The organism is Butyricicoccus intestinisimiae (genome assembly GCF_018918345.1).
GTDB classification, from domain to species: Bacteria; Bacillota; Clostridia; order Oscillospirales; family Butyricicoccaceae; genus Butyricicoccus_A; species Butyricicoccus_A intestinisimiae.
In genome coordinates this window covers 56,811-114,481 of the sequence record NZ_JAHLQI010000005.1, presented here as the reverse complement: position 1 = coordinate 114,481, position 57,671 = coordinate 56,811, and the positions used below count along the sequence as shown (strand labels likewise).

The window sequence follows — 57,671 nt, the reverse complement described above, 5'->3', positions numbered from 1 at the left end:
CATGTGAAAAGTCCTCCCTTAAATTTCTTCAATCACACAGATGCCATCTAATCCCGCCAGATTGGACAGCAGCTGACTGTGCGTCTGCTTTTGATTCATACGAACGGAAAAAAATGCGCTGGGATTGCGTGATTGCTTTTCTCTGCCGCGCTCAATATCCACTTCATAAATCTGCACATCCTGTGCTTTCAAATGATTGATAATCTCGCCCACCTGATTGATGGATGAAAATTCAATATACAAATTGATATCGCGGGAAAATTCCTGAATCATCACATCGACAATCGGGAACACGCGAATGCTCAGAAAAATCAGTGGGAACGCAACCAGCACTCCTTCATAAAAGCCTGCGCCAACTGCCAGACCCGTGCAGGCGGACGCCCACAATCCGGCTGCCGTCGTCAAACCCGTCACCTGCTGATGTCCGGTGACCAAAATCGTACCGGCACCGAGAAAGCCGATGCCGTTGATGACCTGTGCGCCAAATCGCGATACATCGGTTTTGATGCCGATTTGCTGCGCCAGCTCCCGCCAAGGGCCTTGCACCATGGTAAACTCATACTGGCTGAGCAGCACGGTCAGTGCGGCACCGAGACAAACCAGCATATATGTGCGGAATCCGGCGGGACGCCGTTTTCGTCCGCGCTCCAATCCGATGCAGCCGCCAATAATCATTGCCAGCAGCAGACGCAGCATAACAGACGCAAAATGAAATTCCCGCAAATACTCAAGTATTCCACCCATTCCTGATTTGTCTCCTTTCGCTTAAAATGTATGTGCAAATTTATTGAAATTTGCAGATCGCCCAGCAGGCGTTGTGATCGGACAGTTCTTTTCCTGTGAACTTCGCCAGCGCACTGTCCGGCTGTGCCCATGTACAATCCTTGGTCTCTGTAGAGATGGTGCCGCGCTCTTGGCAGGTCATGCCGCGCGCCATCAGCCAATCCAGCTTGAGCAGCATGCACGCACCGTTCGGCATCGGCTTGCGTCGTGTGCCCTCCGTGCTGCTGAATTCGTGATAGGAAAATCCGTGCTCTTCTGCCTGCGGCAGTGCGCGTTCATAGTTTTCTACCTTTGCCATGTGCTCAGCCAGCCGCTTCGGATCGTTGAACAGCTTGGTAAAGCCCGGAATATCATTACCATCAAATGTATTGGTATTCAAATCGCCGCCAATCATAATCGGCACATCCGGCGCAAACGAACGCTGGATTTCCTGATAAATCGCATCCATTTGTGCAGCTCTGCCCGCACTGTCCGTGCGGTTTTCCAGATGGACAACCACAGCGCCGACTTCACGGCCGCCGACATCCAGCGAACAAACAATGCCGACGCGGGCGCCAATGCGCTTCTGTCTATCAAAATACCAATTGTACTGTTCCGGCAGATGCACGGCCTTTGCCCAGCGAATCGGCCAGCGGGAAAACAGTGCATTGCCATGAAATCCCTTTTCGTCATTCGGATTGACCAGCTCGATGAACTCCAAACCGTATGCGTAGTTCATACCGATTGCCTTTGCGATTTCCATGGCAACATTCTGGTTCCCCGAACGCTCTGCGCCGTCATCCAGCTCATTGGCGTAAATAATATCAATATCTTTGAGATCCGGACACATTTTTAGAAAATCAATGGTCTCATGCAGCGTCACGCCGCGTTCAATATTAAATACCACGTGCTTGAGCGTTTCCGGTACGTTTTTCGGAGCCGGAACCAAGTTGTGTACCTCACAGGTCTGATACTGCGGAATCTGTTTAATTACTTGAAATTGTCCCAAGGTCGGAACCTGATTACCCAGTGCAATGCGCTTTTCATAGGACATGCCTTGCATAGTCAACACACCTTTCTGCTGTTACAATTTAAAATATTCTCTATGGAGAGAGTCAGCCGGCAGAATGTTTGCGCATTCCACCGGCTGAGAAAAAGAAGGAAATTTCTGATACTAGTTATGCTTCCGAGCCTGCTGCTTCGCGCTGCTTCATCTCTGTAATGATGCGCGGATAAATCTTATCCAGCTTGTAGAAGATGAGCAGAATGCCAATGCCGCCCCAAGCAATGATGTTGCCGATGATATAAATACCAATCAGCATCTGCGACTGTGCTGCATTGATGGTCGCAGTGCCTGCAAAGCCTACCAGAGACATCAAAGCACCGAAAATTGCACTGGTCATGCCAGAGCCAAACTTCTGACCGGCGGTGGTTGCGGATACCATCAGACCCTGTACACGGATGCCGCACTTCCAAGCGCCATACTCGATAACGTCAGCCAGCATGGAATATTTTACGCCGCGGAAGCAGCCCTTGCCGATGCCGCGCATGACGCAGGCAAACAATGCCAGATTCAAAGCACTCGGATTCAAGAACAGCGATACGGTGCCGATCACAGCGACAACCGCGCCAATCAGCGCAACATTGCGCTTGCCAAACTTGGCGATAAACGGGGAAAGAACCAATACGGTGATAACCTGCGGGATGGATTCAAACGAAGCGAGAGCGCCGAGCAAGTCACGGTTGCCCAGAATATACTGTGCATAGTATGCGTTGCACGTGCCTGTGACAGCTTCATAGAAGGAGAGGAATACTGCCAGCAGGAAGAACATAATAAAGTACTTATTGGTCAGGCAAAGCTTGATGCCCATAAGCAGCGGCACGTTCTTGCCGTCCTTGGTCTTGGTCTCTTCTACGACACGCTCATGGCAGTTCTTGAAGCAAATGATCAGCATGACAATCGAAACGATGGCATAGATAATGGAGAGTTCAATCCAAGCCTGCTGCGTATCGCCCAGCATGGTAACCAGCGGGAAGGTAATGGCCGTGATAATCATATTGCCGACGGCGGACATGCCGGTACGGAACAGATTGACAACGGCACGCTGATCGGTATCACGCGTCATCAGCGTTGCCAGTGTTGCATACGGCAGATTCAATGCGGTGTATACAACGGTTGTGCAGAAGTTATAGGTAATGAATACATAGATGCCCTTGACGATCGGCGTAGCCGGCGGAACCGTAAACAGCAAAATCGCCGCGATGCCGTATGGAATCATCATCCATAAAATCCAAGCTCTGGATTTACCGTGTTTGGAGTGGGTGCGGTCTACCAGATGTCCAATCAGAACGTCGGAAAAACCGTCAAAAAATCGGGATACCAACATGATGGTACCAATCATAGCTGCTGAAATACCGACTACATTAGTATAGAAGTAAATCAGCAAAGATGTTGTCAGTGCATAAACAACGTTACACGCGACATCGCCGAGGCCATAAGAAAATTTTTCTTTCAGATGAATTTTTTCAAATTCCTTATCGCCGGCAAACGTCGGATTTTTCGAGTTGCCCATTTTTTCTCAATCCTTTCTGTGAGATTGCCGTCCGGACAATTACAGGTTCTCTGTAATGGCTTCTCTCTTTGACTGCATTTAGTATAGCACCTTATCGAATAAAATTCAATAATTCAAGTTGCAAAAAGAATATTGTTCATTTTTGTGCATTCTACACAAATCACAAAACATGTGGTATAATATCCCTATCAACGATGAAAAAATAAGGAGGTTTCTCATGAAAAAGAACCCTTATGCAGCAATAAAATCACAATATTCATCCTTTTCTAAGGTCAGCAAGAAAATTGCAGACTTTATTCTGGACGATCCGACACACGTTACAGAAATCAGCGTCCAGCAGGCGGCACGGGAATTAGACATCGCGGAATCGAGTATTGTTCGATTTTCCAAGCTGGTTGGATGCTCCGGCTTTACAGAGATGAAGCTGCTGCTTGCCAAGTATGCATCCAAAGCTGTTCACACGATTTTCGAAGATCTCTCGGAAAACGACACGGTGGAATCCATCACAAAAAATGTCTTTTCGCGCAACATTGACACGCTGGAGCGCGCGCTGAGTCTGCTCGACTTTGATAAAATTGACCGCGCCGCATCGATTCTCAGTCAGGCTTCCTGCATTCTCATTGCCGGCGTCGGCGCGTCCGGCACCATTGCCGAGGATTTTTACATCCGGCTCATGCGCATCGGCATGCGCGCAGAATCGCTGACCGATTCCCATTTGATGCAGATCCGCGCGGGGCAATGCGATGCGTCCACGGTCATGATTGGTATTTCGCACACCGGCAAGACCCATGAGATTGTCTCCGCCCTCGCCACTGCCAGAGAATACGGCGCCAAAACCATCGGCATCACAGGATATCCCCATACACCGCTCAAGAGGTCTTCGGATATTTGTCTGGAGCTGTACTCGCCGGAACAGCTGTTTGTCTCTCCGCGCGTGGCACAGTTCTCCCTCATCGACAGTTTATATGTCAGCATCGCCATTCGGCAGAAAGACCGTGTCGTACAGAACATTCATCGCATGAACGAAGTATTAGAACCGTTTCGAATGGATTGAGCGCAAAAAAAGTTCCCTCAAGGGGAACTTTTTTTGCTTTCTCTGCTGCGCACGCTGTTTCGGAGCAGGGTGTACAAAACGGTTGTAATGGGCACACCGAGCAACATGCCGACCACACCGCCGATTTGTCCGCCGACGGTAATCGCCAGCAACACCCAAATGCCCGGCAGTCCCAATCTTCCGCCGACCACGCGCGGATAAATAACATTGTTTTCCACCTGCTGCAAGATTACAAAGAAGATCAGAAAAACAAGCGCCTTCCACGGTGCAATCATAAACAGCAAAATCACGGCAACCACGCCGCCGATATACGCGCCCAAAATAGGAATCATCGCCGTGACGCCGACCGTAACACTGACAGCGCCGGCGTATTCCAATCCGAGTATCAGCATGCCGACAAAACACAAGCTGCCCAAAATAATCGCTTCGGTTGTCTGCCCAATCAGATAATTGCGGAAGCAGTCCACAATGACACGCACAACGCTGTGCGTCTGTTCGTAGGTCTGTTTCGGCAGATATGCGCGCAGCACGCGGTTTCCCTGTGATAAAATCCGTTCTTTGCCCGCCAGCAAATAGACAGAAAAAGCGATGCTGATGGCGAGTGTTCCCAACGCCTGCAGCATGGTTCCTGTGACGGATAAAATATGCGGAACCACCGCCGCATCCATTTTTCCAAGTCCTGCATGTGCCAAGTCAATCAAATTGCTCAAGTCAATGCGCTGCACGCCGAGCGGTATGGTGATGCGGTCCAGTTCCTGCTGCAAATTGTTCAAATACGCATCCATATTCAAGGCAAAGGTGCGCACACTGTCAATCATCTGCGGAATGACAATGCCGACCACCGCCGCAAGCAGCGCAAAAATAAACAGATAAGCACCCAGAATGCCGACCGCTTTGGCGGACTTCTCGCGCCAGTTTGCCTTTTTTGTCAAGGCATTTTGTATCAGTTTGCTCGGCTGATTGAGCACGAACGCAATCATGATACCCAGTAAAAAGGTGCGGAACAGCTGTGCAATACTGGAAATACCCCGCAGAATCATTCCGCTGCATAAGAGCAGCAACAGCCCCGCAATAAGTATTGTTATCCACCAAATAGATCCCCGATGTTTTTTGTCCAACGGATTCACCGTCCTTTCTGTATATAGTATACCCGTGAAAAAAACAAAAGTCCCGCAATGGGGACTTTGTTTACAATTCTATGAAAAATTTTAACACATATCTAGCAAATTCAGCCTGCTTTTGCACGCAGACGGTCATTTTCCGCCTGCTGTTCTGCCAGATCATCCATCAGCTTCATAATGCGCTGCTTATAGTAATCGGATACTTTTTCAATCATCTCGCAGGTCTGTGCTCTGTCATAGCCGCCAAACAACGTTGTCGGAATGGACAGTTTCATGCTTCCGTCCTCGTCGTACGAAACATAGGTTTCTATCGGGTTGCGCATGCTCGGTTCCTCCTTTGTGCTCTCTTTTTCTCTGTCTGTATCATACCAAGCCTGCGTAAATTTTTCTCCCCATACAATGTAAAGTTTTTGACATGTCCGGTAAAGTTCCCATCAGTTTGCCTGAGGATATAAGAGCGGTCTTGCGATGCGCGCCATAATCGCATGACCGCGTTCGTTGGGATGAATGCCGTCGGAGAAATAACGCTGGTATCCATCCGCTGTATATTTTGGAAATTCACGGGCAAAATCTAAGCACAGCCATCCATTTTCCTTCGCATAACCGCGAATCCAATCCGCCAGCTGCTCCAAATTCTGCGGCAGCGTCCGGATGCCCGGATAGTACGGCGCCCAATCGTTTTCCAGCAGCATATCATAGTCCGGCATCACACAGATTGCCGGAACCACGGCAATGCCGCGCATCGCCGCGCGGTCATACATGGTCTGCAAACGGTCTATGACCGCGCCCAGCCGCTCACCCTCGCTCAGATCATTGACACCGCCCATGATGACCACACGCTCCGGCTGCTCCCGCACGACATGGGCGGAAAACCGGCGCAGCATGCCCGCCGTCGTGTCGCCGTCAATGCCGTGATTGATATTCTTTCCGCGGTGCAGCAGTTCCACCCAGCCTTCTCCGCTGGAAACGCCGTATCCCCGCGTGATGCTGTCTCCGAGAAAAACGGTCTTTTTTTCCTTCATATCCATCCTCTTTTCTTCATCCACTCGAATTTTCGATGTCTTTTCTTGTCACTATGCACAAATGTGCAAAATAAACTTTGTACTTTTGTTCAAATGTTACATTGTTGAATTTGCGCTAAGATTGTGCTATACTAAATGTAACAAAAGAAATCTTTGAAATCTTATACATCTGTCCTTTCACTACGCATACGATTCCATTTATTCTGTGCGTCTTTTGACGAGCAGATTTATAAGATTTTTATGTTTCCGCATGTACTGTTTATTCGGTCTGAAATGAGGTGCTTTCCATGTTACAGCTTAAGACTCCCCTTTCTCCGGCTGAATCTGATCTGCTCCTCAAATGCCTTTCTGATATGGAAAATGATTTGAGAGATCGCCGGACTTGTTCCAAGCAAGATCTTGCCAAACAAACGACCATTGCTTCTGCGAAGCAAAAAGTCGCATCTCACATCTATGACAGCTTTTATCGAGATGAAATCACGCACATGGTCTTTGCTCTGGACTCTCTCACGAGAAAATACCGTGAACAGCTGACGGAAAACATTCCGCCGGCACAGGCAGAAACCGTCGGAGCAGAACTCCGCACGGCTGCCATCGTTCTCTCTAAGCTCAAGCGTGCAAATCCACAGAAATAAGCCTGTTTCAGAACATTTTTTGTTCTATGCCCTCCTTTCTTGCGCAGGTTTTCCCCCCTCCTGCGCAAAGGCGCATCTGTCTTTCCCCTGACAGATGCGCCTTCTTTTTTATATACTCTTGGCAATTGCCACAATCGACTGATAGACCAGCTTTTCAAACCGCGGCGCCACGAGATCTGCATTCTGCTGCACTTCTTCATGCAGCAGCGGCCCGCCGGTCATACCCGCTGCCATATTGGACACGCAGGAAATGCCGCACACGCGCATACCCATATGCCGCGCCGCAATGACTTCACAAGCGGTACTCATGCCGACGGCATCGCCGCCCAGCGTGCGAACCATGCGAATTTCCGCAGGAGATTCAAACTGCGGCCCCGGCAGCTGAACATACACGCCCTCTTGCAGTGGAATATCCTCTTTTCTGGCTGTATTGCGAATGATGCCGCATAGCGTCTTGTCATACGCTTCGGTCATGTCCGGAAAACGAACGCCCAGCTCGTCCATATTCGCGCCGCGCAGCGGAGATGGAATAAACGACGAGATTTGGTCACGAATCAGCATAAAATCGCCCGCATGGAACGACGCATTGACGCCGCCGGAAGCGTTGGTAACCATGAGAATTTCTGCGCCCATCAGCTTCATCAGGCGAATCGGCAGCACAACGTCTGCGATTTCATAGCCCTCATAATAGTGCACACGTCCCTGCATAATGACCACCGGAACGGCACCGACATAGCCAAAGACGTACTGTCCCTTGTGTCCCTCCACCGTCGAGGTCGGGAAGCCTTCGATGGCGTGATAGCTCACAGTCTGCACGATGCGAATGCGGTCAGCGAACGCGCCCAGACCCGTGCCCAGCACCAACGCAAATTTCGGCTGAAAATCCGTCAGCGCCCGCAGGCTTTTATAACATGTTGTCAGTTTCTGATAAACAGGATTCATGTGCTCACATCCTTCTGTGTTGATATATATTTAGTATAGCACATTTTATGGATAAGAGAAAGAACATTCATTCCCCATATTTTTCCCTTCACCGTTCTCGGATAAAGCCGAATGATTTGCCCTTGCCAAGAGGAAAAATAGTCGGTACAATATATGTATCTTTATAGAAGGGATGATGACATGACAGCGCAGGAACAGCGTGCCGCCGCACGCAAATTTGCTGAGGACTGGAATGGACGCGGTGACGAAAAGCAGGATACACAGGTATTCTGGATTGCGTTATTGCAGCACGTATTCGGTGTGGAACGTCCAACTGAGTTCATTCAATTTGAGAAAACCGTGCAATTGAGCCACAAAAGTTTTATTGACGGATATATTCCACAGACAAAAGTTTTAATTGAGCAAAAAGGCAAGGACATCAAGCTAAAGCATGCCTATCGGCAGTCGGATGGTTCTTCCCTCACACCATACCAGCAGGCGCAGAGATATGCAGGCTATTTGCCATATGAAGAACGTCCACGCTGGATTATTGTCTGTAATTTTCAGGAATTTAATTTATACGACACCAATTATCCAAACGGAGAGCCGGAAGTTATTCGTTTGTCCGACCTAGAAAAAGAATATCATCGGCTGGCATGCATTGTGAACGAAAACAGTAAGGCGGTCAAAAAGGAAATGGAAGTCTCCATCGCCGCCGGTGAAATTGTCGGCAAGCTGTACAATGCCTTGCTCCGTCAGTACAACAATCCGGAGGATGAGGAAAGTCTAAAAAGTCTGAACGTGCTGTGTGTTCGTCTGGTATTCTGCTTATATGCGGAAGATGCAGAAATATTTGGTTCCCGCAACATGTTTCTGAATTACCTACAAGAATTTGACACGCGGCACATGCGGAAGGCACTGATTGAATTATTTCAAGTGCTGGACACCAAACCAGAGGAACGCGACCCATATTTAGAGCCGGAGCTTGCCGCTTTCCCCTATGTCAACGGCGGATTATTCGCCAAAGAGGACATTGAAATTCCGCAGTTTACAGAGGAAATTTGCGAATTACTGCTCGAAAAAGCCAGTGCGGATTTTGATTGGTCTGACATTAGCCCGACCATTTTCGGTGCGGTATTTGAAAGCACACTGAATCCGGAGACCCGCCGAAAGGGCGGTATGCATTATACCTCAATTGAGAACATTCACAAGGTCATTGACCCGCTGTTTCTCGATGATTTACGCGCAGAGCTGAACGAAATTCAGCAAATCCAAGTAGATAAAACGCGAAAACAAAAACTGGAAGCGTATCGGGACAAGCTGTCTCAGCTGACATTTCTCGATCCCGCCGCGGGAAGCGGAAATTTTTTGACGGAAACCTATCTGTGCCTGCGCCGTTTGGAAAATCAGGCATTGCGTCTCCTGTCCGACCAGTTGGTCATGGGCGATACCATCAACAATCCGATTAAAGTCTCGATTCAGCAATTTTACGGCATTGAAATCAATGACTTTGCTGTGACAGTCGCTAAAACGGCTCTCTGGATTGCGGAAAGTCAGATGCTCAAGGAAACTGAGGATATTATCAGCCACACCATTGATTTCCTTCCGCTCAAGTCCTATGTCAATATTGTGGAAGCAAACGCCCTCCGCATGGATTGGGAAACCGTTGTCCCGAAAAATCGCCTGAATTATATCATGGGCAACCCACCGTTTGTGGGCTACTCTTTACAGAGTAAAGAACAAAAGTCTGATATTCTTTCTATTTATATTGACGAAAAGGGCAAGACATATAAAACTGCCGGAAAAATTGATTATGTCTCTGGCTGGTACTGGAAAGCTGCTCAGCTCATGCAAAATACAACCATTCGCACCGCATTTGTATCTACCAACTCAATTACCCAAGGAGAACAGGTTGCAGGTGTTTGGAAACCGCTATACGACCGTTTTGGTATCCATATTGATTTTGCGCATCGAACATTTATCTGGGATAGCGAAGCGAATATGAAAGCCCATGTGCATTGCGTCATTGTCGGCTTTAGCTGTGCTGTCAACGAAAAACCTCGTATGCTGTTTACCGGAAACCGAATGCAAATCGTAAATAATATCAATGCTTATTTAATTGATGCTCCGGATATATTCATCACTAATCTTAACAAACCACTTTCAGTTATCCCCGAAATGACTACGGGAAATCGTCCTGCTGATGGTGGGCATCTTATCATCGAAGATAATGAATACGAAGAATTTATTTCTTCTGAACCAAATGCCAAAAAATATATTAAGCGTTTAGTTGGATCTACCGAATTTATTAACAATAAAAAGCGTTGGTGTTTATGGCTGGTTGGCGTTTCCCCCATTGAGTTGCGAAAAATGCCAAAAGTTATGGAACGCATTGAATTGTGCAGACAAGACAGACTATCTGGTGCAGCAGATAGGCAAAAATTAGCATCAACTCCTTCGTTGTTTAGAGAAACTAAAAATCCTCAAAGCTTTATTTTAATGCCTAAAGTAAGTTCTGAAAAAAGAAAGTATATTCCAGCCGGATTTCTTGACGAGAATACAATATCTACAGACTTGAATTTTATTATTCCAGAAGCTACTCTATATCATTTTGGTGTTCTTGAGTCCAACATTCATATGGCGTGGATGCGCTCCGTATGCGGAAGATTAAAAAGCGACTACCGCTATTCTGCCAATATTGTCTACAACAACTTCCCTTGGCCGGATGCAACGGATGCGCAGAAGGCAAAGATTGAACAGACGGCGCAGGGCATTTTAGACGCGAGAGCCTTATATCCCGACAGCAGTTTAGCGGACTTATATGACGAACTGACCATGCCGCCGGAGCTTCGCAAGGCACACCAGAAAAATGACCAAGCAGTTTTAGCGGCTTACGGCATCAAGAAAGGTGATGCCGCTTATTCCAGCGAAAGCGCTTGTGTCGCGGAGCTGATGCGCCGGTATCAAGCCTTGACGGAGACGTAATTTTGACTTACTGAATGGTTTCCCTCTCAGGCACGTCTGCACGATTTGCCCTTGCCAAGAGGAAAAATAGTCGGTACAATATACGGAGTATTCTAACATTGGAAAGGACTCCTATGAACATTACTGAAACGCTCGCGCAGGAGCTGAACCTGCGCCCAGAATATGTGGAAAACGTCATTTCCCTGCTCGACGAGGGCAATACCATCCCATTCATCGCGCGATACCGCAAGGAAATGCACGGCTCGATGGACGATCAGGTCATTCGTCAGCTGTCCGACCGCGCGACCTATCTGCGCGGCTTGGAAAAGCGCAAAGAGGACGTCATGCACGCCATTTCGGAGCAGGGCAAGCTGACCGATGCGCTGAAAAAATCCATTGAAAGCGCCGATACACTGACGGCTGTTGAGGATTTGTACCTGCCATTCCGCCCGAAGCGCAAGACGCGCGCGTCTGCCGCCCGTGCCAAAGGCTTGGAGCCGCTGGCAACCCGCCTGATTGTTGGCACCAAGCAGTCGGTCGAAGAACTGGCACAGGAATTCGTGTCCACAGAGCAAGAGGTAAACACGTGGCAGGATGCTTTATCCGGCGCCATGGATATTCTCGCTGAAGACTGCTCGGTCAACGCGGCGCTGCGCGGCCATCTGCGCGCACTGATTCGCAACACCGGTGAGCTGGTTTCCTCCGGCAAGGAAGTAGAAAAGACCGTCTATGAAAAATACGGCGCATTTTCCAGCCCGATTCGCCGCATCCAGAGCCATCAGGTGCTTGCGCTCAACCGCGGCGAACGCGAAAAGCTGCTCAAAGTGGAGCTCGTCTGTGACGACGAATCAGCATTGCAGCTGATTTGCCGCTCCGTATTCCGCAAGCCGCATCCATATGAAAAGCAGCTGACCGAAATGGCACAGGATGCTTGGAAGCGTCTGTTATTCCCGTCTCTCAGCCGCGAAATCCGCAAGGAACTGACCGACACGGCAAACGAACAGTCTATTGCAACCTTTGCACTTAATCTGCGTCCGCTGCTCATGCAGCCGCCAATTAAAAACCATGTCGTACTCGGCTTTGACCCCGGCTACCGCATGGGCTGCAAGCTAGCCGTTGTCGATGCGACCGGCGCGGTTTTGGACACCGCTGTCATTTATCCGACCATGTCCAAAAAGTCGATTCCGGAAGCCAAGCAAACCATGCAGCGCTTGTGTGAGAAAAACAATGTCACCTGCATTGCGCTCGGCAACGGCACGGCGAGCCGCGAATCCGAACAATTCTTGACAGAATTCATCCGTGAAAGTGGCCTGCCAATTCAGTACATGGTTGTCAGTGAGGCGGGCGCTTCGGTTTACTCCGCATCCAAGCTCGCCGCGCAGGAATTTCCGGATTTTGATGTCAATCTGCGCTCTGCGGTATCTATCGCCCGCCGGTTGGAGGACCCGCTCGCAGAGCTGGTCAAAATTGACCCGAAGGCCATCGGCATCGGACAGTATCAGCATGACATGCCGCAGGCACGCCTGTCGCAGGCGCTGGACGGCGTTGTCGAGGACTGTGTAAATGCCGTCGGCGTCGATTTGAACACTGCCTCTCCGTCTCTGCTCGAACACATCGCGGGCATTTCTCCGGCAATTGCCAAGAATATTGAGGCATATCGTCAGGAAAACGGCGCGTTTACCTCGCGCAAGCAGCTGCTCAAGGTTGCCAAACTCGGCCCCAAGGCATTTGAACAGTGTGCAGGCTTCCTGCGCGTCGCAGAGAGCAAGGAAGTCCTCGACCGCACCGCGGTACATCCGGAATCGTATCCGGCAGCAAAGACGCTGCTGTCTCTGTGCGGCTACACGGAGCAGGATGTTGCCGAACGCCGGTTGTCTGATTTGAACGACCGCATCAAAAAAGAGGGCAAATCCCAGCTGGCACAGCGCTGCGGTATCGGCGTGCCGACCTTGAACGACATTGCAGCAGAGCTGCAAAAGCCGGGCCGCGACCCGCGCGACGAGCTGCCTGCTCCGCTGCTGCGTTCTGCAGACGTCATGACGCTGGGTCAGCTCAAGCCGGGCATGGAGATCGTCGGAACCGTCCGCAATGTGTGTGATTTCGGTGCTTTTGTCGATATTGGCGTGCACGAGGACGGTCTGGTTCACATTTCCCAGCTGTCCGACAAGTTTGTCAAGCATCCGTCCGACATTGTCAGCGTTGGAGACGTCGTGAAAACTGTGGTGCTGTCTGTGGATACAGACAGAAAGCGCATCAGTCTTTCCATGCGCGGCATCAAGCAGCATTAAATTTTCATAAAAAATGAGGGAGAGCCGCTTTGGCTCTCCCTTTTGCTTTGCTTTTTTACTTGCACGCCTTGAGGACGCCAAGAATAAAGTTCCACGTGCGCTGTACCGACGGAATGGACAAGCGCTCGCGTGTCGTGTGAATTTCTTCAATGTCCGGTCCAAACGAGATGGCATCCAAGTCCGGCAGCTTGCCGGCAAGCAGACCGCACTCCAGACCCGCGTGAATGGCTTGAATTTTTGGCGCTTCGCCGTATTGCTCGGTGTATACCTGCGTCATAATGCGGCGCAGCTTAGATTCCTTGCGGTATTCCCAAGCCGGATACTCGCCGTTAATTTCTGCGCCGCCGCCATAGCGCGCCATCAGGTCAGCCAGCTGTTCCATCAGTGCGTCCTTTTCCGCATTGATGGAGCTGCGCACAGAGAACGTCATATGCACGCCGCGGAAGTCGGTCTTTAAGATACCCAAATTCAACGATGTCTGCACCAGACCTTCGATTTCCTGACTCATCGCCTGTACGCCGTTGGGCAGCTGACTCATGACAGCCAGTGTATTTCTGCGGCAGTCTCCGAACATGACCTCATGGCTATCTATGCCGATTTCCTGCACGGAAACGGCAATTTCCGGATCGTTTTCGCCGAACTCTTCTCTCCATGCGTTCTGGGTCTTTGCGGCATACGCACACAGCTCCTCCAAATAATCCGGAGAGATAATCATATCCGCTGTGCTTTCGCGCGGAATTGCGTTGTCCTTGAGGCCTCCATCCACGGTACACAGCGCATACGGATATTCCTTGTCCAGCTCGTTCAGGAATCGTCCGAGCAGGACATTGGCGTTCGCTCTGCCCTTGTCAATTTCCGTGCCCGAATGACCGCCGCGCAGGCCGTGAATCTTGACCGTGACGCGCAGACCTTTTTTGACACTCCACATCATCGGAATCGAGCAAGATACCGTTGCGCCGCCCGCGCAGCTCGTGAGCAGAACGCCTTCTTCTTCCGAATCAATATTGAGCAGACGGCGGCCGCCAATCTGTCCCAAATCAATGGATGCCGCGCCGAGCATGCCAATTTCTTCATCAACCGTCAGAATAACTTCGAGCGGCGGATGCTGGATGCTGGCATCATCGAGAATCGCCAGCGCATACGCGACAGCGATGCCGTCATCGCCGCCCAGTGTCGTCTGATCTGCCCAAACCCATTCGCCATCGGTTTGAAGGCGCAGACCTTGTTTTTCCATATCCAAATCGCAGTCCGGTGTTTTCTCGCACACCATATCCAGATGTCCCTGCAAAATGACAGGCTGGGCGTGTTCCATGCCCGCAGACGCCGGTGCAAATATAATGACGTTGTTGTTTTCGTCCTGTATATAGCGCAGACCGCGCTGTTCTGCGAATTTCACACAGAAATCGCTAATCGCCTTTGTGTTGCGCGAGCCGTGCGGAATTGCACACAGCTGCTCAAAAATTGCAAACACACCTTCCGGTTGCAGCTTATTCAAAACAGACATTTTGATTCAACTCCTTTTGTTGTATGCTCTATCATACCACGTTATGAGAAAAAGGGAAAGTATCTTGTATGTTCTATCCGCAGCAGGCGTACAGCCGCTTGCAGATTTCCTCTGCACGGCTGACTTCCAGCGAAGAAAAGTTCATGACATAGATATTTTGCACGTGTTCCGGTGCATCTCCATAATAATATGCAGACAGCGGCACAAGCTTGATGCTCTTGGAACGCGCCCGCGCAATGACGGTTTCCTGCGGGACATCCGTGCGCAGCGTCAGCAAAAAGTGAAAGCCTGCTTCCGAGCCGGAAATCTCCGCCATGTCCTGCAGTCTGCTGCTGTGCAGTGCTTCGAGAAACATATCCCGTTTTTTCCGGTAATGGCTGCGCAGACGATTGACATGCGATTCAAATTTTCCTTCTTCAATAAAGCGCGCCAGCGTGTATTGCTCAAAATTTGAGACTGTGCACGAATAAAAAGACAGATTCTCATAGAACGGTTTCAACAGCGGCTGCGGCAAAATCATATAGCTGATGCGCACGGTTGAGCACAGCGTTTTCGTAAATGTATTCATATAAATGACTTTGCCGGACATGTCAATGCTGTGCAGCGTTGGAATCGGCTGACCACTCAGGCGCAGTTCGCTGTCGTAATCGTCCTCGATGATATACCGTCCGTCTTTGCGCGATGCCCACGCGAGCAGCTCATACCGCCTGCTGATTGGCATGACAATGCCGGTCGGGTACTGGTGTGACGGCGTGATATGCACAATATCCGCTCCGGCGCGTTCCAGCTCCGGCACCTGTACTCCCGCCTCGTCCATGGAAATGCGCGCACACGGTACATGATAGCTGTTATAAATGCGTTCCGGCTTGCGGTAGCCGGGATTTTCCACGGCATACATGCGGTCGCTGCCGAGCAATTGAATGAGCAGCCCATATAAATACTCGGTTCCCGCGCCAATGATAATCTGCTCCGGCCGCACAGACATGCCGCGGAAGTCCTTGAGATACTGCGCAATGCTTTCGCGCAGCGCAAAAATGCCGCCGCACGGCGAATTTGTCATGAGCTGTACGCGGCTGTCGTTGAGAATTTCCCGAATCACCTTTGACCAGATTGTAAACGGAAACAGGTCAGAAGACGTTTGGTTGCTGGAAAAGTCGGCGAAATACGAGCTGTCTCCGCCGGTGAGCGGGATTTTCTCCTCGGAAAATGCCGGTATCTCTTTTTGCGGCTGTGCAGTCAAATTGCTGAAATCTGCGACATAAAACCCGCGTTTTGGGATGGAATAGATGTATCCCTCTGCAATCAATTGTGCATATGCGTTTTCTACGGTAACGACACTGACGCCGAGGTTGGACGCAAACGTGCGCTTGGACGGCAATCTCTCTCCCGGCTTGAGCGTGCCGTGCAAAATATCTCGTTTGATGCTTTTGCACAGGTAAGCATACAGCGAATCTGACCCGCTGTTCATGAGATTATAGGTAATCACAGCTGCTCCTTTCTGCAAACTGACCTGACTGAATATCTTCAAATTGAGCATTTTCTTCATGCCACAACAGCATTATACTGGGTGACATCCAAAAAGTAAAGACCTTGAGGAGGTTCATCATCATGGAAAACAGATACCAGTTAAATAAAGAGTTGGCACAGATGCTCAAGGGCGGCGTTATTATGGACGTCACCACACCGGAGCAGGCAAGAATTGCCGAGCAGGCAGGCGCGTGCGCAGTCATGGCACTGGAGCGCATTCCGGCGGACATCCGCGCAGCGGGCGGCGTGTCGCGCATGAGTGACCCGAAGATGATTCGCGGCATTCAGGAGGCTGTTTCCATTCCGGTCATGGCAAAGTGCCGCATCGGTCACTTTGTCGAGGCGCAGGTGCTCGAAGCGATTGAAATCGACTACATTGACGAGAGCGAAGTGCTTTCTCCGGCAGATGATGTATATCACATTGACAAGACCCAGTTCAAGGTACCGTTTGTATGCGGTGCACGCGATTTGGGCGAGGCGCTGCGCCGCATTGAGGAGGGCGCATCCATGATCCGCACCAAGGGCGAGCCGGGCACCGGCGACGTCGTACAGGCGGTTCGTCACATGCGCGCCATGAATGCAGAAATCCGCCGCGTGCAGAATCTGCGCGCAGATGAGCTGTTCGAGGCAGCCAAGCAGCTGCAGGTACCGGTAGAGCTGCTGCGTTATGTGCATGAAAACGGCAGACTGCCGGTTGTCAACTTCGCAGCAGGCGGCGTGGCAACACCGGCGGATGCTGCGCTGATGATGCAGCTGGGCGCAGAAGGCGTGTTCGTCGGTTCCGGTATCTTTAAGTCCGGCAATCCGGAAAAGCGCGCCGCAGCCATCGTGCAGGCTGTCACCAACTACACCGATGCCAAGCTGATTGCCAAGCTGTCTGAAGATCTGGGAGAAGCTATGGTCGGCATCAACGAAAGCGAAATTGCCCTGCTGATGGCGGAAAGAGGCAAGTAATATGGCAGTAGGCATTCTGGCATTACAGGGCGCATTTGCCGAACATGCCGCCGTGCTGGACAGACTCGGTGTGCCGCATTTTGAAATTCGGCAGAAGCGGGACTTGGAACAGCCGATGGACCGGCTGATTCTGCCGGGCGGCGAGAGTACCGTCATGCGCAAGCTGCTCGGCGAACTGGATTTGTTCGAACCGCTCAGACAGCGCATTGCGGACGGCATGCCGGTATTTGGCACGTGTGCAGGGCTGATTTTGCTCGCCAAGCAGGTGGACGGCGGCACGCCGTGCTTTGCAACCATGGATATTTCCGTCAAGCGCAATGCCTATGGCAGACAGCTCGGCAGCTTTCGCACCGCGCAAACCTTTGGCAAGCTGGGCACGCTTCCCATGACGTTTATCCGCGCGCCGTATATCGCGGCTGTGCACGGCGATGCGCAAATTTTGGCATCGGCAGACGGCAACATTGTCGCCGCGCAGCAAGACAAACAGCTCGTCACGGCATTTCATCCGGAATTGGATGAAAGCACGGCGATTCATGAATATTTTCTGCAAATACAGTAATGCAGACACAAAAAAATGCTTCTCTATGCGCTAGAGAAGCATTTTTAATTTCCGTTTTTACAGCGTGCCCTTGGTGGACAGCACATCCGTAATGCGTTCGTCATACATGGTTGCAGCGTCCAGCGCTTTGGCAAACGCCTTGAACATCGCTTCCATGATATGATGATTGTTGGAGCCGTACAGCACCTTGATATGCAGGTTCATCGCAGCGCCATACGATACGGCATAGAAAAACTCTCGTGCCATTTCGGTATCCATATCGCCGCAGCGATCCGCCGTAAACTCGCCGTCAAACACCAGATACGGACGGCCGGACAAATCTACCGCGCACAGCACCAGTGCTTCATCCATTGGCAGAATGCAGGAGCCATAGCGCTTGATTCCCTTTTTATCGCCAACCGCCTCGCGGATGGCGTTACCGAGGACAATGCCGGTATCTTCGATGGTATGATGACAATCCACCTCTAAATCCCCTTTTACCTTGAGGTCAACGTCAAACAACCCATGGCGGGTAAAGCCATTCATCATATGATCGAAGAACCCAACGCCGCTGTCAATATCGGCCTTGCCAGTTCCGTCCAAATTCAGCGCCAGCTTGATTTTGGTTTCGTTTGTATTGCGTTCTATTGTGCTCGTGCGTGCCATACAGGAAGCCTCCTTGAGATAAAACTGGTTTTATTATACCAGCCCTTTCGGCATCGCGCAACAGCTTGTCATTCCGAGATGGGGAAGCCGGTCAGAGGAAACAGCTGGGCGCCAATGTTCATATCCAGCTCCAGCATGCCATCCTCCAGCACGCCCTGCGCGTGAAACGGAACCTCCTCTTCTCTGAGCCAAACGGTTCCGTAAAAATCTCTTTTGTCATCCATGATATATCCATCTGTGATGTTGGTTCCCCGCCCCATCATCGTGATATGTCCCGTCAATCCGCATTCGGTCTGACATAAATCCAAGGTTCCGGACAGCAAACCAACCGGACTGTCAAAGAAAATATTGTATTTTTCCATCGTCATTTACGCCATCTCCTCTCTCCTTATGTAATATATATATTTATATTACTTGTTTTTTTGAGTAACTGCAAGAAACTTTTTGTAAACAACTCACCTGTATTTGTAAACTTTCCTCTTGTCTAACCGGATTTTCGTGCCGTATAATAGAAACAAAAAAGAAACAGGAGGTCTGCTGCATGGCAAAAAAGGATGCCCGCAACACCAAAGGGCGCATCGTCGATGCCGCATGGTCGCTATTTTACGAAAAAGGATATGAGGGGACAACAATCGAGGAAATCGTCGAGCGTTCCGAAACATCCAAAGGCTCTTTCTACCACTATTTCGACAGCAAGGACGCCTTGCTCTCCTCCCTCTCCTACTTGTTTGACGCCAAGTACGAACAGCTCATGCAAGACATGGATCCGGAGATGAACAGCTTTGACAAGCTCATGTATCTCAATCACGAGCTGTTTCTCATGATTGAAAACAGCGTGCCGATGGATCTGCTCGCGCAGATGTATTCCTCTCAGCTCATCACCTACGGAGACCGCCATCTGCTCAATCAGAGCCGCACCTACTACCGCGTGCTTCGCCGCATCGTCATCGAGGGACAAAACCGCAGGCAGCTGCGCACGGACGTTTCCGTCAATGAAATCATCAAGGCTTATGCGATGCTCGAGCGGGCGATGATATATGACTGGTGTATCTGCAACGGAGATTACTCTTTGTATCAGTATTCCGGTACAGAACTCCCGTTGTTTTTACGTGCGTATAAAGCCCAATAATTCGATTGTTTCTCACGCATTCTGCAAACAGTGCGTTTTCTTTTGTGCGTGTAGTACAAACTTTATTCTAGTATTCGTTCTATATTTCCGTTTGGTCTTTTCTATGCTAGAATAAAAAGGTATGATACTTTCACAAAAGGAGTACGAAACATGTCTAACGTTATCATTGTCCTTGCGATCGTTGTTTACCTCGCAATGATGCTGTACATCGGTTTCATTATGTCCAACAAGAATAAGAACACCGATGACTTTTACTTAGGCGGCCGAAAGCTCGGACCGCTGGTTACCGCCATGAGCGCGGAAGCCTCTGATATGAGCAGCTGGCTGCTCATGGGTCTGCCGGGCGTTGCCTACTTAACCGGCATCGCAGATGCCACTTGGACGGCAATCGGCCTTGCCATCGGCACCTATCTCAACTGGCTGCTCGTGGCACGCCGTATTCGTGTGTACACCCACACCACCAATTCCATCACGATTCCGGACTTCTTCGCGGATCGCTACGGTGACAAAAAGCACATTCTTTCTTCCGTTGCCGCTGTCATCATCATCATTTTCTTCATTCCGTACACTGCTTCCGGCTTTGCTGCCTGCGGCAAGCTGTTTAATCAGCTGTTCGGTGTGAACTACATGCTCGCCATGATTGTCAGCGCGGCAATCATTGTCGGTTACTGTGCACTGGGCGGCTTTTTGGCGGCCAGCACCACGGATTTGATTCAGTCCATTGTTATGACGATTGCCATTGTAGTCGTTGTTATCTACGCAACACATATGGCTGGCGGCATAGACGCCGTGCTCACCAACGCGCGTGCGCTGCCTGGCTATCTGAGCCTGACCAGTGTATATGATCCGGAGTCCGGTTCGGCTTCCGCTTACGGCGCACTGACTTCGTTCTCCATGCTGGCATGGGGTCTCGGCTACTTTGGCATGCCGCACGTTCTGCTGCGCTTCATGGCAACCGAGGACGACAAGAAAATCAAGACATCCCGCCGTATTGCAACCGTATGGGTTGTGATTTCCATGGCTGTTGCCGTATTTATCGGTATTGCCGGTCTGGGCATGACCAAGGCTGGCGCACTGCCGGTACTGGCTGATCCGGAGCGCATCATCATTACTGTTGCACAGCTCATCAGCAGCCACGGTGTTCTCGCCGCTGTCATCGCCGGCGTGATTATGGCAGGCATTCTGGCAGCTACCATGTCCACAGCGGACTCTCAGCTGCTCGCCGCCTCCTCCAGCTTCTCGCAGAATCTGCTGCAGGATCTGTTCGGCATCAAACTGACCCAGAAGCAGAGCATTCTGGCAGCTCGTCTGACCGTTGTTGTCATCGCGATTATCGCGGTATTCCTGGCACGCAATCCGGACAGCTCGGTATTTAAGATTGTATCGTTTGCTTGGGCAGGCTTCGGCGCAACCTTCGGCCCGATTGTTCTGCTGGCACTATTCTGGAAGCGTTCCACCCTGCAGGGTGCGCTGTCCGGTATGGTTGTCGGAGGCATCATGGTATTTGTCTGGAAGTTCCTGATTGCACCGATTGGCGGCGTCTTTGGCATTTATGAGCTGCTGCCGGCCTTTGTTCTGGCGCTTCTGGTTAATGTCATCGTCAGCCTCGCTACACCGGCTCCGGACGCAGATGTTCTTGCGACCTTTGACGAAGTAAACGCACGTCTGGCAGGCAAAAAATAACTTCACATTGTACAAATCTCCTGATTTTTCAGGGGATTTGTTATTTTTTCTCATCTTTGTCGAATTGGCTCGATAATCTGAGTCTGTTGATTCTCGTCATTTTTAATGCAAAGAAACAGTGCTTAAATGCAAGCAATTCGCCAATTTTTTACGGAAATGTACAACAAATTACAAAGAATTTGACGCAAGTATTTTTTGTCGATGCGGCATTTTCCGTGATTTTTTTGTACAACTCCGTTCTTGTTCCATTTTTTAAATTCTATTATAGTATACGTAACGAACAATAAACATTTAAAAAAGGGGATTTATTTATGTTATCGCTCACTCGTATCCTGATTGCATCCGATGATTCTGTGTTCACCCGTGCACTCTCATCCGCAATCGAGTCCTCAGCACAACTGTCAATCACCGGTATCTATTCTTCCGGCGATGGATTAACCGATACGATTCTACACGAACAGCCGGACGCCTTGCTGATTGATCTGATGATTCCCGGCATCAACGCCTTCTCGCTGCTCAAGGAGCTGCACGATTTGCCGGCGGAACAATGTCCCGCCATCTTCGTTCTCTCCTCCTTCGCCTCGCCGCATACGGTAGCGGAATGTGACCGGCTGGGTGTCAGCTTCTTTCTTCGCAAGCCCGTCGACCTGCAGGCTCTTGTAGAACTGATTACGCGATACGGCTGCGTTCCGCGGCGGTTTTCGTCGGACAGCCAGCAGCCCTCCGCGCACGATATCTCGCGCCGCGTCACCCAGATTATCAGCAGTCTGCAATTGCCAGCTCATGTCGCCGGTTACCGCTATGCCCGAGAGTGCATTCTTATGACGCTGGAAGATCCTTCTGTAGCGGATTCCGTCACCAAGATTTTGTATCCGGCTGTCGCACGGAAATATCACACGACATGGACCAGCGTAGAACGAGACATCCGAAACGCTGTGGAAATTGCTTGGAAGCGCTCCGGCGGGCGCATGGCCGGCTTCAGCTCGATGCGCCGCCCGCCAAATCGCGAGCTGATTCTAACCATTGCAGACCGCGTGCGCTATGAGCTGCATCTGGACAATCATCGGGAACTCGCGGACGAGGCATAACTCCAACATTTTCTCATGTACTTTTTCGGCAATCTATGGTATAGTTATGGTATCATTGGTGCGCAGACGGAAGCCCGCTTCCCACTGCAAACCGCTGCTGCCTGCACATGGACTGCCCCGCAAGATGGATTCTCACGGGAAAGACGGATGTGAACAACAAGCTCGTTGCATCCCTGCGCAGACGCGCAGGGATGTTTTTTTTGATCAGGAGGAATGTATCATGGAAGAAACCCGCGTTGCGATTCTCGCCATCGTTGTAGAAAGTCCGGAACACATCGATCAGCTCAACGAGATTCTGCACGAGTATCGAGACTACATCATCGGCAGAATGGGTCTGCCGTATGAAAAGCGCCACATCTCGCTTATCAGCGTTGCTGTGGATGCACCGGCTTCTATTGTCAGTGCAATGTCCGGAAAAATCGGTATGCTGGACGGTGTGACGGCAAAATCCGTTTATTCCAAGCTGTAAGAGAGGGAAATTACTATGTATAATGTCATGTCGCCAAAGGCTGAGGAATTCATCAGCGATGAGGAAATCCGTGCCTGTCTCGCCTACGCAGAAAAGAACAAAAACAACCGCGCGGTCATCGAACAGATTCTCGAAAAGGCCGCCAAAATGAAGGGCATCTCGCACAAAGAAGCGCTCGTCCTGCTCGACTGTGAGTTGGACGATGAAAATGAGAAAATTTATACGCTTGCCCGCAAAATCAAAGAGGAATTTTACGGAAATCGCATCGTCATGTTCGCGCCGCTGTATCTGTCCAACTACTGCATCAACGGCTGTGAATACTGTCCTTATCACGCCAAAAACCACCATATTCCGCGCAAAAAGCTGACACAGGATGAAATTCGCCAAGAGGTTATCGCGCTGCAGGACATGGGACACAAGCGTTTGGCGCTGGAAGCCGGCGAAGATCCGATTCACAACCCGCTGGAGTATATTTTGGAGTCGATTCAGACCATTTACAGCATCAAGCACAAAAACGGCGCGATTCGCCGCGTCAACGTCAACATCGCCGCAACAACCGTTGAAAACTATCGAAAGCTCAAAGAGGCAGGCATCGGCACCTATATTCTGTTTCAGGAGACGTATAACAAAAAGTCCTATGAACAGCTGCATCCGTCCGGTCCGAAATCGGATTATGCCTATCACACCGAGGCCATGGATCGCGCCATGGACGGCGGCATTGACGATGTCGGCTTGGGCGTGCTGTTCGGTCTCAACAACTACCGCTATGATTTCACCGGCATCATCATGCACGCAGAGCATCTCGAAGCCTACAAGGGCGTCGGCCCGCACACCATCAGCGTTCCGCGCGTGCGCCGCGCCGATGACATTGATCCAGATGTCTTTGACAACGGCATTTCCGACGACACCTTTGCAAAAATCGTCGCCTGTATCCGCATCGCTGTTCCGTACACCGGCATGATTGTCTCCACCCGCGAGAGTCAGGCAAGCCGCGAACGCGTGCTGCATTTAGGCATCTCACAGATCAGCGGCGGTTCCCGCACAAGCGTCGGCGGCTACACCGAGCAGGAGCGTCCGGAAGATACCACCCAGTTTGAGGTCGATGACCGCCGCACACTGGATGAAGTCGTGCACTGGCTGATGGATCTCGGCTATGTACCGAGCTTCTGCACGGCATGCTACCGCGCCGGAAGAACCGGTGACCGCTTCATGTCTCTGCTCAAGAGCAAGCAGATTGTGAACTGCTGTCATCCGAACGCTCTGATGACGCTCAAGGAATATCTGGAGGATTACGCGTCTCCGGATACCCGCGCCGTCGGCGAAGCGCTCATCCAAAAGGAGCTGCGCACAATCCCGAATGAAACCGTACGGGAAAAAGCAACAGCATACATCGAAAACATCCACGAAGGTCAGCGCGATTTCCGCTTCTGATTTTCAAGCATATTCCAGTCCCGCAGGCGCGCCGTCATGTGTCTGCGGGATTTTTTTACTTTTGCATGATTGCCGTCACGCCGTGCAGAAACGCGTTGCACCATCCGGCACGTTTTTATGCAAAATGCCCGATTTATTTTGTAACTTCTCATTTTCTGGGCTTTTTCTGGTTGATTTTATTGCAAATTCTTATATCATGCGGTAAAATAGAACCAACACGATCTATGTTGTTTTCGTACATTTTTGTATCTCATGAATGAGGAGTGAGTCGATTTGAGCAGATTAAGTCTTGACACCCCAAATCAGGCGCAGACTGTCGTAGAAAGTCTGTACAAGGATTTGGAACGCCGCATTGCGGCCAGCCCTCCGGGACTATGTCCGGTGGATATTTCTCTCGGTTTCCTAAAGCTGTGCCACGCACAGACCTGCGGCAAATGCGCCCCGTGCCGCATCGGACTCGGCCAGCTTGCCAACCTGATGGATGACGTACTGAGCGAGCGCGCAACACTGGAAACCATTGACCGCATCGAGCGCACAGCCCGCACCATTTTGGAAACCGCAGACTGCGCCATTGGCTATGAAGCTGCCGGCATGGTGCTGCGCGGCGTGCAGGGCTTCCGCGACGATTACGAGGAGCACGTACGCAACAACCGCTGTACCAGCGGTTTGACGCAGCCGGTTCCATGCGTTGCCCTGTGTCCGGCTCACGTGGATATTCCGGGCTACATCGCACTGGTGCGCGCCGGTCGCTGCGAGGACGCCGTTAAACTCATCCGCAAGGACAATCCGTTCCCGACCGCCTGCGCATTTATCTGTGAGCACCCGTGTGAGGCGCGCTGCCGCAGAAACATGGTGGATGACGCCGTCAACATCTGCGGCATCAAGCATTACGCGGTCACCCACGCGCTGCACGTCGCACCGGTTGCCAATCAGCCGTCTACAGGCAAGCGCGTTGCCATCATCGGCGGCGGTCCGTGCGGCTTGAGCTGTGCATTCTATCTGCAGCTGATGGGTCACCAGACGGTTGTTTACGAACAGCGTCCGAAGCTGGGCGGCATGCTGCGTTACGGCATTCCGCGCTATCGTCTGCCGGAAGATATGCTGCAAAACGATATTGATGTCATTCTCAGCACCGGTGTTGAGGTACATACCGATATTTCCGTCGGCAAGGACATTCAGGTTGCCGACATTGAGCGCGAATACGATGCGGTTCTGCTGTGCATCGGCGCCCATGTAGATCGCAAGGTCGGCATTCCGGGCGAGGACAGCAACGGCGTTGTTTCTGCTGTTGCCATGCTGCGCGCCATCGGTGAAGGCAATCCGCCGGATCTGACCGGCAAGCGCGTCTGCGTCATCGGCGGCGGCAATGTTTCCATGGATGCCAGCCGCACCGCCATTCGTCTGGGTGCGTCCAACGTCACAACGGTTTACCGCCGTCGTGTAGACGATATGACTGCTCTGTCCGATGAAATCGCGGAAGCCGCAGCAGAAGGCGTTACCATTTTGCCGCTGCAGGCACCGCTGCGCATCGAGCACGATGACGAGGGCAATGTCACGGCTCTCATCACGCAGCCGCAGCACATTGGTCCGGTCGGCAAGGACGGCAGACCGCGCCCGATCAAGGCCACCAAGGAAGAAAATGTCATCCCGTGCGACATTGTCATCGTCGCCATTGGTCAGGGCATCGACTCCAGAGCATTTGCTGCCGCCGGCATCGCGGTCAACCGTGAGCGCTTCTCTGCCCTGCCGGACAGCATCGTAGAAGGCAGCACCAAGACGTTTGCAGGCGGCGACGCCGTAACCGGCCCATCTACCGTTATCCGCGCCATTGCCGCCGGTAAAGTTGCCGCTGCAAATATTGACAACTTCCTCGGCTACAATCATGTCATTCACGCCGCTGTCGAGGATATTCCGGAGGCACCGCTGTCTCCGACAACCGCCTGCGGCCGCGTCAACATCCGTACTCGTCCGGCATGTGAATGCGTTGATAACTTTGACGACATCAAGGAAGGCATGACCGAAGAGGAGGTCCTGCAGGAATCTTCCCGCTGCCTGCGCTGCGACCATTACGGCTACGGCAACTTCAGAGGAGGTCGAATGAGACAATGGTAAATGTAATCATCAACGGCATTGCCGTCCGCGTACCGGAAGGCACAACGATCATGGAAGCCGCTGCCAAAGCCGGCGTCACCATCCCTTCCCTGTGCTATCTCAAGGAAATTAACGAAATCGGCGCATGCCGCATCTGCTGTGTAGAGGTCGAGGGCGAAAGCCGTCTGGTCTCCTCCTGCAACAACTTGGTATACGAAGGCATGGTCGTGCACACCAACTCCCACCGCGCACTGGAAGCGCGCCGCATCAATGTCGAGCTGCTGCTGTCTCAGCACGACGGTGAGTGTTCGATTTGTGTCCGCGCCGGAAACTGTAAATTGCAGCAGGTAGCCAACAACTTTGGTCTGCTCAAGAATCCATATAAAAAAGACCTGCCCAACCGCATTTGGACGGAGACGTTCCCGCTGTATCGCAACGTACAAAAGTGCATCAAGTGTATGCGCTGCGTACAGTACTGTGAAAAAATCCAGACACTGGGTGTCTGGGGCATGAGCGGTTCCGGTTCCCGCACCACCGTCGATGTCACATACAACCGCCGCATCAAGGACTCTGACTGTTCGCTGTGCGGCCAGTGCATCACTCACTGTCCGGTCGGCGCGCTGCGTGAGCGCGATGACACCCGCGAAGTGCTGGATGCGCTGCGCGATCCGGACAAAATCACCGTAGTACAGATTGCACCAGCTGTCCGCGCCGCTTGGGGCGAAACACACGGTCTGCCGCGTGAGATGGCAACGGTTCGCCGTCTGACCGCCATTTTGCGCTCGATGGGCTTTGACTATGTATTTGACACCGCATTTTCTGCGGACTTGACCATCATGGAAGAATCCACGGAATTTCTCAAGCGCCTGAAAAACGGCGAGCTCAAGGATCTGCCAATGTTTACCTCGTGCTGTCCGGGCTGGATGCGTTTTGTCAAGTCGCAGTATCCGCAGCTCGTGCCGCAAATCTCCACGGCGAAGAGCCCGATGCAGATGTTCGGCGCGATTACCAAGACCTATTTTGCAGAAAAGATGGGCATAGATCCGGAAAAGATTTGCAGCGTTGCCATCATGCCGTGTATTGCCAAAAAGGCGGAAAAGGACGGACATGTCTTTGACCGCAACAGAAAGCACGGCATGCAGGATGTGGACATTGTGCTCACAACCCGCGAAATGGATCGCCTGATGCGCATGCAGAACATCAACGTGTTCAGCCTGCCGGAAGCAGAATTTGACTCTCCGCTCGGTATCGGCTCCGGTGCCGGCGTCATCTTCGGTGCAACCGGCGGCGTGATGGAAGCCGCACTGCGCACGGCATACCACACGGTTGTCGGCGAAAACGCACCGGCTGACGCATTCCGCTCCATTCGCGGTCAGGAAGGCTGGCGCGAGGCAGAATTCGACCTCAACGGCACGACCATCCGTTGTGCGGTTGCCAGCGGATTGGGCAATGCCCGCAAGCTGATTCAGGCAGTTTTAACCCACAAGGTACACTATGACTTTGTTGAAATCATGGCATGTCCGGGCGGCTGTGTCGGCGGCGGCGGTCAGCCGATTCCGTTTGAACAAAACGAGCTTGCTGACGCGCGCGGCAACATGCTGTACAGCCTTGATCGCCTCAGCCCGCTGCGCTATCCGCACGAAAACAAGGAAATCAACGTGCTATATGACACCTATCTCGGCGAGCCGATGTCCGAGCTTGCAGAAGAACTGCTGCACACCGACCACAACAGCTGGAACATGCCGCTGAGCATGCGTTTGCAGCAAACAGATGACGAGGATACAACGATTCATTTCGGCGTAAACAAGTAAACGTTTTATTCCATGCAAAAATCCCGCGGAGAAATCCGCGGGATTTTGTTATACAGCTATATGTTTATGCGTGCTGTTTGTGTGCTTTTTTCGCTCTCCGGCGACGCAGGTAGCCCATACGCACATTGCCGAGTGCCATCAGAACCAATGCAGCGGCGGCAAACAACAGGCAGGAAATACCCATGCGCATGCCGGATGCATTCGCCACAGCGCCGACAACCGCCGGTGCAACCACTGCGCCGGTGCTGGTCATCAAAACAAAGAAGCCCATGCACACGGGATAGCGCGCGAACAAGTCTCCGGCATTGGACACCGAAGTGCCGTACATACCCGACATGCTGAGACCCAGTCCAATTGTCGCAATCATCATGCCCGCAAAGCTGTGGCTCGTGACGAGCACAGTCAGAAAGACAAACTGACCGATTGCCATTGCCAGAATCATCTGACTTGGCTTAAAGCATGCCGCCAGCCGCGAACAGCTGACACGTCCGACGAGCAGTGCAATCCACAGCGCCGAGGTGACAACCTGCGCAAAGCTGTCCGTCATCACGTGGGAATCGACAAAGAACGAGGTCAGCCAACCCATCATGGTTCCCTCAATGCCCTGATAGAAAAAGCAAATGAGCATGGTAATCCAAAAGATTTTTTCCTTGAAAAATCCGTATGACACGCCTGTTTTTTCCGTGTTTTGTTCCTGTTTTGCCGTGCTGCCGCGCATGTTCATGCGGAACATCGCGAGCAGTCCCACGCCGACAGCTGCCGCGGACAGGAAAACCGCCAATCTCCATCCGCTGGCGTCCACCTTGCCGCACAGCAGCACGATAAACGGCGCAATACATGCGCCAATCGCAAAGAACGCATGCATCAGGTTGAGCGGACCTGCATCTCCTTCTGCAAGTTCCGTCATAATCTGGTTGTTGTAATTGGTGACGGCGCCCTTGCTGATGCCGATGAGTCCCATTGCGGTCAGCAGCCAAACCGGATTGCCGCTTGCGAGCAGCATGCCCATGCCGATACAGGTGCCGGAGGTCAGCAGAATAAACGACTTTTTCAGCCCGAGATACAGCGGCAAAAAGCCTGCACCGAGACCGGCTACTGCGTAGCCGATCGACTGCACCGACAGCAGCATACCGCCCACCTGATAATTCAGGGCATAGTCCGCCTTGAGTACCGGCAAAACCGAGCCGAGCATGATAAGCGCAACGCCCAATGTAAAATAAGCAAAAAACAAGTTAAATACGATATACCGCTTGTCTTTTCCAATGCGCTGAAAGAACGATTGCTTGTGTTCCATTTGTTTTGTATACAACCTTTCCTGTTATAATTTCTCACGAACACTAGCATACAAAATTGCTTGTATTATGTCAATTTGAAAGATAGCCAATCTTTTGCTTTTTTCAAAGCAAGATGTTATAATATTTTTCAAGAATCTATAAATTCCGGAAAGGAAGCGACCTTCTTGCAGGCACAGACAAACACTGATTTTTCTCAGGGCAGCGTGTCCTCCAACATCGTCCGGCTCGCCGTCCCCATGACGCTGGCGCAGCTGGTCAACGTGCTGTACAACATCATCGACCGTATCTATATCGGCAGAATTGGCGCGGACGCTACGAACGCTTTGACCGGTTTAGGCGTCTGTTTTCCCATTATCACCATGATTTTGGCATTTTCCAACCTCGTTGGCATGGGCGGCGCACCGCTGTTTTCTATGCGGCGCGGCGCCGGAGAACCTGAGGAAGCGGAAGCCATTCTGGGCAATTGCTTTTCTCTGCTTCTGGGCATTGGCGTTTCTCTGACCGTTTTCGGACTGCTTATCCGCCGTCCGCTGCTGCTGGCGCTCGGCGCGAGCGAAACCACACTGCCCTATGCCATGTCCTACATCACGATTTATCTGTTTGGCACAATTTTTGTCATGCTGTCGCTGGGACTAAATCAGTTCATCAACGCGCAGGGCTTCGGCACTACCGGCATGTTAACCGTTATCATCGGCGCCGTGCTCAATCTTATTCTCGATCCAATCTTTATTTTTGTTCTGCACATGGGCGTGCGCGGTGCAGCGTGTGCAACCGTCCTCTCGCAATTTGTCTCTGCTCTTTGGACGCTCCGATTTCTGACCGGTTCCAAAACGCTGCTGCGCATCCGCAGGCAGCATCTGCATCTGCAAAAGCAGCGCGTACAAAAAATTCTGACGCTGGGACTCGCCGGATTCACGATGAACGTCACAAACAGCCTCGTACAGGTTGCCTGCAACAGCACGCTGCAGATCTTCGGCGGAGATTTGTACGTTGGCGTCATGACCGTGCTCAACTCCGTGCGGGAGATTATCATGCTTCCGGTCAACGGTGTCACAAGCAGCGCGCAGCCGGTCATCAGCTTCAATTACGGCGCCGCTTTGCTGGAACGTGTCCGCAAGGCGATTGTGTTTTTGACGGGACTGTTGACCGCCTATTCGTTGCTGGCATGGGGACTGGTCTCTCTGTTCCCTCACTTTTTTCTCTCCATCTTCAATACAGACCCGAAATTGCTCACCGCCGGCGTGCCATCGATGCATTTGTATTTTTTTGGTTTCTGCTTTATGGCACTTCAGTTTTCCGCCCAATCGGTTTTCACCGCGCTGGGCAAATCGCATCAGGCCATTTTCTTTTCCATCTTTCGAAAAGGCATCGTCGTCATTCCGCTGACGCTTCTCCTGCCGCACTTTGCGGGGCTTGGCGTCAACGGTGTCTTTCTTGCCGAGCCGATTTCCAATCTGCTCGGCGGCGCCGCCAGCTTTTCGACCATGTATCTGACCGTGTACCGCAAACTGAAAAAACAAGTCTGATTCAAAAAAGAATCAGACTTGTTTTCGTTTACAGCTCTATAACATCCAAGTCATCCGGCACGTACAGGTTGCCGCTAAAATACGGCTGGCCTTCCGCCGTATACAGCTCCCGCCGGCGTGCGATGTTTTTGTCCTCGGTATGATACAATACCAAATTTTTCACGCCAAGCTTCTCCGCCGTCTGGCAGGCATCTTTTGCCGTGGAATGGCTCTTTTCATACGGATGAAAAATATCCGCCTGTGCATCCAGACAAAACGCCTCGTGCAGCAGCCAATCACTGTTCTGTGCATAGTTTTCTTCACAGTCCCGATACGGCTCATCGCCGCAGCAGGTCAAGCTTTTTCCGTCCGGAAGTGTCATGCGAAATCCAAACTGTTTTGCCTTTGTAGACTGAATATCAAAGAACGTGACGGCACTGCCCTGAATCTCTCGGGTTTCTCCGTCCGCAACAGCAATCAAATGCACACGGTCGCCAATGTATTTGGTCTGCTTTTTGCCCAAAAGCATATGTGCAACCTGATGCACCTGCTCTATCACCTCTGCATGACCGTAAATCCGCGCTTCTCCGTGATAGACACCCTTCTGCATATTCTGGCAGATAACACGAATCATCCAGATGACGCCCATAAAGTGATCGACGTGCTTGTGTGTCAAAAACAAATCGTGAATGGCGTTGACATCTATCCCCGCCCGCTTGAGCTGACGCAAAACGGTGTTTCCGCCGCCCGCATCTATCATAAAGTGCTTTTCTCCTTCACTGAGCACAAAGCAGGTATTATAGCATTCCGTCACCAGCGCATTGCCGGTTCCCAACAGGGTCAATTTCATGTGCTTGTTCTCCTCATCATAATTTCTTCTGTATTATACGGAAAAAAGCGCGTATTGTAAAGCACACGGCACAGTATGCTGTGATTTTTTTCTGTTTGTCAGGATGCCGATTCTCTCGTCAGAATATGAATCCAGCGGTACGATTTTGCGCGCAGGTAAATAATCGGGCACTTTCCAATCTGATCCATTTTCAAGCAGAAAAATACAACAGCAGGCGGAAAACGGAATACAAACGCCGACAGATACGCGCACGGCAGGCAAATCAGCCATGTCCAAATATTGTTGTTTATCATGGAGAACCGCGTATCCCCGCCCGCGCGCAAAAATCCGCTGTCAGTTGCCATCTGATAGCATGTGCCGACCGTTGTGACCGCCAAAACCGTGATAAACTGCTTGGTCAGCTGCGCCGCTCTCGGCGTAAGGATATCATAAATATGCAGAATCGGGAACTGCGCCAAAAACAGGATAATACCGGTCACAATGCCGATTTCCACAAACAGAATCTGCAAAGTGTGCAGCAGCGGCTGAATCGCTTGTTTCGGCTGTTTCTCGTTCTCTCCCAACGTCTTGCCGGTCAAAATTGCCGCGGCACTCGCCGCGCCATAGCCAACAACCGAGATGATTTGGTATACAATCACAGAAATCGAATTTGCAGGCAGCACAGACGCGGCATCGTCCATATTGCCGATAATCGCCGTCTGCACGATGGAATTAAAGCCCCACAGTGCCTGCGTGATGAGCAGCGGGAGCGATACCTGCACATAGTCGCGCATATATCGCGTGTCAATGCACACGAGATTTTTGAGATTGAGATTGAGCGCATGCTCTTTGTACTTGAGAAACCAAATCACAATGAGCAGTTCCACCGTGCGGGAAATGAGCGTTGCAATCGCAGCTCCGCGGGCACCCAATTCCGGAAAGCCCAAGCGGCCATATATGAGCAGACTATTGAGCACAATATTGATGCACAACGTTGAACCTGCTATCATGTACCCGATTTTTACAATGCCAATCGAGCGCAGGGAGCTGGCCAGCATATTGGTTCCCGCAAAGATCACATAGGTGAAGCAAATGACCTGCAAATAATCCAAAGCCTGCGCGGCAACTGTGGCATCGTTGGTCATCAGACCAATGAGCTGCCGCGGAGCCAGCAGCGCAGCCAAAAACATCAGCAGCGCCAATCCACAGCCAAACCGCAAACCGCAGCCGATGATGCTCGGAATCGGCTTCAACTCTTTTTTGCCCCAGTACCGTGCGCCGAGCACCACGATGCCCTCGCTGACGCCGACAACCAGCATCTGCAAAAAGAACTGATACTGATTGCACAGCGATACGCCGGACAGCGCATTCTGGGAATACCGTCCAATCATGATGTTGTCCGCCAGATTGACGGAATACGTCAGCAGGTTCTGCAGGGCAATGCTCGCCGTCAGACCGGCAAAGGATTTATAAAATCTCTTATCTCGAATCATGCATGATTCTCCTCACTTTCCTGTTATTTTTTTCTAAATTCCACCAATTTGCGCAAATTTTTCCGTTGCATTGCTTCTATTATACGCATGTTTGAACAAATTGCAATGCATTTTTCCGCCCAATCGTTTTGATTTTATGCTGCAAAAATGATATACTGGAGAAAAGGAGAGAACGTTATGGGAAAATGTACAGAACCCGGTGTTTTGCTGCAGTCGGACCGTTACTTTAACACGCCCAGTGCTGCCGCCGGAAAATTATTTTATTATATTACACGCTGCGGGCATTACTACTGCTCGACGGAATACGATTTTCGGGATGACTGCGATGTGGCGCAACTGCCCAGCCATCGCAATTCCACGCTCTATTACGTCTGTTCCGGCCGTTTGCACGTCGAAAACGCCGGCGTATGCAGCACCGTCCGCGCCGGACAAATTGCCCTGATTGACTGCACGCTTCCGCACCGATTTCACGCGCTGGAGCCGAGCGAAACGCTGTGGATGCACATTGAGGGGTGCAACACCAAGGAATTTTTTTCCTACATCCGCAGCACAGACCCCCATCGCCTTGCTTTTACACCGCCGTCATCGACCAGTACGAAAAATGCAATGATGCAGCTCATCCACAACTTTCGCCTGCCCGGACGCATGAGCGAAACCGAGCAGTCTCAGCGCATTCACCGACTGCTGTGCGAACTAATCGTGCTGCCCAGCACAGTGCTCCCGCCTTCCGGTGAAGATCCGGTATCTCAGGTTGTGGATTTTATCACCCAGCATTTATTTGAAGATATTTCCGTGGCGGACATTGCAGCCTCTGTCAGTCTGAGTCCCTCGCATCTGTCTCGTCTATTCAAAATGCAGACCGGATTTTCTCCGCACGAATTTATCACACTGCGCCGCATTGACGCCGCCAAAGAACTGCTGCTGACAACCGATCTTTCCATCAAGCAGATTGCCTATCAGGTCGGCTACCACAGCGAAGCGAATTTTATCACCTCTTTTTCCGGAAAGTCCGGCATCACGCCAGCTGCCTTCCGCAAAAATCCAGTCTGACCAGAAGGGAGCGCTTTTTATGCCTGATCTGATTCTCGCCGGAGCTGCCATCGTGGATGTGCCCGTTGTTCCGGCAGATGCTTCTGTTTTTTCCCGCGTGTCCACACCCGCCGAACACATCATGCTGACAACTGGCGGAGATGCCATGAACGAAGCCATGGTGCTGTCGCGTCTCGGCAAACAAGTGCGGCTCATCACGCGCATCGGAACCGATGACGCCGGACGATACATCAAACAAATCTGTACACAAGCCGGTATTGATACGTCGCACTTTCTCGAGTTGGACGAACTTGCCACCGGCGTCAACGTCGTTTTGGTCGATGCATCCGGCGAGCGCCGCTTCTTCACCAATCCGCACGGCAGCCTGCGCGCGCTGGAAGCGCAGGACATCACGCCGCAGGCCATGCGCGGCGCCTCTGTCTTTTGTTTCGCAAGCATCTTTGTGTTTCCGAAAATCAATCCGGAGCAGCTCGCCCAGCTATTTGCGCGCGTCCGGAAGCAGGGCTTGCTCGTGTGTGCCGACATGACCCTGCCCAAGCGCGGCGAACGCCTGCCAGAGATGACACCGGCATTCGCTCAGCTGGATTATTTGTTCGCCAACGAAGCCGAAGCAGGTGCTGTGACGGAGGAATCCGATCCTGTGCGCATGGCAGATCGTCTGATTTCCGCCGGTGCGCGCCATGCCATCATCAAATTGGGCGCAAACGGCTGTCTGCTCGCGGATCAGACGGGTCTGCGCGTGCGGGTTCCCGCCTGTCCGGACACGCATTGTATTGATACGACAGGGGCAGGCGACACATTCGCCGCCGGTTTCTTTGCCGGTCTGCTGGACGGGCGTGATTTTGTCGACTGTGCCCGTTTTGCCAACGCCGCCGCATCGGTATCCGTTGAAGCTGTCGGCGCCTCTACCGGCGTGCACAGCATGGAGCAGGTTTTGCAGCGATATCACGCAGCATATCCACGGTAAATTTCCAATTTATTCACACATTTCTTATGCAGTATGCTATACTAGTAGCTGTGACACATATGCTCAAAAAAATAGGGAGAGACGATACATATGAGTTTTTTCAGTCAATTAAAAGACGAAATGCACGACAAGAACATCGACAAAACCAAACTGCACGATTTGACCGCTGATTTGCCGGAACAGCAGGTACAGGGGCCGGATGTACAGCCCACACAGCCCAAGCAGCCGGATGTCGATCCGGATTTTCCCGATCATCCGGATTATATCGCTTTAAAGCCTAGACTGACGGAAGTCACGCTGTGGAATATGCCCGCGCTGCGCTTTTATCTGACGCTGATTTTTTTCTGTGCCGGCATGATCGCCTATGGCATCATCAATCAGGTCTTTGACCTCGGCATGACCAAGGGCGCTGTCGGCTGGTGGCAAATTATCGGCGCCGCCGCCGGTTTCTTATTCAGCCGCGAGTATGCGGAGCCGCATCTGCGCATTCCGTTCTCCAAGGGCACGTATGAGCAGAAGAAAAAGGCTGTGGATGCCTATCTCGCAGAAATGGAAGCGCTGGACAAGCACATCGAAAACCTGCAGAATATGCAGGGCGTCGCAAAGGAGCCGGAGCCGCAGACATTGGAAACCGTTCCGCTGGATAAAGAACAATAAAAAAAGATTCCGTCCCCCATTCGGACGGAATCTTTTTTTATGGTCTGAGGATTAAGAGAGAGAAGCTATTCTCACAACAACAAGGAAAGGAGAGATAGAGAGATAAGAAGAATAGCAATCCCAGACCATACAATATAGTAAAAAAAGTAGAAAAGGAAGGTAAAATAAAAATGAAAAAAACATTTTTGTTAAGAGGTTTCTGTGTTCGTTTCGTTCCTCTCAACAATTCTTATTATAGTCATTTACAACAAAAATGCAACCTTGAAATTGTTCAAAGTTCCCAATCAAAATCCGACAGTATTTGTAACAAATGCATACCGTGCCAAATATGCAAGCAAAAATTCAGGTGCTGTCTGTAACAATACACCAAACACATGTGAAAAACTGATGGGAACAACCGGAAAAATGCAAGAAAACAGGGGATTTTTCCCCTGTTTTTTGTATCATTTCGCAGTGCGCCGTTTTTGGTTCATGCAGGAAATTTTTTTGCGCCCGTCAAAATTGTGTAACATGCTGCTTCGTGTAAATGGATGCATTGCGGTTGCAGGCAAACGAGACGGCACACACGATGAAAAAGTAGGGCAAATTCGACATGCCGAACACCTCTGCGCCGATGAGCACAGGTGCCAGCATGGTATTGGTCGCGCTGCCAAACACTGCCGCATATCCCAGCGCAGCGGTCAGCTGCACCGGCAAGCCGACTATCCCCGACAGCAGCACGCCCAGCGTCGCACCGATGGAAAACAGTGGCGTCACCTCGCCGCCCTGATAGCCCGCCGCCAGCGTGCCAATGGTCAGCGCCAGTTTGAGCAGCCAGTCATAGCTGTACACGGTTTCTCCGGAAAAGCAGGCGGAAATTAAATTGGTGCCCAATCCGCAATACCGCCCCGCGTGCAGCAATAGCAGCAGCGCACTCAGGCAGACGCCCATGACCGCAATCCGCACCAGCGGCTGCGGAAGCGCACGCGCTGCCAGTGTTTTTGCCTGCCGCAGTCCCCATGCAAATACGCCGCCTGTCAGACCAAACAGCACACCGAGCACCGCCAATTTGCCCAACAGCGGCAAATCCATCGAAAGCTTTGCTGAAACATCTACAGAAAATTTTTCCAATCCCAATGCGCTGGAAACCCAGCACGCCGTAAACGAGGCAGTCACCGCCGGAATCAGCGCAGACAGTGCCAAACTGCCCGCAGACAGCACCTCGATGGCAAACAGCGTGGCGGCAATTGGCGTCTGAAACAGGCCAGAAAAGCCCGCCGCCATGCCTGTGATGAGAAAGATTCGCGCGGCATCCGGAATATATGCTTCCAGCCGCTTGCCAAAGCTGTGCGAGAGCGCGGCGCCGAGCTGGACGGCAACGCCTTCCCTGCCTGCACTGCCGCCGAACAGATGCGTCAGCCATGTACTGACCATGACAAACGGAACCAACCGAAGCGGGATATTGCTTTCTTTTCCGTGTCCGACCTCAAACACAAGGGACATGCCCTTGCCGCTGATGCCGCCATATTTGGCATACGCCCACACGATTGCCACGCCAATCGGCGCCAGAAATAACAGCAGCGGCATGACATGCGCCGCGCGGACGGCGCTGACAGCCAGCAGCACGCGCCCAAACAGCACATCTACCGCACCGATTGCCGCACCGATGGGAATCCCCAGCACACCGAGCAGCAGCAGCACGCCGTACTCCCGTCCGATCGTCTTTACATTCATATGACTCCTCCTAGCATAAAAAAGGGGCATCACAGCATGTGATGTCCCTCTTTTATATATTGGCAAAAGCGAATTAGTTGTTAATCAGCTTGTCGCTCTCGTTGTTCCAGCTATACAGCTTGCGGATTTCCTTACCAACGGTCTCAGACGGATGCTCAGCAGCCAGCTTGCGCATAGCCTTGAAGTGTACCTGACGGCCAGCCGGGCTCATGTCAAGCAGGAATTCCTTTGCGAAGGAACCGTCCTGAATGTCGGACAGAACCTGCTTCATAGCCTTCTTAGTCTCCTCGGTAACGATCTTCGGACCGGTTACGTAGTCGCCGTACTCAGCGGTGTTGGAGATGGAGTATCTCATGCCCTCGAAACCGGACTGGTAAATCAGGTCAACGATCAGCTTCATCTCATGGATGCACTCGAAGTAAGCGTTTCTCGGATCGTAGCCAGCCTCGCACAGAGTCTCGAAGCCTGCCTGCATCAGCGCGCAAACGCCGCCGCACAGAACTGCCTGCTCGCCGAACAGGTCGGTCTCGGTCTCGGTACGGAAGGTGGTCTCCAGAACGCCTGCTCTTGCGCCGCCGATGCCAGCAGCGTATGCCAGAGCCATGTCCTGTGCCTTGCCGGTAGCATCCTGGTATACAGCTACCAGGCACGGAGTGCCCTTGCCAGCCTGATACTCAGAACGAACGGTATGACCCGGAGCCTTCGGAGCGATCATGGTAACGTCAACGAACTTCGGCGGTACGATGCAGCCGTAGTGGATGTTGAAGCCATGAGCGAACATCAGCATGTTGCCCTCTTCCAGGTTCGGCTCGATGTCCTTCTTGTACATATCAGCCTGCTTCTCATCGTTGATCAGGATCATGATGATGTCAGCCATCTTAGCAGCCTCAGCGGTGTTGTATACCTTGAAGCCCTGTGCCTCAGCCTTAGCCTTGGACTTGCTGCCTTCGTACAGACCGATGATAACGTTGCAGCCGGAATCTCTCAGGTTCAGTGCGTGTGCATGACCCTGGCTGCCGTAGCCGATGACAGCGATGGTCTTGCCATCCAGAAGAGACAGGTTACAATCGGATTCGTAGAAAATCTTTGCTTTTGCCATGATAATTACCTCCAAAGAGTTGTCATACAATTCGCTCTGCGTTGTCATACAACTCATTCTTTAACTGTGTTTTATTATACTCTAGCTGCTCTCTCCTGTCAATATTTTTTTCAAAATATTTTATACAAAAGAGAGCTAATAATTTTAGGCACTTTTATATACTAAGGACGCTCCGGCAGCTGCTCGTTCCAAACGGCGTGATGCAGGTGAATGCGAACGGCGCTGCGCGTGGCCTCTGCATCGCGCTTCTGTAAAAACTCCATAATCAAAATATGGTCTTTAAATGCGTCCTCTGCGATCACTTCGTAGTCAAATTGAAACGAAAACGTCTGTTCAATGGTCTGTGTCAACAGCGGTACGAACTGGCTGAGAAAGTCGTTATGCGCGGCGCGGATAATCGCGCCGTGGAACATGTTTTCCGACTCAATGCGCTTTTTTCCGGTCGGATTGCTCTTGAGCTGTTCCTGACAAATGCGCCCCAGCTCCAAGATATGTTGAATTTCCTCATCGCTCGCCCGCCGACACGCAAGCGCTGCCGCTTCCGGCTCGAAAATCATGCGCGCCTCGTACAGATCACGCAAGGTAATTTTGGTATCGGTCAGCGCTCCCAATCCCAGCAGTTCCGGATCTGCGTACTGATTGATTTGATCCGACACAAACGTTCCCTTTCCGCGCCGAACAACCAGCAGTCCCTCAGAGGTCAGAATCCGGATGGCTTCGCGCAGGGTTGTGCGGCTGATGCCCAATTGTTCCGACAAGTCGTTTTCATTGGGCAGCTTTTCCCCGAAATGAAATTTTTTTTGTTTGACGATCATATGACGCAGCCGATCCGCTGTGCGCTGCGTGAGTGTATTGTTCTTCATGACATATTCTTCCTTATATTGGCATATTCCTTATCATACCACTTTTTCAGAAGAAATCAATAGAGAACTGTTTCCAGCGTCAGACCCTGCGGCGGCATGGTCATGCCCGCCTGCTGCCGATCCAAGCTGTCCAAGATAGCGGGCATGCTGTCCGGCGCGCGCTTCCCTTCGCCGACCTCTACGAGCGTGCCAATCAAGATTCTTACCATATTATATAAAAAGCCGGTTCCGATGACATCGAAGCAAATCTCCCGCGGCTTGCGCGTAATCGTAATCTGTGTAATCGTGCGCACCGTAGACTTTTTAAACCGTTTGTTTACCGAGGACATCGCGCGAAAATCATGCGTGCCAACGAGATGCGCCGCCGCCCGCTGCATGGCATCGACATCCAAGTGCTGTTCCCATGCACAGACATAGTTTCTCGCAAAGACATCCGGCACGCCGCCGTCGCACAGGCGATAGCGATAGTGCTTGCCCTTGGCGTTGAGACGCGCATGAAACCGCTCCGGCGCTTGTTCGCACGCCGTCACCGCAATATCCTGCGGCAGATAGTGGTTTAACAGCTCTTGAATCTCCTGCGCGGTCTTATCCGTGCGGATTTTGACATTGGCAACCTGTGCCCGCGCATGGACACCGGCGTCGGTTCTGCCCGCGCCGTTGATTTCCACCGCATGGCCTGTCATGCGGCTGAGAATCTGTTCAATTTTTCCCTGAATGGTATTGTCCGTATTTCCCTGCCGCTGCCAGCCGCTGTATCGCCTGCCATCATATTCTATAGTCAATCGAAAATTCGTCACGTTGGGTTCTCCTTCGCGTTTTTTTCTTGTTTAACCTTACCATGAATGCACAGAAAATGCAACAGACGATGCATTTCATTCTTCTTTTTCATACAATTTCTGCGTTTTTTCTGCTGTTTTCTCCGGTTATTAAAAATATTTTGAAAGATGCTTGCTTTTTTCTTGCAAATGCGGTATAATAAAAGTGATTTAAATACCGCGTAACAGCAGATAGACAAAGACGTCTCGTTCCCGTCTTTGTCTATCTTTTTTCTTTTTCGCAAGGTTTCTGCTTCATGCGGTATGATAAGAAGGGAGTCAAACATTATGGAAACATTCTCCAACATCGTTTCAGCTGTAGACAGCTTCGTGTGGGGACCGGTCATGCTGGTGCTTCTCGTGGGAACCGGCATTTTCCTAACCGTTCGCATTGGATTCGCAACTTGGCGCAATCTGCCGTATGCCCTACATTCGGTGTTCAGCAAAGATGCGCGCGGCACGCACCGCGGCACCGGTGATATTTCTCCGTTCGCCGCACTGATGACGGCACTCGCCGCCACCATCGGCACCGGCAACATCGTGGGCGTTGCCACCGCATTGGTCAGCGGCGGCCCCGGCGCGCTGGTCTGGATGGAAATTTCCGCTATTTTTGGTCTGACCAGCAAATTCTCCGAATGTCTGCTTGCCATCAAGTACCGCACGACCAATGATGCGGGCGAAATGCTCGGCGGCCCGATGACCACCATGAAGCGTGGCCTCAAAAACAAGACCTTTGGCGCCGTGCTGGCGATGCTGTTCGCCATCTTTGCCGTCATCGCATCATTCGGTATCGGCAACATGACGCAGGCGAATTCTATTTCCACCGCGCTGAACAGCACGTTCCACGTGCCGGAACGGCTTGTCGGTCTCATCGTTGCCGTTCTGGTTTTGGTCATCCTGCTCGGCGGCATCACGCGTCTGTCTAAGGTATCTTCTGTCATTGTTCCGGTTATGGCAGTCTTTTATTTGATTTTCGGTCTCATTGTCATCCTCGGCAACATCACCGCTGTTCCAAGCGCTGTTGTTCTCATGTTCAAGTGTGCATTCAGTCCGGACGCTGTCGCAGGCGGCGTACTCGGCACCATCACGTCCAGCATGATGAGCTCTATGCGTTACGGTGTCGCCCGCGGCTGTTTTTCCAATGAAGCCGGCATGGGCTCCGCAGCAATCACCGCAGCCGCTGCCACAACCGACGATCCGGTTCGGCAGGGTTATATCAACATGACAGGTACTTTTTTCGACACCATTGTTATCTGCACCATCACCGGTCTGGCTATCTGTTCCTCCGGCGTGCTCGGCATGACCGATGCATCCGGTGAACTGGTTGTCGGTTCTGCACTGACCATTGAAGCTTTCCGCACGGTTCTCGGCACCTTCGGCGCTTGGATCGTCACGATTGGCATTGCGCTGTTCGCCTTTTCCACCATCCTCGGCTGGGAATATCACGGCGAAAAGGCACTGGAATACATCGTCAAGAAAAAATCCATCTGCATCGCTTACCGCGTTATCTTTTCGATTATCGCATTTGTCGGTGCAACGATGTCTCTGGATCTCGTTTGGAACCTGTCGGATATTGCCAACGCACTGATGGCAATTCCAAATCTGATTTGCATGCTGGCGCTGTCCGGCGTCATCGCAAAGGAAGTCAAGCGATTCCAGCCGACCATCAAGGCGGAACGCGAAGCGCGCAAAGCGGGTCACGTTGTATCTGTCTCCGATTCTTCCGACACAAGCAGTGCTTCTTAACTTTGCTTACACAAAATCAATCCTTTTTCCTTCTGGAACGAACAAAGGCTGTCTCTCTGCGGAGACAGCCTTTGTGTTGTCAGAAAAACCTATTGTCAGAACTTAAACACAGCTACACCATAGCCCGGCAGCGGATAGCCAATGGAATACGGCTGTCCATCGCACTCGGACGCTGTTGCCTGATAAATCACCGGCTCGGTATCTGCCGCGCCGCCGATTTCCGGTGCCTTCGTGCTCAAAATCTTGGTGTAGCGCTTTTTCTTCGGCACACCCACACGATAATCCGGACGATCCACCGGCGTGAAGTTGATGACAAACAGCAGATTGTTTCGCTTGCTCGGCGAATAGCGAACAAAGCTGAAGATGCTGCGGTCGCCATCATTCGCATTGATCCACTGGAATCCATCCCATGTATCATCCATGCCGTACAGTGCCGGATACTTGTTGTACATTGTCAGCAGCTGTCCAACATATTCCTTGAGTCCTTCGTGCCGCGGATCATTGAGCGATGCCCAATCCAGCTCACGCGCCTCACTCCACTCACGGCGTTCACCGAACTCCTGTCCCATGAACAGCAGCTTTTTGCCCGGATGACCCAGCATGAACGCATAAGCTGCCTTCAGATTGGCAAACTTCTGCTCGTCGCTGCCCGGCATTTTTTCCAGCATGGATTTCTTCAGATGTACCACTTCATCGTGCGAGATGACGAGGATATAGTTCTCGCTGTACGCATAGGTCATGGAGAACGTCATCTTGTTGTGATTGTATTTGCGGAAGTACGGGTCGCACTTCTGATATTCCAGAAAATCATTCATCCAGCCCATGTTCCACTTGAGGTCAAAGCCAAGACCGCCGTCTTCCGGATCGCCTGTGACCATCGGCCATGCCGTGGATTCTTCCGCAATCATAACTGTACCCGGCTTGCGCTGATGCACAATGGAATTGAGGTGACGGAAAAATTCAATCGCTTCCAGATTCTTATTTTCTCCGTACTTGTTGGCAACCCACTGGCCATCCTGCTTGCCGTAGTCGAGATACAGCATGGATGCCACGGCGTCAATGCGCAGACCGTCGACATGGTATTCGGTCAGCCAATACAGCGCATTGGCAATCAAGAAATTCTTGACCTCGTTTCTGCCGTAGTCAAAAATTTTGGTGCCCCAATCCGGATGCTCGCCCTTCTTCGGGTCTGCATACTCATACAGCGCCTTGCCGTCAAAGTTTGCCAGACCATGCTCGTCGCGCGGGAAATGTGCCGGAACCCAGTCCAGAATGACACCGATTTTATGCTTATGCAGATAATTGACGAAGTACATAAAGTCCTTCGGCGTGCCGTAGCGGGATGTCGGCGCATAATATCCCGTGACCTGATAGCCCCAAGAGCCGTCAAACGGATGCTCTGCGACGCCAATCAGCTCGACGTGAGTATATCCCATCTCCTTGAGATAGGTGACCAGCTCCGGCGCCAGCTCGCGGAAGTTGTAAAATCCCGGATCGTCCTCATTTTCTGGCGTGTGCTTTTTCCAAGAGCCCGGATGCATCTCATAAATTGCCATCGGCTCTTTCTGGAATTTGGACTGCGCACGGTTGTCAATCCAACGGTTGTCCGACCACTTAAATCCGTCAATCGAAGCGACCTTGGATGCGGTGCTCGGGCGCATCTCTGCGCTGAAGCCATACGGGTCACTCTTGAGAATCGTCTTGCCATCCTGACCGGTCACGGCATATTTGTACAGCGCACCTTCCTTCATGCCCGGCACGAACAATTCATGAATGCCGAGCGGCTCCAGACGCGTCATCGGGTCCGCTTCGCGATCCCAGCCGTTAAAATCGCCGACCAAACATACGCGTGCGGCATCCGGTGCCCAAACGGCAAAATACACACCCTTCTTGCCCTTTTTCATGGCAACGTGTGCGCCCAACTTTTTGTAAATTTCATAATGTACGCCCTGACCGAACAGATACTGGTCAAATTCCGTGATAAACGGCTGTGCCTCCGGCTTTTTCGCGGTCTTTGGGGTACGAGGTCTCGCAGTTTTCTTCTCCATTGTGTTTCTCTCCTTTTTCCAATGCCGCCGTATGTTTTTCATTTCACTATTTTTCCTGTTCTTTTGGCGGTTTGGGAGGTTGCTATCTTTAGTATAATATAATTTTCCGGATTTGTAAATTATAAACAAAGAAATTTCCCGAACAACACAGGAAATCATTCAAAATTTCTCCACAAATTTCGATAATTTGTATAATATTTTGACAGAATGCAGAAGGGCTTTTCTTTTTGCACTTTTTGCGGTATCCTAGAGAGGAACAACAATATATGATATTTGTAATAATGAGGTATTTACTATGGAAACGACTTACTCGTATCTGCACCGCGTGCAATATTACGAAACCGATGGCATGCGCATCGTGCACCATGCCAACTACATTCACTGGATGGAAGAAGCGCGCATTGCGTATATGGAGGAGGCCGGCTATGGCTACGACCGCATGGAAGCGGACGGCATCGCCATTCCGGTTCTCGGCATCGACTGCCAATACAAATCCATGATGCGTTTCGGACAAATCTGCCGCGTTCTTGTGCGCGTGACCAAGCTGACGCCGGTTCGCATGTCGCTCTCGTATGAATTTTACGATTCGGAAACCGACACGCTGTGCGGCACGGCAACTTCCGACCATTGTTTCATCGGCAAAAACGGCAGGCCGGTTTCGCTGAAAAAATATCTGCCCAAAGTCTTTGACCTGTACAGCAAGCTGGTGTGGAAACCGGAAACGCTGTAACGCAAAAATCCTGTATGATTTTTTCATCATACAGGATTTTTTTCTCATTCAATTGGCTCTGACGCGAATGCCCTGTTCCTTACAGTACTGCCATGCATAGCTCTTTGGAGATGCGAGCACGGTCAGCCTGCCGTTGCCGAACAGTTTTTTTGGCTGCTCACCAAAAGCATTGGCACCAATCTCCTGCACCGAACTCGGAATGCGAACCGTGCGCAGGTGTTCACAGCGGTCAAATGCGTGCGCGCCAATACTGCGGGTTCCCTCCGGAATCACCATCGTTTCCAAACCGGCACAGCCATAAAAGGCGCGTTCGCGGATTTCTGTCAGCCGGAACGGCAAATCAAACTGCTTCAAGCCGGTACAGCCGGCAAAGCAGTCCTCCGGAATGACGGCAAGCCGCAGCGAGACCTGCACAAACCGCAGCTGTTTGCAGTGCATAAATGCACCGGCGCCGAGGCGAATGCAGGAATCCGGCATGACGATTTTTTCCAGTCCGCTGCTGCTGAATGCGCGTTCCCCGATTGCACGCACATGCTGCGGCAAGACGACCTGTCCCAATCCCTGACAGTTGATGCACAGCTTCTCCGGCAGTTCCGTCAGCGAATCCGGCAAATTCAGAGATGTCAAAGTCTTGCAGCCCGCAAACACGCTGTTTCCCAGCACGTGAACAGTATCCGGCAGCTGACAGCGCGTCAATTTCGCACAGCCTGAAAAGGCGTTTTGCTCAATTTCCGTCAATCCGCTGCCGCAGCGCACTTCATGCAGGCTCGTGCACTGGGCAAATGCTTCCGCACCGATGCGCTGTAATCGCCCGCCGGTCTGAAGCGACGCCAGATCCCTGCGTCCCATGAATGCGCGCTCCGCAACCGACAAATAGTCGCGCAGCAGCAGGGTGTTGAACGGAAACCACGAAGCACGTATGCGCCACGCCGGCAGGCGCGCCGCCATGCGCGCAGACAGTATATCCGTTTGCACTTGCTGCTGCTTGGGCAGCAAGTGCAGCAATTCCGCGATGCTTCGCAGTTCGGCGGTCGAGGTCATCGCTTTTTCCAGCCGATACAGCAAGCCGGTCTGCGATTGTGGCACCAGTGCCGTCTGCTGCTGCGGATATGCGAGCCGCAGCAGCGCATCGTACAGCTCCTGTGCCGACGCATAGCGGTCTTCCGGCCGATAGGCACATGCCTTCAAAATAACCTCTGAAAACGCCTCGTCCGCCTGTGCAGGCGGCGGCAGTGTTCCGCCGGACAGACGTCGCGTGACCGCCTCCTCCCACTGCTCTTTGGGCATATCGGCATGAAAAAACGGCAGATAGCCGTTATTCGCCAGCTGATACAGCACCAGTCCGAGACAATAAATATCCGCGCGCGCGTCATACGCATCCTGCCCGCCGCGGTGCAGCACCTCCGGCGCGACATATCGTTTGGTACCAATCGCCGTCTGCGCATGCAGCGTTCCGTGCAGCTGCTTGGCAATGCCAAAATCACCGAGCTTATAATCACCAAACGCATTGCGTAAAATGTTATTGGGGTTGATATCGCGGTGCAGAATGCCTTTCTGATGACAGCATATCAGTCCGCGGCTGAGATCGCGTCCCAGCTTGTGTACTTCCTGTATCGAGGACAATGTACCGCCATGATACCGCAGGCTTCGCCCGACATTTTCCAGCAGCTCCATACGGATGAGCAGATCATATCCGACCAGTCTGCCGTTTTCCCGAATTTCAAACACGGCGTGATCGTCCATATGCACGACATTGCTCAGACCGCGCAGCTGCGCCAGCGTCTCAACCTCGCTCATTGCCTCCTCGTATGCCGCGCTGCGCAAATGCTCCGGCACATCCAGTAAATCTTTATCGTCCGGCAAAATCTCAATGGCTTTGAGTGCCGCCGTATACGTCACGCCGAACAGATTTTGATTTTCCACGCGGTACACTCTGCCATAGCTTCCGCTCCCTATTTCGCCGCGCAGATACCATCCGCCAAAAAGCGGTTCATATTGATGCAGTCGCTGCTCCAATCCCAGCATGACGCGTTCCCCCTCTCTCGTTTCTATTCTGTAAAAATTATACCAAAGCTGTCAGATGGCGTCAATCATAGAACAAGGCAGAGAATACCGCGTACTCTCTGCCCCGTCTACTGTGGAATACAATATTTAATTTTCCCGCACAGCAACGTTGCGGTTTTACCCTTTTAGTATACCATACATACTTCTTTTTGTTAAGTAGGGATAGGAAATTTTATTGTTCCATCGGCCGGAGGATTTTTTTATTGATGCGCAGCATAAACAGTGCGGACAGGCCAAGCGATGCAATTTCTGCAATCGGGAACGACCACCACACCATCGCTACATTTCCGGTCAGAGACAGCAGATATGCTGCCGGAAGCAGCACAACGAGCTGACGGCCAAACGAAACCAGCAGGCTGTACACGCCGTTTCCCAGCGCCTGAAAGACCGAGGAGGCGATGATGCACAAACCGGCAACCAAATAGCTCCAAGACAAAATTCTCAGTGCCGGAATGCCCAATGTCATCATCTGTTCCGATGCGCTGAACATCGAGAGCAGCGGACCCGGAATCACATGGAAGGCGGCAAAGCCAATCAGCATGATAATTTCCGCATAGGTCATCGCCAGTTTGATCGTCTTTTTGATGCGCGCCGGCTTGCACGCGCCGTAATTGTACGCGATAATCGGCACCATGCCGTTGTTCATGCCGTAAATCGGCATGAAGATAAACGACTGTAATTTGTAATACACGCCGAACACTGCCGTAGCCGTCGAAGTAAATGCAATCAAGATGCAGTTCATGCCGTAAACCATGACGGAAGAAATCGACATCATCAAAATAGACGGCACGCCAACCGCATAAATGCGGCGAATGATGTCTCCGCTCGGGCGGAATCCGCGGAAGTCCAAATGAATATCCGGATTATATTTGAGGTTGAAGAAAATTGCCAGACAAGCGGCGATAATCTGACCGATTACCGTTGCGATGGCTGCGCCTGCGATGCCGAGCTTCGGCGCCCCGCACAGACCGAAAATCAAAATCGGATCAAGAATAATATTGATGATGGCACCCAGTCCCTGTGTGCACATGGTAAAAATTGTGCGGCCGGTCGCCTGCAAAATGCGCTCAAAGGTCATCTGTACAAACAGACCAAAGGAAAAAACTGCGCAGATTTTCATGTAGATCATACCGTACGCAATAATTTCCGGATTATCCGTCTGCGAACGAAAAAACAGACCGCATGCGAACAAGCCGAACAGCAGGAATATCAAATAGCTGCAAATTGCAAGAAACACACCGTTTCTCGCCGCACGATCTGCCTGCTCCTGCTGCTTCGCGCCCAGCGACCGCGACAGCAGCGCATTCATACCGACGCTAGTACCCGATGCGATAGCAATCATCAAATTCTGCACCGGAAACGCCAGCGAAACCGCCGTCAACGCGTTCTCACAGATGCGTGCCACGAAAATACTGTCCACGATGTTATACAGCGCCATGACCAGCATGGATACAATCATTGGCAGTGCCATCGTGATGAGCAGCTTATTGATCGGCATAACGCCCATCTTGTTTTCTTTTTGCATTTGTGCCATAAACAAACTCCTTTCTGTTTCTGGAAAGAAAGGCGATGACATCTCTGTCACCGCCCATTTTTCAACATTCGTATTCGTCAATCTCGAAGCGATTGCCTACATCATAGCCGACATCCAGATATTCCATCACGGCCAGCGCTTCCCAGCAGTCGCACAGCTTGACCTGCTGCACAATGTCCATCTTGTCCCACTGCGAGCGCGTACACAGCTTGCGTGTGCACGCAATGCTGTCTTTATAATTGGTGCGAATCCAGCGCTCCGGATCTTCCGTGCGAATTTCACACACCGCATTGCCCTTCGGATCTACAATCTGCATCGGCAAATCTTTTTTAAATCTGCCGGAAACAAAAATGCTCTTGAGCAGTCCGGCAAGCGATACCACGGAGGTAATCGTTTTTGTTGTCATACAAAGTCTCCTTGTCATCAGTACAGCTTATGTTTCTTGAGAAAGCGCCATGCAATCACGCAGGCGACAATGGACACGATGGCAGGAATAAAGCTGACTGCGCCGGGCAGATAAGACACATTCATGCCATAAAATCCAAATACCATATTCGGAATGGTCATAATCAGGGTGATAACCGTCAGTGCTTTCATGATGTCATTCATATTGTTGGATACAACCGAGGCGTATGCCTCCATTGTGCCCGCCAAAATGGTGGAATAAATGCCCGACATCTCAATCGCCTGACGAATCTCAATCAGCGCATCCTCCAGCAAATCGCGGTCATCATCGTACAGCTTGAGGATGCGGCCGCGAAGAACCTTCTCCATCGTCACTTCATTGCCCTTTAACGAAGCGGAAAAGTAAACGAGAGATTTTTGCAAACCGAGCAGCTGCATGAGATCCTCATTTTCCTGACTGTCGTACAATCGGCGTTCGATCTCATTGAAGCTGCGCTCAATGCGGTGCAAATAATTCAAAAATCGACCTGCTACGCGCAGCAGCAGCTGAAATACAAATCGTGTGCGCATCGCGGTCTGAATGCCGCGCACAATCTTTCCGGACGCAATGTCACGGGTCACGCTGGTATCTTCCAAACACACCGTCACGACAACCTGATCTGACACGACAATCCCCATTGGCAGCGTGGCATACATCTGCACATCACGCGTGATGCTGTCGCTCTCCTCTTCCACCGGAATATCTACAATCAGCAGTGCCTGATCATCTTCCAATTCCACACGGGAGGATTCTTCCGGGTCGAGCGCCGCGCGAACAAAGCCTGCATCCAATTCCTGCGAGGATATGACATCTTCCACCTCCGCGTTTGTCGGATTGATAAGATTGATCCAGCAGCCTGGACACGCACTGTCCAAACGAACAATCTTTCCCTGTTCGGACTTCAGATACTCAACCACAGCGCACACCTCCCTGTCAAATTTCATTCCGATGAAAAGCCCTTCCTCCGAAGAAGAAGGGCTGTTCTGTTCTATCTTGTTTTACGCGAAAAAGCGCGAAGTTGTCAGCAAACCATTACTTGCTGCTGAAAATCTTCATGATATCTGCAAACGGATCATCCTCATCCAGAGACTGGCCGTCTGCTACGCTGGCCTGTGCCTGAGACGGCTGTGCCTGCTGCGGCTGCATCGGAGCGACCGGAGAAGCCGAGAAGCTCTGTGCCGGTGCTGCAAACTGCTGCGCCGGAGCGGAGAACTGCTGTGCCGGTGCAGAGAACTGCTGAGCCGGTGCTGCGAAGGTCTGCGCGGTTCTCTTTGCATTGGAGAACATAGCAGAGCGATCCTGCTGCTGCTTGGTTGCCGGCGGATTGTCGAAGCCGGTTGCAATGACAACAACGCGAATCTCATCATCTGCGTCCTCAGAAATAGACGCACCGAAGATGATGTGTGCATCCGGATGTGCTGCTGCCTGAATCATGCTTGCAGCCTGCTCAATCTCATCCAGCTCGATGTCCTCGGAACCAATGACAGACAGAATGACACCGTGTGCGCCGTTGATGGAGCTTTCCAGCAGCGGAGACTGAATTGCCATCTTTGCAGCTTCCTCAGCCTTGTCCTTGCCGGCAGCAGAGCCAACGCCCATGTGTGCAAAGCCTGCGCCCTTCATGATGGAGGTAACATCGGCAAAGTCCAAGTTGATGAGACCCGGAACGGTAATCAGTTCGGAGATCGAAGCCACTGCCTGATGCAGGACATTATCTGCGATTTCAAATGCGTTTTTGAAGCTGATCTTCTGATCCGATACATACTTCAGGCGCTCGTTCGGAATAACGATCAGAGAGTCAACATTTTCCTTGAGCTGATCAATGCCTGCGTTTGCCTGTTCCATGCGCTTCTTGCCTTCAAAACCAAACGGTCTGGTAACAACGCCGACAGTCAGAATGCCCATTTCCCGTGCGATCTGTGCGACAACCGGTGCACCGCCGGTACCCGTGCCGCCGCCCATGCCTGCGGTGATAAATACCATGTCAGCACCTTCCAGTGCCTTGTTGATATCCTCGCGGCTCTCTTCTGCAGCCTTGCGGCCGATCTCCGGACGGGAGCCTGCGCCCTGTCCCTTGGTCAGCTTGGTGCCAACCTGAATCTTTACAGAAGCCTCCGAACGATTCAGCGCCTGCTTATCGGTATTGATTGCAATAAACTCAACACCCTGCAGACCGCTGGTGACCATTCGATTCACCGCGTTATTGCCGCCGCCGCCAACACCGATAACCTTGATGTTGACAACGGAATCGTAATCCATTTCAAACTCGAAACCCATGTTTGATCTCCTCCGTCGTTTTATATGAAGTAAATTTTATTTCGTCTCAAACCGAGGCGCCCGTCCCGCGGACAGGCACTTCGAATCCATTTTCTTCATTTTACCTCTTTCCCGCCGTTTTGGCAAGACAAGAAGGTGCATTCTTCAAAAAAAGTTCTTATTTTTAACCGAACCCGCGCCGTGCGCATCAATCATTCGCCGCCTCTGCCGTGCTGTCGCCGTCCGACTCGCTGTTGCCGCCTGCACTGCTGTCGGTTTTGTCTTCCGAGCCGTTGTCCGTGTCGGCCTGTTTGGTCGAGTTCGAGGAATCGTCCGTGCTGTCTGCATCGGTGCTGTCTGCATCGGTGCTGTTTGCGTCGGTGCTTTCTGTATCGGTGCTGTCTGCGGACTCTGTCTTGGTCTCGGCAGTCCCCGCAGCCTTATCCAGTTCTTCCTCCTTGATGACAACATCGGAAGTCGTATCCTCCGTCGGACGGTAACGCGCTTCCTTTTCGTCGGTCAAATCAATCACGCCGCTCTCCGGCAGGGACGGTTCTTTGAGAATCGCTTTGAGGAACTGAATTTTGTGTTCCAGATTGCTTTCCTCCAGTGCACCGAGTAAAATCGTATACCTTTTGTCATACGTCACGCGGACATCATACGCCTTTTCCACATCAATTGTCTTGATGTGTTTCTTCATGCCGTACTGATCCGTCAGTTCCAGCAGCTTCATGACAGAAGCCGCCTTTCCATATTTGTCCTCATCAACAGTATCGCCGACATGCAACCCCTTCATCGGCACACCGGTCACTTTTGCCGTGCCCTTCGCGGCGGATTTTGTTTTTTCCAGCACCTTGCCGGACATATCCAAAATCAGATATTTTCCGTTCTGCTCGATAGACAGCGCCGCTGTGCGGTCATTCACCTCTATTTGCAGCGTGCTCGGCAGCTTACGGCGCAGCTTGACGGTGTCCAAATACGGATATTCGTCTTTCAAATCCGCTGCAATCTGCTCGGTATCCAGAAAGAACATATTATCGCCCTGCTTGACGCCGGTTGACTTGATGAGCTGTTCACTCGTATAGCGCGTATCGCCCGTCACATTGATTTTCGACACCTGAAAGAAAATCGTCGGCGCAAAGACAATGGCAAGCAGTACCAGCACCGCAATGCCAATGCGCGAAATCATGCGTCTGCGCTTTTTCTTTTTCTGCCGTTCCACGAGGGCGCGGCGGGAACGCGCGCCGGTGCGGGATGCACCGGATGAATGATACGGTTCGCGGCGCGGCGCTCGATTGCGAGAAGCGTTCCCCGTTCCGGACCGACGTGTTTTTGCATTGCGGCTGTTTCGCCTGCTGTTTCTCACTTTCGCGCAGCCTCCAGAATGTACTGATAAATTTTCTCACTGGAATCCAGAATCGCCATGGTCTTGGCGCAACGACCCATCTCAGCGAGCTTCTCATCATCCGCAAGCAAATCGGTCACTGCGTGATACAGCTTTTCCGGCGTGCACTCCGGCTCCGTGATAACCTGACAGGCACCCTTCTGCTCCAATGCGCGGGCGTTCTTTTCCTGATGGTTTTCCGCCACATACGGAGACGGCACGATGATAGACGGCTTGCCCAGTACGCACAGCTCGCCCAGCGTCGCTGCACCGGCGCGGCAAATCACAAGATCTGCTGCCGCCATGACATCTGCCATATCATAGATATACTCGCGCAGTTCAATGTTCGGATGCTTGTCCAAATCCACGCCCTTTTCCTTGATGCTGTCCGGCAGCCACTTGTACGCAGCGGTGCCCGTCGCATGAATATGCCGGAAGCTGTCGTGCTGGCTCTCCAGCTCAATAAAGCCCGCCATGTGTCGGTTCATATACAGAGCGCCCAAGCTGCCCCAGAACGAAACAACCAATTTTTCATCGTCCGCCAGCTTCATCTTCTTGCGCGCCTTTTCACGGTCTGCAAAAATGATTTCGCCGCGCACCGGTGCGCCGGTCAGGCGAATGTTCGGACGATTTTCCAGCAGCTCGCGCGTGTTCTCAAAACTGATGAGCACGCGATCCGCCTTCTTGGCACAGGACTTTGTCACAACGCCCGGAAAGGCATTGACTTCAAGCAAAACCGTCGGAATATGCAGCTGCTGTGCCGCATGAACCATCGGATAGCTCGCATAGCCGCCGCAGCCCACGACAACATCCGGCTGATATTCGCGCAAAATCTTCTTTGCCTTTGCGGTCGCAGTCAAAGACTTCTGCAGTGTGGCAATGTTGTACAGCACCGCAGACGGAGACATCGAACGCTTGAGGCCGCGCACGTCTACGGTATACAGCTTATAGCCCTCACGCGGCACCAGTTTGGATTCAATGCCCGTCGATGTTCCGGCGAAGCGAATTTCTACATCATTGCGGCGGGACTGTGCATATTTCGCAATAGCAAGACCCGGATTGACATGGCCGCCCGTGCCGCCGCCTGTAATAAGCAATTTCATATCAAGCTACCCCTTTTCTCCTCATCATTGTTTTTTGGATGGCGGAATGTTTCTTGAAATATTGAGTAAAATACCGATTTCCAGCATCTGCATGACAAGCGCCGTGCCGCCGTAGCTGAACATCGGAAGCGATGCGCCGGTTACCGGAAACAGACCGGTGACAACGGCGAGATTCAGCAAAATCTGAAATGCGAACTGCATCGTAATACCGGTTGCGAGGAAAGCGCCAAATCGGCTTCCTGCCCGTCTGGCAATGGAGAATCCGCGGTACACAAAGAACGCAAACAATCCCAAAATCAGCGTTGCGCCGATAAAGCCCAGCTCTTCGCACACAACCGAAAAAATAAAATCGTTAAACGGCTCCGGCAAATACAAAAACTTCTGCCGGCTCTGTCCAAGTCCCAGACCAAACGGCCCGCCTGAACCAATCGCAATCAGCGACTGCACGATCTGATAGCCCTTGTTGCGTGCATCGCTGAACGGGTCTAAAAATACCTTGAGCCGGGAATGTACATGCGACAAATTAAAATACGCCAGAACAATAATCGCGATGCCCGCACCGGTCAGCGGAACCAAGAACCATACCTTCATGCCCGCCACGAACAGAATGGAAAATGCAACAACGGTGATAATCATTGCCGCGGACATGTGCGGCTCCAATGCCAGCAAGCCAATCAGCAGCGCAACCAGCAGCGCGTAAAACATCAAATCCTTGACGCGGTGCACAGATTTCGGATTCTTTGCCGCCAGCTTGGCGAACAAAAGCATGACCGCCAGCTTGGCAATCTCAGACGGCTGAAAGCCGAACAGCCAGCGCTGGGAATTGTTCAGCGAGGTGCCGAGCGGTGTCAAAACGACAATCAGCAGTATGATGGACAACACATACAGATGCAGCGCCCAGCGTTTGTACTTCCAGTACGGAATGCACGAGACGACATACATGAGCGCCAGACCAACCGCCGCAAACATAGTCTGACGGATAAAATAATAAAACGGTCCGGTCGAGGAGCTGTAGTATGCTTTCGGATAGCTGGCAGACAACAGGGCAATCAAGCCGATTGCCAGCAGCATCACCGTCACGAGCAGCAACGGAGCATCCGCCCGTTTTTCTTTCTCTTGCTCATACCAGCCGTACACGCGGCGGGTATACAAATTTTTCGAAAGAAGCGCTTGGAGTCTCTGTGCTTTCCGCGCCTTCTTTCTCCGTCTGTTCGTCTGTTTTTGCGGCGGACGGGATGCCGTTCGGCTGACTGCCCGCGTGCCGCGCTTCTTTCCCGAAGCAAAGGCCATGGAAATCACCTCCGTCTTTCCGATCTCACGTGTAACTTGTTACAAATAATGCGGTGCGGTGCCAAAGTACGCCAGCACACACATCACAACCGTGATGCCGGCGAAAATCAGCACAATTTTCTTTTCGCTCCAGCCGCACAGCTGAAAGTGATGATGAATCGGCGCCTTCTTGAAAATGCGCTTGCCCTGCATCTTCACATTGCCCTTGGCATCGCGTACCGGCTGGCCGTTTTCGTCCAGAACCGGCTTCTTGGTCGCCTTATAATAGGAAACCTGCAAAATATCCGACAGCGTCTCAATGACGTAAATCAGACCGACAAACACAAGTGCAATCGGCTGATCGCAGGCAAAGGCAAGACCTGCAACGGCGCCGCCGAGAAACAGCGAACCGGTATCGCCCATGAATACCTTAGCCGGATTGAAATTAAAGATCAGGAAGGCAGCCAAACCGCCAGCCAGTGCCGAAGCAAATACAACAACCGGTGTATTATTGGAAATGACGCCGATTACGATAAAATACACTGCAACCGGCAGCGTCACGCCTGCAGCGAGACCGTCCAGACCGTCGGTCAGATTGACTGCGTTGTTGCAGCCGACCATGATAAATGCCGCGATGACAATATACACCAGCCACGGGATGTTCAGCGAAACACCTGCAAACGGAATGTACAGGCTCGGCAGCAAATAGCCGCCCATGTGCAGGACGGACAGGAACACCAGCGCCAGCACCAGCTGCAGCGCAAATTTCTGCTTGGAGGTCAAGCCCTCATTTTCCGCCTTGCGAATCTTGGTGCGGTCATCAATAAAGCCGATGAGTCCGTAACACAGCGACAGCAGCAGTACGGTAAACGACTGAATCGAAATCGAATGCACAAGAATGACGTTGGAGAGAATTGTCACAAGCGTAATGCTGATGATGAACATAAAGCCGCCCATGGTCGGCGTGTTCTGTTTGCCGGCATGCTCCGGCACATAGGACAGGATTTTCTGTCCGAAATTCATATTGTGTAAGTAGCGAATGAGCGCCGGTCCGATTGCTGCCGCAATGATAAACGATGCAATGACCGACACAGCGATAATGGTTGTCATGTACGATTTCCCTGACTTTCTCTTTTATTTTGCTCGGAACAACTCCAGAGCCCTTTCCATCTTCCAATAGCGGCTGCCCTTAAACAGCAGAGCATCTCCCTGCTTCACATCGCGCTTGAGTGCGCCGGCAATGCCCTCGTGCGAGTGCATGATGTGAATGTTCGCATCCGGCATACCCGCTTCCAGTGCGCCGATACGATAATCCTCCGCGCCGTCACCGTAAGCATACAGCACATCCGCACACTTGGCAATGCTCTTGCCGCAGCGCTGGTGCTCTGACGCCGCAAAGCTGCCCAGCTCCCGCATACCGCCGAGCACCGCGATGCGCTTGCCGGTGATTTTGAGCTGAGACAGCAGCTCCAGCGATGCATTGACGGCATCCGGACTCGCATTGTAGCACGAATCAATGATGGTGCAGCCGTTCTCCTGCGTGATGGTCTGGTGAATATCCTGAAATCCCTGAAGCCCTGCCGCAATTTGCTCCGGCGAGAGCCCCAGACACAGACCGACACTGGCCGCTGCAAGGGCATTGTAGACATTGTGTTTGCCAACTGTACCGATGACCGCGTCAAAGCTGCCGTTCGGATGCACAATCGTCAGATTGATATGATCTCCCTCCTGCACGATATGCTGTGCGCGCACATCGCATGCCGGATTTTCGATGCCGAAATACAGGGTCTTTGCCGCGATGCGGTCTTTCTTGCACCACAGCAGCGGCTCATCTCCGTTGAGCACAGCCGTGCCGCCTTCCTGCAGTCCCTCCAGAATTTCCATCTTGGCATCGCGGATGCCCTCACGGGAACCAAGGAATTCAATGTGTGCGGTGCCGATATTGGTAATGACGGCAACCGTCGGCTTTGCCTGCACCGTCATGCGGGAGATTTCTTTGAAATTGGACATGCCCATCTCGACCACCGCCGCCTGCGTTGATTCCTCCAAGCGGAACAGCGTCAGCGGCATCCCGATTTCATTGTTCAGATTTCCCTGCGTGTACAGCGTGCGGAACTTCTGTCCGACAACCGCCGCTGTCATTTCCTTGGTTGTCGTCTTGCCGACGGATCCGGTGATGCCGACAACCGGAATATCAAACAGCGAACGATAGCCGCCCGCCAGCGCCAGCAGCGCCGCTCTGGTGTCCGGCACGCGAATGACCGGAACCGGCAGATCTACGTCTTTTTCCGACATGACGGCAGCGGCCTGCAGCTCTACCGCCTTTTCCAAAAAGTCATGGCCGTCAAATCGCTCGCCGCGAATCGGAATAAACAGGCTTCCGGCCGGAATAGAGCGGGAATCGGTAGAAATACCGGTAATCTGCGTGTTTCCGTCACCGACAACCGTACCGCCTGCAAATGCAGCCGCTTGTGCAGCCGTAATCATCTTCATATACTTTTCCCCTCTTATTTGATTTTTTACTTGTGATTTTTATTTTCGAAATACTGTGCGACAACCTCGCGCTCATCCAGAT

General features: G+C 51.8%; 50 protein-coding genes (2 of these 50 cut by a window edge). 19 read left to right on the top strand and 31 right to left on the bottom strand.

Annotation, left to right across the window (positions count from 1 at the left end; genetic code table 11):
• From KQI75_RS10135 to KQI75_RS10120, 4 genes are all read right to left on the bottom strand, one after another.
• On the bottom strand, nt 1-3 hold the start of the coding sequence (locus KQI75_RS10135; RefSeq protein WP_216470685.1) for an MgtC/SapB family protein. It extends 690 nt beyond the left edge of the window; only the first 3 of its 693 coding nucleotides appear in the window; the start codon lies at nt 1-3; its stop codon lies off the left edge, out of view.
• A 15-nt stretch (nt 4-18) separates the two neighbouring features.
• Nucleotides 19-696, bottom strand: a complete 678-nt coding sequence (locus tag KQI75_RS10130) for an MgtC/SapB family protein (RefSeq protein WP_407927189.1) — start codon at nt 694-696, stop codon at nt 19-21.
• 88 nt (nt 697-784) lie between these two features.
• Nucleotides 785-1,825 (bottom strand): endonuclease/exonuclease/phosphatase family protein, encoded by a 1,041-nt coding sequence (locus KQI75_RS10125; protein ID WP_216470683.1) that lies wholly within the window; start codon nt 1,823-1,825, stop codon nt 785-787.
• Between the two features lie 115 nt (nt 1,826-1,940).
• Nucleotides 1,941-3,335 carry an MFS transporter gene (locus KQI75_RS10120; protein ID WP_216470682.1) on the bottom strand — a complete coding sequence of 465 codons (1,395 nt, stop codon included), beginning with the start codon at nt 3,333-3,335 and terminating at the stop codon, nt 1,941-1,943.
• 217 nt (nt 3,336-3,552) lie between these two features.
• Here KQI75_RS10120 and KQI75_RS10115 point away from each other — a divergent pair, with 217 nt between their 5' ends.
• Nucleotides 3,553-4,389 (top strand): MurR/RpiR family transcriptional regulator, encoded by an 837-nt coding sequence (locus KQI75_RS10115; protein WP_216470681.1) that lies wholly within the window; start codon nt 3,553-3,555, stop codon nt 4,387-4,389.
• A gap of 17 nt (nt 4,390-4,406) precedes the next feature.
• Here the strand turns inward: KQI75_RS10115 and KQI75_RS10110 are convergent, their stop codons facing one another.
• The 3 genes from KQI75_RS10110 to KQI75_RS10100 form a co-directional block, all read right to left on the bottom strand.
• Complete coding sequence (locus KQI75_RS10110; RefSeq protein ID WP_330655560.1) at nt 4,407-5,516, bottom strand: AI-2E family transporter; 1,110 nt, start codon at nt 5,514-5,516, stop codon at nt 4,407-4,409.
• Nucleotides 5,517-5,617: 101 nt separating this feature from the next.
• Complete coding sequence (locus tag KQI75_RS10105) at nt 5,618-5,833, bottom strand: hypothetical protein (protein ID WP_216470679.1); 216 nt, start codon at nt 5,831-5,833, stop codon at nt 5,618-5,620.
• Nucleotides 5,834-5,944: 111 nt separating this feature from the next.
• Entirely contained in the window at nt 5,945-6,532 is a 588-nt protein-coding gene (locus tag KQI75_RS10100; RefSeq protein ID WP_216470678.1) for a GDSL-type esterase/lipase family protein, read from the bottom strand.
• Between the two features lie 287 nt (nt 6,533-6,819).
• On the opposite strand from KQI75_RS10100, the gene KQI75_RS10095 reads away from it, so the two are divergent.
• The gene (locus tag KQI75_RS10095) at nt 6,820-7,167 is read left to right on the top strand and encodes a hypothetical protein (protein ID WP_216470677.1); all 348 of its coding nucleotides are present in this window, start codon (nt 6,820-6,822) and stop codon (nt 7,165-7,167) included.
• A gap of 108 nt (nt 7,168-7,275) precedes the next feature.
• Here the strand turns inward: KQI75_RS10095 and KQI75_RS10090 are convergent, their stop codons facing one another.
• The gene (locus tag KQI75_RS10090) at nt 7,276-8,109 is read right to left on the bottom strand and encodes a purine-nucleoside phosphorylase (RefSeq protein ID WP_216470676.1); all 834 of its coding nucleotides are present in this window, start codon (nt 8,107-8,109) and stop codon (nt 7,276-7,278) included.
• Between the two features lie 180 nt (nt 8,110-8,289).
• On the opposite strand from KQI75_RS10090, the gene KQI75_RS10085 reads away from it, so the two are divergent.
• Both KQI75_RS10085 and KQI75_RS10080 read left to right on the top strand, forming a co-directional pair.
• Entirely contained in the window at nt 8,290-11,073 is a 2,784-nt protein-coding gene (locus tag KQI75_RS10085; protein WP_216470675.1) for a DNA methyltransferase, read from the top strand.
• 113 nt (nt 11,074-11,186) lie between these two features.
• Nucleotides 11,187-13,340: a Tex family protein gene (locus tag KQI75_RS10080; RefSeq protein WP_216470674.1), complete on the top strand. Its 2,154-nt coding sequence runs from the start codon at nt 11,187-11,189 to the stop codon at nt 13,338-13,340.
• A gap of 55 nt (nt 13,341-13,395) precedes the next feature.
• Here the strand turns inward: KQI75_RS10080 and KQI75_RS10075 are convergent, their stop codons facing one another.
• Together KQI75_RS10075 and pdxR are read right to left on the bottom strand one after the other, a co-directional pair.
• Nucleotides 13,396-14,844 carry an aminoacyl-histidine dipeptidase gene (locus KQI75_RS10075; protein WP_216470673.1) on the bottom strand — a complete coding sequence of 483 codons (1,449 nt, stop codon included), beginning with the start codon at nt 14,842-14,844 and terminating at the stop codon, nt 13,396-13,398.
• Nucleotides 14,845-14,917: 73 nt separating this feature from the next.
• Nucleotides 14,918-16,330 (bottom strand): MocR-like pyridoxine biosynthesis transcription factor PdxR, encoded by a 1,413-nt coding sequence (gene pdxR / locus KQI75_RS10070; protein WP_330655559.1) that lies wholly within the window; start codon nt 16,328-16,330, stop codon nt 14,918-14,920.
• 122 nt (nt 16,331-16,452) lie between these two features.
• On the opposite strand from pdxR, the gene pdxS reads away from it, so the two are divergent.
• A complete protein-coding gene (gene pdxS / locus KQI75_RS10065; RefSeq protein ID WP_216470672.1) occupies nt 16,453-17,325 on the top strand; it encodes a pyridoxal 5'-phosphate synthase lyase subunit PdxS in 873 nt (290 codons plus the stop codon).
• A 1-nt stretch (nt 17,326) separates the two neighbouring features.
• Complete coding sequence (gene pdxT / locus KQI75_RS10060; protein WP_216470671.1) at nt 17,327-17,884, top strand: pyridoxal 5'-phosphate synthase glutaminase subunit PdxT; 558 nt, start codon at nt 17,327-17,329, stop codon at nt 17,882-17,884.
• Nucleotides 17,885-17,941: 57 nt separating this feature from the next.
• On the opposite strand, the gene hisB is transcribed toward pdxT, so the two are convergent.
• Together hisB and KQI75_RS10050 are read right to left on the bottom strand one after the other, a co-directional pair.
• A complete protein-coding gene (hisB, locus tag KQI75_RS10055) occupies nt 17,942-18,529 on the bottom strand; it encodes an imidazoleglycerol-phosphate dehydratase HisB (protein WP_216470670.1) in 588 nt (195 codons plus the stop codon).
• A gap of 68 nt (nt 18,530-18,597) precedes the next feature.
• Nucleotides 18,598-18,897 (bottom strand): hypothetical protein, encoded by a 300-nt coding sequence (locus KQI75_RS10050; RefSeq protein WP_216470669.1) that lies wholly within the window; start codon nt 18,895-18,897, stop codon nt 18,598-18,600.
• A gap of 173 nt (nt 18,898-19,070) precedes the next feature.
• Between KQI75_RS10050 and KQI75_RS10045 the strand changes: the two genes are divergently transcribed.
• From KQI75_RS10045 to KQI75_RS10015, 7 genes are all read left to right on the top strand, one after another.
• Nucleotides 19,071-19,658: a TetR/AcrR family transcriptional regulator gene (locus tag KQI75_RS10045; RefSeq protein ID WP_216470668.1), complete on the top strand. Its 588-nt coding sequence runs from the start codon at nt 19,071-19,073 to the stop codon at nt 19,656-19,658.
• 150 nt (nt 19,659-19,808) lie between these two features.
• Complete coding sequence (locus tag KQI75_RS10040; RefSeq protein WP_216470667.1) at nt 19,809-21,341, top strand: sodium/proline symporter; 1,533 nt, start codon at nt 19,809-19,811, stop codon at nt 21,339-21,341.
• Nucleotides 21,342-21,652: 311 nt separating this feature from the next.
• On the top strand, nt 21,653-22,429 hold the full coding sequence (locus KQI75_RS10035; protein ID WP_216470666.1) for a sporulation initiation factor Spo0A C-terminal domain-containing protein: 777 nt from the start codon (nt 21,653-21,655) through the stop codon (nt 22,427-22,429).
• A gap of 220 nt (nt 22,430-22,649) precedes the next feature.
• Entirely contained in the window at nt 22,650-22,898 is a 249-nt protein-coding gene (locus KQI75_RS10030) for a TM1266 family iron-only hydrogenase system putative regulator (RefSeq protein WP_216470665.1), read from the top strand.
• 15 nt (nt 22,899-22,913) lie between these two features.
• Complete coding sequence (gene hydG / locus KQI75_RS10025) at nt 22,914-24,329, top strand: [FeFe] hydrogenase H-cluster radical SAM maturase HydG (RefSeq protein ID WP_216470664.1); 1,416 nt, start codon at nt 22,914-22,916, stop codon at nt 24,327-24,329.
• A 273-nt stretch (nt 24,330-24,602) separates the two neighbouring features.
• Complete coding sequence (locus KQI75_RS10020) at nt 24,603-26,441, top strand: NAD(P)-binding protein (RefSeq protein ID WP_216470663.1); 1,839 nt, start codon at nt 24,603-24,605, stop codon at nt 26,439-26,441.
• A complete protein-coding gene (locus tag KQI75_RS10015) occupies nt 26,435-28,231 on the top strand; it encodes a [FeFe] hydrogenase, group A (RefSeq protein WP_216470662.1) in 1,797 nt (598 codons plus the stop codon). The genes KQI75_RS10020 and KQI75_RS10015 overlap by 7 nt, the downstream gene beginning before the upstream one ends.
• Before the next feature lie 64 nt (nt 28,232-28,295).
• Here KQI75_RS10015 and KQI75_RS10010 read toward each other — a convergent pair whose 3' ends face one another.
• Nucleotides 28,296-29,525 (bottom strand): MFS transporter, encoded by a 1,230-nt coding sequence (locus tag KQI75_RS10010; RefSeq protein WP_216470661.1) that lies wholly within the window; start codon nt 29,523-29,525, stop codon nt 28,296-28,298.
• Nucleotides 29,526-29,690: 165 nt separating this feature from the next.
• Between KQI75_RS10010 and KQI75_RS10005 the strand changes: the two genes are divergently transcribed.
• Nucleotides 29,691-31,052 (top strand): MATE family efflux transporter, encoded by a 1,362-nt coding sequence (locus KQI75_RS10005; RefSeq protein WP_246566575.1) that lies wholly within the window; start codon nt 29,691-29,693, stop codon nt 31,050-31,052.
• Nucleotides 31,053-31,080: 28 nt separating this feature from the next.
• Here the strand turns inward: KQI75_RS10005 and KQI75_RS10000 are convergent, their stop codons facing one another.
• Together KQI75_RS10000 and KQI75_RS09995 are read right to left on the bottom strand one after the other, a co-directional pair.
• A complete protein-coding gene (locus tag KQI75_RS10000; protein ID WP_216470660.1) occupies nt 31,081-31,881 on the bottom strand; it encodes an MBL fold metallo-hydrolase in 801 nt (266 codons plus the stop codon).
• A 98-nt stretch (nt 31,882-31,979) separates the two neighbouring features.
• Complete coding sequence (locus KQI75_RS09995) at nt 31,980-33,353, bottom strand: MATE family efflux transporter (RefSeq protein WP_216470659.1); 1,374 nt, start codon at nt 33,351-33,353, stop codon at nt 31,980-31,982.
• A 177-nt stretch (nt 33,354-33,530) separates the two neighbouring features.
• Here KQI75_RS09995 and KQI75_RS09990 point away from each other — a divergent pair, with 177 nt between their 5' ends.
• From KQI75_RS09990 to KQI75_RS09980, 3 genes are all read left to right on the top strand, one after another.
• The gene (locus KQI75_RS09990; RefSeq protein WP_216470658.1) at nt 33,531-34,403 is read left to right on the top strand and encodes an AraC family transcriptional regulator; all 873 of its coding nucleotides are present in this window, start codon (nt 33,531-33,533) and stop codon (nt 34,401-34,403) included.
• A gap of 19 nt (nt 34,404-34,422) precedes the next feature.
• A complete protein-coding gene (locus KQI75_RS09985) occupies nt 34,423-35,370 on the top strand; it encodes a carbohydrate kinase family protein (RefSeq protein WP_216470657.1) in 948 nt (315 codons plus the stop codon).
• A gap of 90 nt (nt 35,371-35,460) precedes the next feature.
• Nucleotides 35,461-36,027, top strand: a complete 567-nt coding sequence (locus KQI75_RS09980) for a hypothetical protein (RefSeq protein WP_216470656.1) — start codon at nt 35,461-35,463, stop codon at nt 36,025-36,027.
• Nucleotides 36,028-36,522: 495 nt separating this feature from the next.
• Here KQI75_RS09980 and KQI75_RS09975 read toward each other — a convergent pair whose 3' ends face one another.
• From KQI75_RS09975 to truA, 4 genes are all read right to left on the bottom strand, one after another.
• Entirely contained in the window at nt 36,523-37,740 is a 1,218-nt protein-coding gene (locus tag KQI75_RS09975; RefSeq protein ID WP_216470655.1) for a chloride channel protein, read from the bottom strand.
• 73 nt (nt 37,741-37,813) lie between these two features.
• Entirely contained in the window at nt 37,814-38,839 is a 1,026-nt protein-coding gene (gene ilvC, locus KQI75_RS09970) for a ketol-acid reductoisomerase (RefSeq protein WP_216470654.1), read from the bottom strand.
• A 161-nt stretch (nt 38,840-39,000) separates the two neighbouring features.
• Complete coding sequence (locus tag KQI75_RS09965) at nt 39,001-39,702, bottom strand: FadR/GntR family transcriptional regulator (RefSeq protein ID WP_216470653.1); 702 nt, start codon at nt 39,700-39,702, stop codon at nt 39,001-39,003.
• Between the two features lie 56 nt (nt 39,703-39,758).
• Nucleotides 39,759-40,499, bottom strand: coding sequence for a tRNA pseudouridine(38-40) synthase TruA (gene truA / locus KQI75_RS09960; protein ID WP_216470652.1), 741 nt, complete (start codon nt 40,497-40,499; stop codon nt 39,759-39,761).
• A gap of 306 nt (nt 40,500-40,805) precedes the next feature.
• Here truA and KQI75_RS09955 point away from each other — a divergent pair, with 306 nt between their 5' ends.
• On the top strand, nt 40,806-42,263 hold the full coding sequence (locus KQI75_RS09955; RefSeq protein ID WP_216470651.1) for an alanine/glycine:cation symporter family protein: 1,458 nt from the start codon (nt 40,806-40,808) through the stop codon (nt 42,261-42,263).
• Nucleotides 42,264-42,358: 95 nt separating this feature from the next.
• On the opposite strand, the gene glgB is transcribed toward KQI75_RS09955, so the two are convergent.
• Nucleotides 42,359-44,311 (bottom strand): 1,4-alpha-glucan branching protein GlgB, encoded by a 1,953-nt coding sequence (glgB, locus tag KQI75_RS09950; protein ID WP_216470650.1) that lies wholly within the window; start codon nt 44,309-44,311, stop codon nt 42,359-42,361.
• Nucleotides 44,312-44,606: 295 nt separating this feature from the next.
• Here glgB and KQI75_RS09945 point away from each other — a divergent pair, with 295 nt between their 5' ends.
• Entirely contained in the window at nt 44,607-45,041 is a 435-nt protein-coding gene (locus KQI75_RS09945; protein ID WP_216470649.1) for an acyl-CoA thioesterase, read from the top strand.
• A 48-nt stretch (nt 45,042-45,089) separates the two neighbouring features.
• Here KQI75_RS09945 and KQI75_RS09940 read toward each other — a convergent pair whose 3' ends face one another.
• The 11 genes from KQI75_RS09940 to KQI75_RS09890 all read right to left on the bottom strand — a co-directional run.
• A complete protein-coding gene (locus KQI75_RS09940) occupies nt 45,090-47,066 on the bottom strand; it encodes a leucine-rich repeat protein (protein WP_216470648.1) in 1,977 nt (658 codons plus the stop codon).
• A 211-nt stretch (nt 47,067-47,277) separates the two neighbouring features.
• Nucleotides 47,278-48,639, bottom strand: coding sequence for an MATE family efflux transporter (locus KQI75_RS09935; RefSeq protein ID WP_216470647.1), 1,362 nt, complete (start codon nt 48,637-48,639; stop codon nt 47,278-47,280).
• 61 nt (nt 48,640-48,700) lie between these two features.
• The gene (locus KQI75_RS09930) at nt 48,701-49,045 is read right to left on the bottom strand and encodes a hypothetical protein (RefSeq protein WP_216470646.1); all 345 of its coding nucleotides are present in this window, start codon (nt 49,043-49,045) and stop codon (nt 48,701-48,703) included.
• Between the two features lie 17 nt (nt 49,046-49,062).
• Nucleotides 49,063-50,001: a magnesium transporter CorA family protein gene (locus tag KQI75_RS09925; protein WP_216470645.1), complete on the bottom strand. Its 939-nt coding sequence runs from the start codon at nt 49,999-50,001 to the stop codon at nt 49,063-49,065.
• Between the two features lie 115 nt (nt 50,002-50,116).
• A complete protein-coding gene (gene ftsZ, locus KQI75_RS09920; RefSeq protein ID WP_216470644.1) occupies nt 50,117-51,361 on the bottom strand; it encodes a cell division protein FtsZ in 1,245 nt (414 codons plus the stop codon).
• 187 nt (nt 51,362-51,548) lie between these two features.
• Nucleotides 51,549-52,706 (bottom strand): cell division protein FtsQ/DivIB, encoded by a 1,158-nt coding sequence (locus tag KQI75_RS09915; protein WP_216470643.1) that lies wholly within the window; start codon nt 52,704-52,706, stop codon nt 51,549-51,551.
• On the bottom strand, nt 52,703-53,827 hold the full coding sequence (gene murG / locus KQI75_RS09910) for an undecaprenyldiphospho-muramoylpentapeptide beta-N-acetylglucosaminyltransferase (protein WP_216470642.1): 1,125 nt from the start codon (nt 53,825-53,827) through the stop codon (nt 52,703-52,705). The genes KQI75_RS09915 and murG overlap by 4 nt, the downstream gene beginning before the upstream one ends.
• Before the next feature lie 24 nt (nt 53,828-53,851).
• Nucleotides 53,852-55,117, bottom strand: coding sequence for a putative lipid II flippase FtsW (gene ftsW, locus KQI75_RS09905; protein ID WP_216470641.1), 1,266 nt, complete (start codon nt 55,115-55,117; stop codon nt 53,852-53,854).
• A gap of 39 nt (nt 55,118-55,156) precedes the next feature.
• Nucleotides 55,157-56,206: a phospho-N-acetylmuramoyl-pentapeptide-transferase gene (gene mraY / locus KQI75_RS09900; RefSeq protein WP_216470640.1), complete on the bottom strand. Its 1,050-nt coding sequence runs from the start codon at nt 56,204-56,206 to the stop codon at nt 55,157-55,159.
• Between the two features lie 24 nt (nt 56,207-56,230).
• Nucleotides 56,231-57,589, bottom strand: coding sequence for a UDP-N-acetylmuramoyl-tripeptide--D-alanyl-D-alanine ligase (locus tag KQI75_RS09895; RefSeq protein ID WP_216470639.1), 1,359 nt, complete (start codon nt 57,587-57,589; stop codon nt 56,231-56,233).
• 26 nt (nt 57,590-57,615) lie between these two features.
• A protein-coding gene (locus tag KQI75_RS09890; RefSeq protein ID WP_216470638.1) for a UDP-N-acetylmuramoyl-L-alanyl-D-glutamate--2,6-diaminopimelate ligase crosses the window boundary here: on the bottom strand, nt 57,616-57,671 show its final stretch. The gene runs 1,399 nt beyond the window's last position; only the last 56 of its 1,455 coding nucleotides appear in the window; its start codon lies beyond the right edge, outside the window; it ends in the stop codon at nt 57,616-57,618.

Bases quoted from the DNA above. Each gene is read 5' to 3' on its own strand.
- KQI75_RS10100 (WP_216470678.1), bottom strand. From the start codon at position 6,532: ATGAAGGAAAAAAAGACCGTTTTTCTCGGAGACAGCATCACGCGGGGA.
- pdxS (WP_216470672.1), top strand. From the start codon at position 16,453: ATGGAAAACAGATACCAGTTAAATAAAGAGTTGGCACAGATGCTCAAG.
- glgB (WP_216470650.1), bottom strand. From the start codon at position 44,311: ATGGAGAAGAAAACTGCGAGACCTCGTACCCCAAAGACCGCGAAAAAG.
- KQI75_RS10090 (WP_216470676.1), bottom strand. From the start codon at position 8,109: ATGAATCCTGTTTATCAGAAACTGACAACATGTTATAAAAGCCTGCGG.
- hisB (WP_216470670.1), bottom strand. From the start codon at position 18,529: ATGGCACGCACGAGCACAATAGAACGCAATACAAACGAAACCAAAATC.
- KQI75_RS10015 (WP_216470662.1), top strand. From the start codon at position 26,435: ATGGTAAATGTAATCATCAACGGCATTGCCGTCCGCGTACCGGAAGGC.
- ftsZ (WP_216470644.1), bottom strand. From the start codon at position 51,361: ATGGGTTTCGAGTTTGAAATGGATTACGATTCCGTTGTCAACATCAAG.
- KQI75_RS10105 (WP_216470679.1), bottom strand. From the start codon at position 5,833: ATGCGCAACCCGATAGAAACCTATGTTTCGTACGACGAGGACGGAAGC.
- KQI75_RS09955 (WP_216470651.1), top strand. From the start codon at position 40,806: ATGGAAACATTCTCCAACATCGTTTCAGCTGTAGACAGCTTCGTGTGG.
- KQI75_RS10035 (WP_216470666.1), top strand. From the start codon at position 21,653: ATGTTATCGCTCACTCGTATCCTGATTGCATCCGATGATTCTGTGTTC.
- KQI75_RS09965 (WP_216470653.1), bottom strand. From the start codon at position 39,702: ATGAAGAACAATACACTCACGCAGCGCACAGCGGATCGGCTGCGTCAT.
- ilvC (WP_216470654.1), bottom strand. From the start codon at position 38,839: ATGGCAAAAGCAAAGATTTTCTACGAATCCGATTGTAACCTGTCTCTT.
- KQI75_RS10050 (WP_216470669.1), bottom strand. From the start codon at position 18,897: ATGACGATGGAAAAATACAATATTTTCTTTGACAGTCCGGTTGGTTTG.
- KQI75_RS10130 (WP_407927189.1), bottom strand. From the start codon at position 696: ATGCTGCGTCTGCTGCTGGCAATGATTATTGGCGGCTGCATCGGATTG.
- pdxT (WP_216470671.1), top strand. From the start codon at position 17,327: ATGGCAGTAGGCATTCTGGCATTACAGGGCGCATTTGCCGAACATGCC.
- KQI75_RS09935 (WP_216470647.1), bottom strand. From the start codon at position 48,639: ATGGCACAAATGCAAAAAGAAAACAAGATGGGCGTTATGCCGATCAAT.
- KQI75_RS10115 (WP_216470681.1), top strand. From the start codon at position 3,553: ATGAAAAAGAACCCTTATGCAGCAATAAAATCACAATATTCATCCTTT.
- KQI75_RS10085 (WP_216470675.1), top strand. From the start codon at position 8,290: ATGACAGCGCAGGAACAGCGTGCCGCCGCACGCAAATTTGCTGAGGAC.
- hydG (WP_216470664.1), top strand. From the start codon at position 22,914: ATGTATAATGTCATGTCGCCAAAGGCTGAGGAATTCATCAGCGATGAG.
- KQI75_RS09995 (WP_216470659.1), bottom strand. From the start codon at position 33,353: ATGATTCGAGATAAGAGATTTTATAAATCCTTTGCCGGTCTGACGGCG.
- murG (WP_216470642.1), bottom strand. From the start codon at position 53,827: ATGAAATTGCTTATTACAGGCGGCGGCACGGGCGGCCATGTCAATCCG.
- KQI75_RS09980 (WP_216470656.1), top strand. From the start codon at position 35,461: ATGAGTTTTTTCAGTCAATTAAAAGACGAAATGCACGACAAGAACATC.
- KQI75_RS09975 (WP_216470655.1), bottom strand. From the start codon at position 37,740: ATGAATGTAAAGACGATCGGACGGGAGTACGGCGTGCTGCTGCTGCTC.
- KQI75_RS09940 (WP_216470648.1), bottom strand. From the start codon at position 47,066: ATGCTGGGATTGGAGCAGCGACTGCATCAATATGAACCGCTTTTTGGC.
- KQI75_RS10120 (WP_216470682.1), bottom strand. From the start codon at position 3,335: ATGGGCAACTCGAAAAATCCGACGTTTGCCGGCGATAAGGAATTTGAA.
- KQI75_RS10075 (WP_216470673.1), bottom strand. From the start codon at position 14,844: ATGTCTGTTTTGAATAAGCTGCAACCGGAAGGTGTGTTTGCAATTTTT.
- KQI75_RS10095 (WP_216470677.1), top strand. From the start codon at position 6,820: ATGTTACAGCTTAAGACTCCCCTTTCTCCGGCTGAATCTGATCTGCTC.
- KQI75_RS09930 (WP_216470646.1), bottom strand. From the start codon at position 49,045: ATGACAACAAAAACGATTACCTCCGTGGTATCGCTTGCCGGACTGCTC.
- ftsW (WP_216470641.1), bottom strand. From the start codon at position 55,117: ATGGCCTTTGCTTCGGGAAAGAAGCGCGGCACGCGGGCAGTCAGCCGA.
- KQI75_RS10045 (WP_216470668.1), top strand. From the start codon at position 19,071: ATGGCAAAAAAGGATGCCCGCAACACCAAAGGGCGCATCGTCGATGCC.
- KQI75_RS10125 (WP_216470683.1), bottom strand. From the start codon at position 1,825: ATGCAAGGCATGTCCTATGAAAAGCGCATTGCACTGGGTAATCAGGTT.
- mraY (WP_216470640.1), bottom strand. From the start codon at position 56,206: ATGACAACCATTATCGCTGTGTCGGTCATTGCATCGTTTATCATTGCG.
- KQI75_RS09985 (WP_216470657.1), top strand. From the start codon at position 34,423: ATGCCTGATCTGATTCTCGCCGGAGCTGCCATCGTGGATGTGCCCGTT.
- KQI75_RS09895 (WP_216470639.1), bottom strand. From the start codon at position 57,589: ATGAAGATGATTACGGCTGCACAAGCGGCTGCATTTGCAGGCGGTACG.
- KQI75_RS10080 (WP_216470674.1), top strand. From the start codon at position 11,187: ATGAACATTACTGAAACGCTCGCGCAGGAGCTGAACCTGCGCCCAGAA.
- KQI75_RS10010 (WP_216470661.1), bottom strand. From the start codon at position 29,525: ATGGAACACAAGCAATCGTTCTTTCAGCGCATTGGAAAAGACAAGCGG.
- KQI75_RS10030 (WP_216470665.1), top strand. From the start codon at position 22,650: ATGGAAGAAACCCGCGTTGCGATTCTCGCCATCGTTGTAGAAAGTCCG.
- KQI75_RS10040 (WP_216470667.1), top strand. From the start codon at position 19,809: ATGTCTAACGTTATCATTGTCCTTGCGATCGTTGTTTACCTCGCAATG.
- KQI75_RS09945 (WP_216470649.1), top strand. From the start codon at position 44,607: ATGGAAACGACTTACTCGTATCTGCACCGCGTGCAATATTACGAAACC.
- KQI75_RS10000 (WP_216470660.1), bottom strand. From the start codon at position 31,881: ATGAAATTGACCCTGTTGGGAACCGGCAATGCGCTGGTGACGGAATGC.
- KQI75_RS09990 (WP_216470658.1), top strand. From the start codon at position 33,531: ATGGGAAAATGTACAGAACCCGGTGTTTTGCTGCAGTCGGACCGTTAC.